General features: G+C 65.9%; 46 protein-coding genes and 2 pseudogenes (2 of these 48 only partly in view). 23 read left to right on the top strand and 25 right to left on the bottom strand.

The window, feature by feature from the left end; translation table 11 throughout:
- The 7 genes from C7449_RS01835 to C7449_RS01805 form a co-directional block, all read left to right on the top strand.
- A protein-coding gene (locus tag C7449_RS01835) for a bifunctional 5-dehydro-2-deoxygluconokinase/5-dehydro-2-deoxyphosphogluconate aldolase (protein WP_108001059.1) crosses the window boundary here: on the top strand, positions 1-579 show its 3' end. It extends 1,353 nt beyond the left edge of the window; 579 of the gene's 1,932 nt are visible here — the last part of the coding sequence; its start codon lies beyond the left edge, outside the window; the stop codon is at positions 577-579.
- Positions 580-790: 211 nt separating this feature from the next.
- On the top strand, positions 791-2,635 hold the full coding sequence (gene iolD / locus C7449_RS01830; protein ID WP_108001058.1) for a 3D-(3,5/4)-trihydroxycyclohexane-1,2-dione acylhydrolase (decyclizing): 1,845 nt from the start codon (positions 791-793) through the stop codon (positions 2,633-2,635).
- Between the two features lie 307 nt (positions 2,636-2,942).
- Positions 2,943-3,842 carry a myo-inosose-2 dehydratase gene (iolE, locus tag C7449_RS01825; protein ID WP_108001057.1) on the top strand — a complete coding sequence of 300 codons (900 nt, stop codon included), beginning with the start codon at positions 2,943-2,945 and terminating at the stop codon, positions 3,840-3,842.
- Positions 3,843-3,891: 49 nt separating this feature from the next.
- The gene (gene iolB, locus C7449_RS01820) at positions 3,892-4,710 is read left to right on the top strand and encodes a 5-deoxy-glucuronate isomerase (RefSeq protein WP_108001056.1); all 819 of its coding nucleotides are present in this window, start codon (positions 3,892-3,894) and stop codon (positions 4,708-4,710) included.
- A gap of 207 nt (positions 4,711-4,917) precedes the next feature.
- Positions 4,918-6,141 carry an acyl-CoA dehydrogenase gene (locus C7449_RS01815; RefSeq protein WP_108001055.1) on the top strand — a complete coding sequence of 408 codons (1,224 nt, stop codon included), beginning with the start codon at positions 4,918-4,920 and terminating at the stop codon, positions 6,139-6,141.
- Between the two features lie 193 nt (positions 6,142-6,334).
- Positions 6,335-6,751 carry a PilZ domain-containing protein gene (locus C7449_RS01810; protein ID WP_108001054.1) on the top strand — a complete coding sequence of 139 codons (417 nt, stop codon included), beginning with the start codon at positions 6,335-6,337 and terminating at the stop codon, positions 6,749-6,751.
- 199 nt (positions 6,752-6,950) lie between these two features.
- On the top strand, positions 6,951-8,063 hold the full coding sequence (locus tag C7449_RS01805; protein ID WP_108001053.1) for a pyridoxal phosphate-dependent aminotransferase: 1,113 nt from the start codon (positions 6,951-6,953) through the stop codon (positions 8,061-8,063).
- A gap of 155 nt (positions 8,064-8,218) precedes the next feature.
- Here C7449_RS01805 and C7449_RS01800 read toward each other — a convergent pair whose 3' ends face one another.
- Both C7449_RS01800 and C7449_RS01795 read right to left on the bottom strand, forming a co-directional pair.
- Positions 8,219-8,488: a sel1 repeat family protein gene (locus C7449_RS01800; protein WP_108001052.1), complete on the bottom strand. Its 270-nt coding sequence runs from the start codon at positions 8,486-8,488 to the stop codon at positions 8,219-8,221.
- Between the two features lie 630 nt (positions 8,489-9,118).
- Positions 9,119-9,820, bottom strand: coding sequence for a glutathione S-transferase N-terminal domain-containing protein (locus tag C7449_RS01795; protein ID WP_108001051.1), 702 nt, complete (start codon positions 9,818-9,820; stop codon positions 9,119-9,121).
- Between the two features lie 163 nt (positions 9,821-9,983).
- Here C7449_RS01795 and C7449_RS21710 point away from each other — a divergent pair, with 163 nt between their 5' ends.
- The 4 genes from C7449_RS21710 (at position 9,984) to C7449_RS01785 (ending at position 12,361) form a co-directional block, all read left to right on the top strand.
- A complete protein-coding gene (locus tag C7449_RS21710; protein ID WP_170115761.1) occupies positions 9,984-10,142 on the top strand; it encodes a hypothetical protein in 159 nt (52 codons plus the stop codon).
- Positions 10,143-10,166: 24 nt separating this feature from the next.
- On the top strand, positions 10,167-10,343 hold the full coding sequence (locus C7449_RS21705) for a hypothetical protein (protein ID WP_170115760.1): 177 nt from the start codon (positions 10,167-10,169) through the stop codon (positions 10,341-10,343).
- Positions 10,344-10,443: 100 nt separating this feature from the next.
- Entirely contained in the window at positions 10,444-10,764 is a 321-nt protein-coding gene (locus C7449_RS01790) for a YnfA family protein (protein ID WP_108001050.1), read from the top strand.
- A 94-nt stretch (positions 10,765-10,858) separates the two neighbouring features.
- Positions 10,859-12,361, top strand: coding sequence for an AMP nucleosidase (locus C7449_RS01785; protein ID WP_108001049.1), 1,503 nt, complete (start codon positions 10,859-10,861; stop codon positions 12,359-12,361).
- Between the two features lies 1 nt (position 12,362).
- On the opposite strand, the pseudogene C7449_RS01780 reads toward C7449_RS01785, so the two are convergent.
- Positions 12,363-13,329, bottom strand: a pseudogene (locus C7449_RS01780) (lysylphosphatidylglycerol synthase transmembrane domain-containing protein).
- A gap of 91 nt (positions 13,330-13,420) precedes the next feature.
- Here C7449_RS01780 and C7449_RS01775 point away from each other — a divergent pair.
- Both C7449_RS01775 and C7449_RS01770 read left to right on the top strand, forming a co-directional pair.
- Positions 13,421-14,428, top strand: a complete 1,008-nt coding sequence (locus C7449_RS01775; protein WP_245414262.1) for a glycosyltransferase family 2 protein — start codon at positions 13,421-13,423, stop codon at positions 14,426-14,428.
- Between the two features lies 1 nt (position 14,429).
- Complete coding sequence (locus tag C7449_RS01770; RefSeq protein ID WP_108001048.1) at positions 14,430-15,935, top strand: glycosyltransferase family 39 protein; 1,506 nt, start codon at positions 14,430-14,432, stop codon at positions 15,933-15,935.
- Positions 15,936-16,071: 136 nt separating this feature from the next.
- Here the strand turns inward: C7449_RS01770 and C7449_RS01765 are convergent, their stop codons facing one another.
- Positions 16,072-17,442, bottom strand: a complete 1,371-nt coding sequence (locus C7449_RS01765; RefSeq protein WP_108001047.1) for an aspartate aminotransferase family protein — start codon at positions 17,440-17,442, stop codon at positions 16,072-16,074.
- Between the two features lie 190 nt (positions 17,443-17,632).
- Here C7449_RS01765 and C7449_RS01760 point away from each other — a divergent pair, with 190 nt between their 5' ends.
- Positions 17,633-18,994, top strand: coding sequence for a glutamine synthetase family protein (locus C7449_RS01760; RefSeq protein WP_108001046.1), 1,362 nt, complete (start codon positions 17,633-17,635; stop codon positions 18,992-18,994).
- 98 nt (positions 18,995-19,092) lie between these two features.
- Here the strand turns inward: C7449_RS01760 and C7449_RS01755 are convergent, their stop codons facing one another.
- Together C7449_RS01755 and C7449_RS01750 are read right to left on the bottom strand one after the other, a co-directional pair.
- Positions 19,093-20,028: a diacylglycerol/lipid kinase family protein gene (locus C7449_RS01755; RefSeq protein WP_108001045.1), complete on the bottom strand. Its 936-nt coding sequence runs from the start codon at positions 20,026-20,028 to the stop codon at positions 19,093-19,095.
- Positions 20,029-20,250: 222 nt separating this feature from the next.
- On the bottom strand, positions 20,251-20,724 hold the full coding sequence (locus tag C7449_RS01750; RefSeq protein WP_108001408.1) for an Lrp/AsnC family transcriptional regulator: 474 nt from the start codon (positions 20,722-20,724) through the stop codon (positions 20,251-20,253).
- 141 nt (positions 20,725-20,865) lie between these two features.
- Here C7449_RS01750 and C7449_RS01745 point away from each other — a divergent pair, with 141 nt between their 5' ends.
- On the top strand, positions 20,866-21,771 hold the full coding sequence (locus tag C7449_RS01745; RefSeq protein WP_108001044.1) for a DMT family transporter: 906 nt from the start codon (positions 20,866-20,868) through the stop codon (positions 21,769-21,771).
- A gap of 75 nt (positions 21,772-21,846) precedes the next feature.
- Here C7449_RS01745 and C7449_RS01740 read toward each other — a convergent pair whose 3' ends face one another.
- The 3 genes from C7449_RS01740 to C7449_RS01730 form a co-directional block, all read right to left on the bottom strand.
- Positions 21,847-22,734 (bottom strand): ABC transporter permease, encoded by an 888-nt coding sequence (locus C7449_RS01740; protein WP_108001043.1) that lies wholly within the window; start codon positions 22,732-22,734, stop codon positions 21,847-21,849.
- Between the two features lie 111 nt (positions 22,735-22,845).
- On the bottom strand, positions 22,846-23,841 hold the full coding sequence (locus C7449_RS01735) for an ABC transporter substrate-binding protein (RefSeq protein ID WP_108001042.1): 996 nt from the start codon (positions 23,839-23,841) through the stop codon (positions 22,846-22,848).
- A 394-nt stretch (positions 23,842-24,235) separates the two neighbouring features.
- A complete protein-coding gene (locus C7449_RS01730; RefSeq protein ID WP_108001041.1) occupies positions 24,236-25,900 on the bottom strand; it encodes an electron transfer flavoprotein-ubiquinone oxidoreductase in 1,665 nt (554 codons plus the stop codon).
- Between the two features lie 424 nt (positions 25,901-26,324).
- Here C7449_RS01730 and C7449_RS01725 point away from each other — a divergent pair, with 424 nt between their 5' ends.
- The 5 genes from C7449_RS01725 to C7449_RS01710 all read left to right on the top strand — a co-directional run bounded on the left by C7449_RS01725 (position 26,325) and on the right by C7449_RS01710 (position 31,484).
- Entirely contained in the window at positions 26,325-27,620 is a 1,296-nt protein-coding gene (locus tag C7449_RS01725) for an Hsp70 family protein (RefSeq protein WP_108001040.1), read from the top strand.
- 46 nt (positions 27,621-27,666) lie between these two features.
- Positions 27,667-28,455: an SDR family oxidoreductase gene (locus C7449_RS01720; protein ID WP_108001039.1), complete on the top strand. Its 789-nt coding sequence runs from the start codon at positions 27,667-27,669 to the stop codon at positions 28,453-28,455.
- 91 nt (positions 28,456-28,546) lie between these two features.
- A complete protein-coding gene (locus C7449_RS01715; RefSeq protein ID WP_108001038.1) occupies positions 28,547-29,434 on the top strand; it encodes a uracil-DNA glycosylase in 888 nt (295 codons plus the stop codon).
- A 224-nt stretch (positions 29,435-29,658) separates the two neighbouring features.
- Positions 29,659-29,835: a hypothetical protein gene (locus tag C7449_RS21700; RefSeq protein WP_170115759.1), complete on the top strand. Its 177-nt coding sequence runs from the start codon at positions 29,659-29,661 to the stop codon at positions 29,833-29,835.
- A gap of 365 nt (positions 29,836-30,200) precedes the next feature.
- Positions 30,201-31,484 carry an MFS transporter gene (locus tag C7449_RS01710; RefSeq protein ID WP_108001037.1) on the top strand — a complete coding sequence of 428 codons (1,284 nt, stop codon included), beginning with the start codon at positions 30,201-30,203 and terminating at the stop codon, positions 31,482-31,484.
- Positions 31,485-31,608: 124 nt separating this feature from the next.
- Here C7449_RS01710 and C7449_RS01705 read toward each other — a convergent pair whose 3' ends face one another.
- Positions 31,609-32,547: a DMT family transporter gene (locus C7449_RS01705; RefSeq protein ID WP_108001036.1), complete on the bottom strand. Its 939-nt coding sequence runs from the start codon at positions 32,545-32,547 to the stop codon at positions 31,609-31,611.
- A 306-nt stretch (positions 32,548-32,853) separates the two neighbouring features.
- The gene (locus C7449_RS01700; protein ID WP_108001035.1) at positions 32,854-35,175 is read right to left on the bottom strand and encodes a xanthine dehydrogenase family protein molybdopterin-binding subunit; all 2,322 of its coding nucleotides are present in this window, start codon (positions 35,173-35,175) and stop codon (positions 32,854-32,856) included.
- Positions 35,176-35,408: 233 nt separating this feature from the next.
- Here C7449_RS01700 and pepN point away from each other — a divergent pair, with 233 nt between their 5' ends.
- Positions 35,409-38,057, top strand: a complete 2,649-nt coding sequence (gene pepN, locus C7449_RS01695; protein ID WP_108001034.1) for an aminopeptidase N — start codon at positions 35,409-35,411, stop codon at positions 38,055-38,057.
- A gap of 179 nt (positions 38,058-38,236) precedes the next feature.
- A complete protein-coding gene (locus C7449_RS01690) occupies positions 38,237-40,579 on the top strand; it encodes a PAS domain-containing sensor histidine kinase (RefSeq protein ID WP_108001033.1) in 2,343 nt (780 codons plus the stop codon).
- A gap of 180 nt (positions 40,580-40,759) precedes the next feature.
- Here the strand turns inward: C7449_RS01690 and C7449_RS01685 are convergent, their stop codons facing one another.
- The 14 genes from C7449_RS01685 to C7449_RS01620 all read right to left on the bottom strand — a co-directional run bounded on the left by C7449_RS01685 (position 40,760) and on the right by C7449_RS01620 (position 56,747).
- Complete coding sequence (locus C7449_RS01685) at positions 40,760-43,720, bottom strand: bifunctional [glutamine synthetase] adenylyltransferase/[glutamine synthetase]-adenylyl-L-tyrosine phosphorylase (RefSeq protein WP_108001032.1); 2,961 nt, start codon at positions 43,718-43,720, stop codon at positions 40,760-40,762.
- Between the two features lie 142 nt (positions 43,721-43,862).
- Complete coding sequence (locus C7449_RS01680; protein ID WP_108001031.1) at positions 43,863-45,281, bottom strand: sensor histidine kinase; 1,419 nt, start codon at positions 45,279-45,281, stop codon at positions 43,863-43,865.
- Positions 45,282-45,965 (bottom strand): response regulator transcription factor, encoded by a 684-nt coding sequence (locus tag C7449_RS01675; RefSeq protein ID WP_108001030.1) that lies wholly within the window; start codon positions 45,963-45,965, stop codon positions 45,282-45,284. It lies immediately after the preceding gene.
- A 119-nt stretch (positions 45,966-46,084) separates the two neighbouring features.
- Positions 46,085-47,656, bottom strand: a complete 1,572-nt coding sequence (locus C7449_RS01670; RefSeq protein ID WP_108001029.1) for a Do family serine endopeptidase — start codon at positions 47,654-47,656, stop codon at positions 46,085-46,087.
- 131 nt (positions 47,657-47,787) lie between these two features.
- Positions 47,788-48,261 (bottom strand): cytochrome c-type biogenesis protein, encoded by a 474-nt coding sequence (locus C7449_RS01665; RefSeq protein WP_108001028.1) that lies wholly within the window; start codon positions 48,259-48,261, stop codon positions 47,788-47,790.
- A complete protein-coding gene (locus C7449_RS01660; protein WP_108001027.1) occupies positions 48,258-50,249 on the bottom strand; it encodes a heme lyase CcmF/NrfE family subunit in 1,992 nt (663 codons plus the stop codon). The genes C7449_RS01665 and C7449_RS01660 overlap by 4 nt, the downstream gene beginning before the upstream one ends.
- Entirely contained in the window at positions 50,246-50,698 is a 453-nt protein-coding gene (ccmE, locus tag C7449_RS01655) for a cytochrome c maturation protein CcmE (protein ID WP_108001026.1), read from the bottom strand. Before ccmE ends, C7449_RS01660 begins: the two co-directional genes overlap by 4 nt.
- Positions 50,695-51,813 (bottom strand): c-type cytochrome biogenesis protein CcmI, encoded by a 1,119-nt coding sequence (gene ccmI, locus C7449_RS01650; RefSeq protein WP_108001025.1) that lies wholly within the window; start codon positions 51,811-51,813, stop codon positions 50,695-50,697. The genes ccmE and ccmI overlap by 4 nt, the downstream gene beginning before the upstream one ends.
- A gap of 103 nt (positions 51,814-51,916) precedes the next feature.
- Positions 51,917-52,345: a hypothetical protein gene (locus C7449_RS01645; protein ID WP_170115786.1), complete on the bottom strand. Its 429-nt coding sequence runs from the start codon at positions 52,343-52,345 to the stop codon at positions 51,917-51,919.
- An 85-nt stretch (positions 52,346-52,430) separates the two neighbouring features.
- Positions 52,431-53,858: an ATP-binding protein gene (locus tag C7449_RS01640; RefSeq protein WP_108001024.1), complete on the bottom strand. Its 1,428-nt coding sequence runs from the start codon at positions 53,856-53,858 to the stop codon at positions 52,431-52,433.
- A gap of 154 nt (positions 53,859-54,012) precedes the next feature.
- The gene (feuP, locus tag C7449_RS01635) at positions 54,013-54,684 is read right to left on the bottom strand and encodes a two-component system response regulator FeuP (protein WP_108001023.1); all 672 of its coding nucleotides are present in this window, start codon (positions 54,682-54,684) and stop codon (positions 54,013-54,015) included.
- Between the two features lie 54 nt (positions 54,685-54,738).
- Positions 54,739-54,993, bottom strand: coding sequence for a hypothetical protein (locus tag C7449_RS01630; RefSeq protein WP_108001022.1), 255 nt, complete (start codon positions 54,991-54,993; stop codon positions 54,739-54,741).
- Positions 54,994-55,103: 110 nt separating this feature from the next.
- Complete coding sequence (locus C7449_RS01625; RefSeq protein ID WP_245414261.1) at positions 55,104-55,313, bottom strand: hypothetical protein; 210 nt, start codon at positions 55,311-55,313, stop codon at positions 55,104-55,106.
- An 18-nt stretch (positions 55,314-55,331) separates the two neighbouring features.
- Positions 55,332-56,747, bottom strand: coding sequence for a phage tail protein (locus C7449_RS01620; RefSeq protein WP_245414260.1), 1,416 nt, complete (start codon positions 56,745-56,747; stop codon positions 55,332-55,334).
- On the opposite strand from C7449_RS01620, the pseudogene C7449_RS22000 reads away from it, so the two are divergent.
- Positions 56,658-57,528: pseudogene (locus C7449_RS22000) on the top strand (baseplate megatron protein TIM-barrel domain-containing protein) (its annotated part continues 146 nt past the right edge of the window); the annotation flags it as partial. The gene C7449_RS01620 and the pseudogene C7449_RS22000 overlap by 90 nt on opposite strands.

The following is a 57,528-nucleotide window of genomic DNA, read 5'->3' as shown; positions in this document are numbered from 1 at the left end:
CGGTTCGAGTTCAGCCAGGACATCGGCTCGCAGCTCGCCGAATGGCCGATCGACCATTGCATCAAATGCCTGTGCTTCTATCATCCGGACGATCCGCCGGAGTTGAAGAGCGAGCAGCAGCAGAAGCTGCGCACGCTTTTCGAGGCCGCGCGACGGGTCGGCCGCGAGCTGCTGATCGAGGTGATCGCCGGCAAGAACGGCCCATTGAGCGACACGACAGTTTCGACGGCGCTGCAGGAATTTTATGATCTCGGCATCAAGCCGGACTGGTGGAAGCTCGAACCGCAAGCCTCGGCGGAAGCCTGGCAGAATATCGAGGCGGTGATCGCGAGGAACGATCCCTATTGCCGCGGCATCGTGCTCCTCGGCCTCGAGGCACCGAAGGCGGAATTGATCCGGGCCTTCGAGGCGACGAAAGCAGCGCCGAGCGTGAAGGGCTTTGCCGTGGGCAGGACGATCTTCGCCGAGGCGGCGCGGCAGTGGCTCGAAGGGAACATGACAGACGAGGCCGCGGTCGCCGACATGGCCAGGCGGTTCCGCGAATTGACTGAGGCGTGGCTCGGGACGCGCGCTGAATAGTGGAAAAATCCCCTCCCCGCCCCTCAAGGGGGATGGGCTGATTGGGCGCGCCGCCCCGCCCTGATGGGCACCGTTGCAGCATCGCTCCTGGGCTGCACGGTTGCGGGTTGGAATGCGGGTGCGGCAGATCAAGCCCTCCCCCTTGTGGGGAGGGGTTGGGGAGGGGAATATGGAGAATGCGGTGGGAGAAGGACAACCGCGGGAGGAACGAATGGCCAGGACGATCCGGCTGACGATGGCGCAGGCCGTGGCGCATTTCCTGAAGGCACAGAGGACGGTCGTCGACGGCAGGCAGGTGCCGATCTTCGCCGGCGTCTGGGCGATCTTCGGGCACGGCAACGTCGCCGGCATGGGCGAGGCGCTCTACCAGGTGCGCGAGGAATTGCCGACCTATCGCGCCCATAACGAGCAGGGCATGGCGCACGCAGCCGTCGCCTATGCCAAGGCGAGCTTTCGCCAGCGCTTCATGGCCTGCAGTACCTCGATCGGCCCCGGCGCACTCAACATGGTGACCGCCGCAGGCGTGGCACATGTCAACCGCCTCCCCGTTCTCTTTCTTCCCGGCGATGTCTTCGCCAACCGCATCCCCGATCCGGTGCTGCAGCAGGCCGAGGACTTCGGCGACGGCACCGTTTCCGTCAACGATGCCTTCCGCTCCGTCTCGCGCTACTTCGACCGCATCACCCGCCCCGAGCAGGTCATCCCGGCGCTGCGGCGCGCCATGCAGGTTCTCACCGATCCCGCCGATTGCGGTCCGGTGACGCTGTCGCTCTGCCAGGACGTCCAGGCCGAGGCCTACGACTACCCGGAAGGCCTGTTCGAGGAGAAGGTCTGGAGGGTGCGGCGGCCGCGGCCGGACGCCGACGAGCTTGCCGCGGCGATCGAGGCGATCCGCCAGGCCGAGCGGCCGCTGATCATCGCCGGCGGCGGCGTGCTCTATTCGCGCGCCACCGCCGAACTGAAGGCGTTCGCCGGCATGCACGGCGTGCCGATCGCCGTCACCCAGGCCGGCAAGTCGGCGATCCCCGACGACCATCCGCTCTGCATGGGCGCAATCGGTGTCACCGGCACGTCTGCCGCCAATGCCTTTGCCGAGGAGGCCGACCTCATCCTCGCGGTCGGCACGCGGCTGCAGGATTTCACCACCGGCTCCTGGGCGCTGTTCCGGAACGAGCGCGCCCGCATCGTCGGCCTCAACACCGCCGCCTTTGACGCCGCCAAGCACGACAGCCTGCCGCTCGTCTGCGATGCCCGCGACGGCCTGACGCTGCTATCGGAGGCGCTCGGCGGCTGGAAGGCGCCGGCGGCCGTCGAGGCGGCGGCGGCCAGGCGCAAGGCCGAATGGATGGCGGCCGTGAACCGTGCCATCGCCCCGAGCAACGCCGCCCTGCCCTCCGACGCCCAGGTGATCGGCGCGGTCCAGCGGGCGATCGGCGGCGAGAATTCCATCCTCGTCTGCGCCGCCGGCGGTCTGCCTGGCGAGTTGCACAAGCTCTGGCAGGCCGGCAAGCCGGGCAGCTACCACCTGGAATATGGCTTTTCCTGCATGGGCTACGAGATCGCCGGCGGGCTCGGCGTCAAGATGGCCCGCCCCGAGGCGGACGTGGTCGTGATGGTCGGCGACGGCTCCTACATGATGCTGAACTCGGAGCTCTCGACCTCGGTGATGCTCGGCAAGAAGCTGACCGTCGTCGTCCTCGACAATCGCGGCTTCGGCTGCATCAACCGGCTGCAGATGGCAACCGGCGGGGCGAACTTCAACAACCTGCTGAAGGACGCGCAGATCGAGACGATGCCGGACATCGACTTCCGGGCGCACGCCGAAAGCATGGGCGCCGTCGCGGTCAAGGTGTCGTCGATCGCCGACCTCGAAACGGCGCTTGCGCAGAGCAAGGACAACGACCGCACCTCGGTCATCGTCATCGACACCGACCCGCTGGCGACCACCGAAGCCGGCGGCCACTGGTGGGACGTCGCCGTGCCCGAGGTCAGCCCGCGTGGCGAGGTGAACGCGGCCCGCGAGAAGTACGACGCGGCGCGGAGGGCGCAGCGGTGACGCGTGCAAAGAAGGAACCCCCTCCCGCCCTGCCGGGCCTCCCCCCAAGGGGGAGGAAAGCGCGTGGCGCCGCCCCGGACACCCTCTTCTCCCCAGCGGGGACAAGTGCCGAGCGAAGCGAGGCGATGAGGGGGCTATCGCAAACGCCGAGGGATCGCCCCCCTCATCCGGCGCTTCGCGCCACCTTCTCCCCCGCTGGGGAGAAGAGGAAGCCGGGCGCCGCGTTTCTCCCTTCCGCGTGTGGGGAGGGTGCCCGGCAGGGCGGAAGGGGTATTAGACTTCACATGGTATGGGGAGAACGACCGACATGATCCGCTACGGCACCAACCCGATCGCCTGGAGCAATGACGACGACCGGACGATCGGTGCGCACCTGACGCTTGAGGACTGTCTTTCCGACTGCGAGGCGATCGGCTTCGACGGCATCGAGAAGGGCCACAAGATGCCCGACGACGGCGAAGCGCTGAAACGGGTTCTGGCGGCGCACAACCTCGTCTTCGTCTCCGGCTGGCACTCGCTGAACCTGCTTGCCCACGACGTCGAGGCCGAAAAACGGGCGATCCAGCCGCATCTCGACATGCTGAAGGTGAACGGCTGCAAGGTCTGCATCGTGTGCGAGACCTCCAATGCAATCCATGGCGACGATTCCAAGGCGCTGGCCGACAAGCCGGTGCTGCCGCACGGCGCATGGGAAAAATTCGGCGCCGATATTGAGGCGGTTGCCGAATATTGCGCCGAGCAAGGCATCGACCTCGTCTATCACCACCACATGGGAACGGTGGTGCAGACGGGCGAGGAGATCGACCGCCTCATGGCGAACACCGGACCCGCGACCAAGCTTCTTCTCGACACCGGCCACGCCTGGTTCGGCGGCTCGGACCCGGCCGAACTGGCGCGCAAGTACATGAACCGCGTCCGCCACATCCATGCCAAGAACGTGCGCCCGGCGATCCGCCGGCAAGTCGAGGGCGAGCGGCTGTCCTTCCTCGAGGGCGTGCGCCGCGGCGTCTTCACCGTGCCCGGCGACCCCGAAGGCGGCGTCGACTTCCTGCCGGTGCTGAAGTGCGCTGCCGAGCACGGTTATGACGGCTGGCTGGTGATCGAGGCCGAACAGGACCCCCTGGTGCGCAACCCGTTCGAATACCAGTCGATGGGGCTGCAGGCGCTGAAGGCATTCGCGAAGGAGGCGGGGCTGAATCGGAGATAACCTATCCCGGAAGCGATTGCCCCGGTCCAGGCCAAATTAGGAGAACCCCATGCCCAATCTGCTCATCAAGCCGAACGGCACTCATGGCCGGGTGACGCATGTGACGCCGGAGACTGCCGGCTGGAGCTATGTCGGCTTCGACCTGCACCGGATGAAGCCCGGCGAGATCGCTGCCGCCGAGACAGGGCGCCGCGAGGTGTGCCTCGTCTTCGTCAGCGGCAGGGGCACGGCGACGGCGGATGGCGAGAGTTTCGGCGTGCTCGGCGCCCGCATGAGCCCGTTCGAGGGCCCGCCGCACGCGCTCTACGTGCCGGCCGGTTCCAACTGGTCGGTGACGGCGGAGACCGAGCTGGAGCTCGCCGTCTGCTCGGCGCCGGGCGGCGGCGAGCACAAGGCCAAGGCGATCCCGCCTGGCACCCATCCGCAGATCGTCCGCGGCACGGGCAGCAATGTCCGCCATGTCACCAACATCATGCCGGAGGACGACGGTTCGGCGCATTCGCTGCTCGTCGTCGAGGTGATCACGCCGGAAGGACACACCTCCTCCTATCCGCCGCACAAGCACGACCGCGACGACCCGCCGAACGAAAGCATGCTCGAAGAGACCTATTACCACCGGCTCAATCCACCGCAGGGCTTTGCCTTCCAGCGCGTCTATACCGACGACCGCTCGCTCGACGAGGCGATGGCGGTGGAGGACGGCGACGTGACGCTGGTGCCGCGCGGCTATCATCCCTGCGCCACCTGCCACGGCTACGATCTCTACTACCTGAACGTCATGGCCGGACCGAAACGGGTGTGGAAGTTCCACAATGCCGAGGAGCATGAGTGGCTGCTGCAACGCCAGACCGACGAGGGCTCGGCCTGAGGCATCCGCTGGCATTGCGCGTAGCCCGTAGGCGATCAAACAGGGCCGATCTGCGCGCAGTGCTTGCGGGCTCTCATTCTGCCCACGCATGAAGCCATGCGGAAAGACGCAGAGTGCCAGCGCGGCCGCCGGGCCGGCCCCCTTCAAGTCGGTGCCGTCCTGATGTAGCACTCTTGCAACGACACGATTGCGAGAGGAAGCCCTGCGATGAGCGTACATCACAAAGCAACTCCGGAACTGGCCCGCGCGAAGATGGCCGCCTTTGACTGGGAAGACCCCTTCCTGCTCGAGGACCAGTTGACCGACGAGGAGCGGATGATCCGCGACGCGGCGCGCGCCTATTGCCAGGACAAGCTCGCCTCGCGCGTGCTCGAGGCCAACCGCCACGAGATCTTCCATCGCGAGATCATGACCGAGATGGGCGCCCTCGGCCTGCTCGGCCCGACCATCCCGGAGGAATTCGGCGGCGTCGGCGCCAACTACGTCTCCTACGGCCTCGTTGCCCGCGAGGTCGAGCGCGTCGATTCGGGCTATCGCTCGGCCATGTCGGTGCAGTCCTCGCTCGTCATGCACCCGATCTTCGCCTACGGCACCGACGAGCAGCGCCATCGCTACCTGCCGAAGCTCGCCTCCGGCGAATGGGTCGGCTGCTTCGGCCTGACCGAACCGGACCACGGCTCCGATCCTTCCTCCATGGTGACGAGGGCCAAGAAGGTTGACGGTGGCTACATGGTCTCCGGCGCCAAGAACTGGATCACCAACTCGCCGATCGCCGACATCGCCATCGTCTGGGCGAAGTCGGAAGCGCATGACGGCAAGATCAAGGGCTTCATCCTCGAGCGCGGCATGAAGGGCTTCGAGACGCCGAAGATCGAGGGCAAGTTCTCGCTGCGCGCCTCGATCACCGGCATGATCATGATGCAGGACGTGTTCGTTCCGGAAGAGAACCTGCTGCCGGAAGTCTCCGGCCTGGCCGGCCCGTTCGGCTGCCTCAACCGCGCCCGCTACGGCATCGCCTGGGGGGCGATGGGGGCTGCCGAGTTCTGCTGGCACGCCGCCCGCCAGTACACGCTCGACCGCAAGCAGTTCGGCAAGCCGCTCGCCCAGATGCAGCTGATCCAGAAGAAGCTCGCCGACATGCAGACGGAAATCGCGCTCGGCCTGCAGGGCGCCCTGCGCCTCGGCCGCCTGTTCGACGAGCACCGCGCACCGGCGGAGCTGATCTCGCTGATGAAGCGCAACAACTGCGGCAAGGCGCTCGACATTGCAAGGCAGTCGCGCGACATGCACGGCGGCAACGGCGTCTCCGACGAGTACGGCGTGATTCGCCACGTCATGAACCTGGAGGCGGTCAACACCTACGAGGGCACCCACGACGTGCACGCGCTGATCCTCGGCCGCGCCCAGACGGGCCTGCAGGCGTTCCAGTAAGGCCCTTTCGATACCGGACTGTTTGCGGCGCTTCGTTCGACGGAGCGCCGCTTTTCATTTGCGAGAGGGTGCGGCTCGGCGGTCGGACCTGCAGACCGCACTACCTAAATTTTTACAAGGCGCCTTCAGGTATTGCCAACACATCCCTGCAACACTCCGGCCATGGCATGATGCCCGGTTTCTGGAGAACCTCATGGTGGTGCTGGTAGACAAGCGGCAGAGCGGCGGCCTGTACGAACGCAAGTGGGAGCGTTTCAGGGTCAACCGCCAGGGCATGCTGACCTCGGTCGGGTTCGATCTCGCCTACCCGAAGGTCCGGACCTGCCAGCTGATCGACATTTCGCAGGGCGGCGCGAGTTTCTCCGTCAACACGACGATCGGCCTCGGCCTGCACTATTACCTCAGTGTCGTCGGCGTCATGGCCAAGGTCGGCTGCGCCGAGGTTTACCGCAACGGTCACCGCATCGGCGTGCAGTTCATCAAGGAGATCGACGCAGACCTGCTGCACGAGATCGTCCGCGCCGATTACTTCACCGGCGGCGTCGCCCGGCAGAAGCAAGCCCCCGCGCCCTATATGCGCGGGCCGCAGTTCGGCCTGCAGCGCTCCTGACGCTCGCGGCGGACGATCCGTCCCTTTCGTCGGATACCGCGCCGATCACAACGTAAGCCCGTTGCGGTCCCCGCATCATCTTTTCCGGCGCCCGATTTTGATTCCCGCTCTTATGCGCTAGTGTGCGGCGCCCGTGCCGGCGCGGCGTCATCGCTGCGGCCAGTCTCCCATCGCTGTTTCATCAAGGTACCCGCACACCATGTCCGGTTTTTCCCGCTTCACCCCACTCGTCAACGCCCTGCCCTCCACCATTCCCTTCGTCGGGCCGGAGGCGATCGAACGCCAGCGCGACGTCAGGGTGAAGGCGCGCATCGGCGCCAACGAGAGCGGCTTCGGCCCCGCGCCTTCGGTTCTCGAGGCGATCGGACGCACGGCGGGCGAGACCTGGATGTACAACGATCCGGAAAACTTCGAGCTGCGCGAGGCGCTGGCGCTCCATCACGGCGTTTCGCGCGACAACATCGCCATCGGCGGCGGCATCGACGGACTGCTCGGCGAGATCGTCCGGCTCGTCGTAGAACCGGGCACCCCGGTGGTGACCTCGCTCGGCGGCTATCCGACCTTCAACTATCATGTGAACGGCCATGGCGGGCGACTGGTGACGGTTCCCTATGTCGACGACCGTGAGGACCTCGAGGGGCTGCTGGAGGCCGCCAGGCGCGAGGACGCGCCGCTCGTCTATTTCGCCAATCCGGATAACCCGATGGGAAGCTGGTGGGACGCCGAAAGCATCGTCGCCTTTGCCCGCGCGCTTCCCGATCGCAGCCTGCTGATCCTCGACGAAGCATACTGCGAGACGGCGCCGGCCGGATCGACGCCATCGATGGATGCGCTGATCGGCCAGCCGAACGTGCTGCGGATGCGCACCTTCTCCAAGGCCTACGGGCTCGCCGGCGCGCGGGTCGGATACGCAATCGGCACGATCGGCAACGCGCAGGCCTTCGACAAGATCCGCAATCACTTCGGCATGGCGCGGATCTCGACCGCCGCGGCGCTTGCCGCCCTTCGGGATCAGGAATACCTGCGCGACGTCGTCGGCCGGATTGCCGCGGCGCGCGAGAGGGTCGCGGCGATTGCGACCGAGAACGGCCTGCGCCCCCTGCCCTCGGCCACGAACTTCGTTGCAATCGATTGCGGCCGCGACGGAACCCACGCGCGCGCCATCGTCGACGGGTTGATGGAGCACGGCGTGTTTATCCGCATGCCCGGCGCCGCGCCGCTGAACCGCTGCATTCGCGTGAGCGTCGGCCCGGAGGCGGAAATGGATTTGTTTGCACAGGCGCTGCCGAAGGTGTTGAGCGCGGTGCGGTAAGGAAGACGGCGGGGCGCAACCTTATTGCCCTACCGATCGGTCCAGCAGTCGAGGCCCGCGAAAGACAGCATAACGCAAAGCACTTGCAGCAGATCGCGTGAACGGCGGTTCACGCGATCTGCTTTAGGCCTTGTTGTCTGGTGGCGCGGCCGAACTCAATGCACGGTCATCCATTCGCGAGCCGCGCGGAGCGCCTGTGCCAGGTCGGCCTTGCTCATGGTCGCCGCGAGATCGGCGCGCAGTTCGGCCGCACGATCGCAACCCTTGATGGCGGCGATGTTGAGCCACTTGTGAGCGGCGACCAGGTCGACGGCGCATCCGCGCCCGGTCGCATACATCAGACCCATGTCGCAGAACGCGTCGGCGCGGGTCTCGCCGCCCGTCATGGCGGCCATTTCGGAATTCTGACTGTCGAAGCGTGCCATTGTCCCTGTCCCTGTCCTGTTCGTCTTTTCTGGTATCGCCCTGTTTTTGCGCCCCTTCGGAGCCCCACCGTCTTCTGCGGCGTTGGGCTCCGAAAGTTTTTTCGGCCGGTGTTTTTCCGTGCTCGTCTTATGGCTTCACTATGCCAGCGCGCCTTCAACGGTCGTTTAAAATGCATGCTTAATTTGAGACGAACAAAGTTCAAACGCTTGGTAAACTTGGCTTTTCGTTAAGCATGGAACGGTCTGGAACGCCGCGGATCTGCTTCAAAGTTTACGGAAAATTCAACTTGCGATTTCAACCATCGCTAACCACGGAATCAGGCTTGCGTTTCATGAGGACTGAACACAGCCGCCGGTTTCCGCTTGAAGAAGGTCACAAACGCGCCGGGCTGCGTTTCGCTCCAGCCTTACGTTTGCGGAGCAGTCAAAGCCTTTGATGGGATGAAGATCAATTCATGCAACGAGGGCTACCCGCGCCGATCGGCGGCGCGGCAGGATGATTTTGGGCCCGTAGCCTTGCGCGTGCCGGACTGCGAACCGTCTTGACGGCACCGGACGAGACTTCCGGTAGGGACCTGCCAGGGCGAAGGAAGACACCGGTCGTTTGGGCCCCTCTACGAAGGCATGCGTTCAGCGCGCCCGCTGGCCGAACAGGATCTTCTGCGCTTCCTTGTCCTCGGCGAGGCTCTTTTGCCGCTCCCGCTCCTCCTTGCCGACGGCGATGCCGCGCTGGACGGCGGGGCGGGCGAGCACGGCGTCGAACCAGCGCTTGAGGTTCGGAAAATCCTCCAGGGTCTGACCCTGGTTTTCGTAGGAGCGCACCCAGCCGATGCAGGCCATGTCGGCGATCGAGTAGTCGCCGGCAAGATAATCGTTCTCCGCCAGGCGGGTGTTCATCACCCCGTAGAGCCGGTTCACCTCGTTCGTGTAGCGGTCTATGGCATACCTGATCTTCTCCGGCGCATACTGGCGGAAATGGTGGGCCTGCCCGGCCATCGGCCCTAGCCCGCCCATCTGCCAGAACAGCCATTCCTCGACCTGGATGCGGGCTCGTTCCTCCGTCGGGTAGAACCGGCCGTACTTGCGACCCAGATATTGGAGGATTGCGCCGGATTCGAACACCGACACCGGCTCGCCGCCCGGCCCTTCCGGATCGACGATCGCCGGCATGCGGTTGTTGGGCGAGATCTTCAGGAATTCGGGCGCGAACTGTTCGCCGCGGCCGATATTGACGTATTTCACATCGTAGGGAACGCCCAGTTCTTCCAGCATGATGGTGATCTTGAAGCCGTTCGGGGTCGGCCAGAAATAGAGGTCGATGGGTTTGCTCATTCGGTTCTCCTTCGATGCGGAACGTAGATACGGATCCGTCGCCCTTCAAGCCGCGACCCGACTTTCCTGAACGCCAGATGAACAGATGCCTCAGGGCTCGTTCAGTAGCGGCATGCGAAAACCGCGCCATTGAAGGACAATCCCAGGGACGACAATGGAAATCATGGCCCGACGACTGACGATCATCACGCTGCTGATGACGGTATTTGCGATCTCCGTCGCCGCCGCCGTCGAGACCGACGCGCGCCGCCACCAGAAGAAGCCGCAATACGGCACCGCCATTGCCTGCAACATCTCCAAGGTCTGCAAGACCGCCCTCTAGTCGCCACCGGAAAGGACGACCGTGATGCCGACAGCGCTTGTTGCCAGCCTAGCCGTCAGCCTGCGGATACTCGTCCTTGCCGGGCTGGCGGTTGCTCCGCTCGCCGCCATTTCCTTTGCCGCGAGCGGCAGCCACGGCGTGGCCAAGCAGGGTGCCGGCCTCGTGCTGTTCGTGACGTTGCAGCGGCAGGCGATGAGTTGAAGCCATTCGGTGTGGCCCGAATGGCGCAAGGCTGCAACGAACCCGGTATCGCTTTCTGCAGTTGTGCGCTAAGTCTCCGGCTTCACCTGCCGGAGCTTCAATGAAGTCCATCCTGATCTACTGCGCAGCAGCGCTTGCCGAAATTGCCGGCTGCTTTTCCTTCTGGGCCTGGCTGCGAATGGACAAGTCGGCGCTCTGGCTCGTGCCTGGCATGGCGTCGCTGGCGGCCTTCGCCTGGCTGCTGACCCTCGTCGATTCGAGCGCGGCCGGCCGCGCCTATGCAGCATATGGCGGCATCTATATCGCAGCGTCGCTGCTGTGGCTCTGGGGCGCCGAAGGCGTTGCCCCCGACCGCTGGGATGTCGCCGGTGTTGCAATTGCCATGGGCGGGGCGATCGTCATCCTCGCCGGACCGCGTTGAACGCCCAAACGATGCGAAAGCGGCGGCAGTGCCGCGGGCGGGGGGTTACAATCTTGTCGTTTGTGTAGAAAGATCGGCGATCTATAATAATTCGATGAGCAGAACCATCTTGTCCCGCACCGTCCTTCCCTTTTCGACGCCAGCCCCCTTCGAGCCGCAATCCTTTGACGATCCGGTCAAGGCGGTCGATTGCCTGGAAGAGCTGTACGAGCGCAATGTCCGCTTCCTGACCGAGGCATTCGCCAGCTTCGCCAGAAGCGGCCTGCCGGATTGCCGGTTCCGCGCCTTCTATCCGCAGGTCACCATCGAGACGACGAGCTTCGGACACGTCGATTCGCGACTGTCGCACGGCTACGTCGCATCGCCCGGCGTCTATGCCACGACCGTGACCCGCCCGAAGCTTTTCCGCCATTACCTCAGGGAACAATTGGGACACCTGATGCGCAATCACGGCGTCAGCGTCACGGTGTCGGAGTCGTCGACGCCGATCCCGCTGCATTTCGCTTTCGGCGAGGGCGCCTATGTGGAGGCGGAGATTGCCGAGAACGTCACCGTGCCGCTGCGCGACCTGTTCGACGCGCCGGACCTGACCAACACCGACGACGAGATCGCCAACGGCTCCTACGAGGCCGGCCCCGGCGAGCCCTCGCCGCTGGCCGCCTTCACCGCGCAACGCGTCGACTACTCGCTCGCCCGCCTCAGCCACTACACCGCCACCAGCGCCAACCACTTCCAGAACTTCGTGCTGTTCACGAACTACCAGTTCTATGTCGACGAGTTCTGCGCCTGGGCGCGCCTGCAGATGGCCGAGGGCGGCAACGGCTACACCGCCTTCGTCGAGCCCGGCAACATCAGCACCCAGGCCGGCAACGACAAGCCGGACACCGACCTCACGCTTTCGCGGCTGCCGCAGATGCCGGCCTATCACATCAAGCGCAAGGGCCATGGCGGCATCACGCTGGTCAACATCGGCGTCGGGCCGTCCAACGCCAAGACGATCACCGACCACATCGCCGTGCTGCGCCCGCACGCCTGGCTGATGCTCGGCCACTGCGCCGGCTTGCGCAATAGCCAGACGCTCGGCGACTACGTTCTCGCGCACGCCTATGTGCGGGAGGACCATGTGCTCGACGACGACCTGCCGGTCTGGGTGCCGATCCCGGCGCTCGCCGAGGTCCAGGTGGCGCTGGAGGGGGCGGTGGCGGAGGTGACCGGGCTCGAAGGCTACGACCTCAAGCGCATCATGCGTACCGGCACCGTGGCGACGATCGACAACCGCAACTGGGAACTGCGCGACCAGCGCGGGCCGGTCAAGCGGCTGTCGCAGTCGCGGGCAATCGCGCTCGACATGGAGTCGGCGACGATCGCTGCCAACGGGTTCCGCTTTCGCGTGCCCTACGGCACCCTGCTCTGCGTCTCCGACAAGCCGCTGCACGGCGAATTGAAGCTGCCCGGCATGGCGACTGCCTTCTACCGCACCCAGGTCAACCAGCACCTGCGCATCGGCATCCGCGCCCTGGAGAAGCTCGCCGGCATGCCGACCGAGAAACTGCATTCGCGCAAGCTCAGGAGCTTCTACGAGACGGCGTTCCAGTGATTCAGCGCCGCTTCGGCAGCCAGGACAGAACGATCGACAGCGCGGTACCGACGCAGGCGCTCGCGACGATCAGCAGATGGACGTTGATCGCCGCCTCGGCCAGCGCCGCAACCGCGGCCCTGTGGCCGGGGGCGCCGAAGGCGACGGCACCGGCCGTGATCCCGGCCGGATAGGTGCCGACGCCGCCCGGCGCATGGAGGGGAAGGACCGAGGACAGCTCGCCCCCCAGCGCGCCGCCGAAGCTGGCGCCGAGCGGCGCGACACCGAGCAGCCCGAGGACCCAGGCAAGCACGAGCACCTTGACGGCCCAGTTCACCACGGTGAAGGCCCAGGCGCGGGCGAAGCCGGTCGTGTCTGCGGGAATTCCGGCTTCGATTTCCTCCAGTATCCCGCCCAGCCTTTCCGGCAGGCGGCCGTTCAGGCGCTTGAGGAGCGGGCGCTTGACCGCAAAGAGCAGCAATGGCGCCAGCAGGAACGCCGTCCAGAGCAGCCACGCGCTCCACCCGTGTTCGGTGCCGAGCACCAGGCCGAGACCGGCGGCGGCACAGAGGGCGTGCAGGTCGAGAAGGCGCATCACCAGCAGCGCCGATGTCGCGCGCGCGAGCGGAACTGCGAACTGCGAGCGCATCAACAGCGGAAAACTGGTTTCGCCGGTCCGGAACGGCAGCATGATGTTCAGGAGGTTGTGGACCTGCGTGAGGCGGAAGAGCTTCAGAAACCTTTCCCGACGTCTCGCGCGGAAAATAGTCGTAGATGCGCTGCGCTCGGACCAGATAGGTGGCGGTCAGCAGCGCCAGGGCGAGAACCGCCGTGTCGAAGCCCACCCTGGCCCATTGCGACAACAGCTGCGCCCAGCCCCATTGCCACTCGACGAAGGCCAGATAGGCGACCAGGCATGCGAGCGCCAGCAGGCTCATGGCATGACGGGAAAGCCAGGACCGTCGTCTGGAATTCGGCGCTGAAGTCATATAGTGCTGGATTTCCCTGATCGGTGCGCGGCGAATGCGTGTATCACGATCCGCCTGAGGAAAGAACTCCGCCGGAGTGGAGAAACAAGAGTTGCCAGAGAACTTGCAAAACGCCGCCGCTGCCGAACTGAAGCCCTCGGCAATCGAGATATCGCTCGTCGTGCCTGTCTTCAACGAGCAGGAGAGCATCGGACCGCTGATCGAGCGCATCTGCGAAGCCATGGAGGGCTTCGCCAGGCCGTGGGAACTGATCCTCGTCGACGACGGCAGCACCGATGCCACCTTGATGAAGGCTCGCAGCTGGCTGGAGCGACCGGGTCTCAATCTGGCGGTCATCGAACTGCAGCGCAATTTCGGCCAGACGGCCGCCATGCAGGCCGGCATCGACGCCGCAAGCGGACGCCTGATCGCCACCCTCGACGGCGACCTGCAGAACGACCCGCGCGACATCCGCGCCATGGCGCAGGCGCTGGAGGAGCGCGAACTGGACCTCCTCGTCGGCTGGCGCAAGAACCGCAAGGACGGGCTGTTCCTGCGCAAGATTCCCTCCTGGTGCGCCAATGCGCTGATCGGCCGGATCACAGGCGTGCGCCTGCACGACTACGGCTGCAGCCTGAAGATCTACCGCGCCTCGATCATCAAGCAGGTCAAGCTGATGGGGGAGATGCATCGCTTCATCCCCGCATGGGTGGCAGGCGTCGTGCCCTCCTCACGCATCGGCGAAATGGTGGTGACCCATCATCCCCGCACGCTCGGCACCTCGAAATACGGCATCTCCCGCACCTTCCGGGTCATCCTCGATCTTCTCTCGGTGCTGTTCTTCATGCGCTACCAGGCGCGGCCGGGGCATTTCTTCGGCTCGATTGGCCTTGCCGCCGGCGCGATCAGCGCCCTGATCCTCGGCTATCTCTTCATCGACAAGATCGCCTTCGGCAACGACATCGGCACGCGCCCGCTGCTGCTGATCGGCTTCATGCTGTTTTTGGCGTCAATCCAGTTGATCACCACCGGCATCCTGGCCGAGATGCTGGCCCGCACCTATTTCCGCAACGACGACACGCCGAACTACGTCGTCCGGCAGACCTTCCGGCGCGGTTGAGATGAGCCGGTTCCTGCGCAGTTCGCCGAACGCGGTCTTGCTGCTGCTCGCCGGCTATTTCCTGCTGAACCTTCTCGTGCGCATGGCGCTTCCTGATTCACTGGAGCGCGACGAGGCACAGCAGATCCTGCTGTCGCAATGGCTGGCGACCGGCTACGACACCCAGCCGCCCTTCTACAACTGGGTGCAATATGCCGTCATCCAGATCACAGGGCCAAGCGTCTTCGCAATCAGCCTGCTGAAGAACCTCGTTCTGTTCTCAGCTTACCTCACCTATAGCCTTGCGGCCCGCACCGTGCTGAAGAGCCGGGATCTGGCCATCGTCGCCACGCTGTCACTCCTGACGATCCCGCAAATCGCTTTCGAGGCGCAACGCGACCTCACCCACACCGTTGCCGTCGTCTTTGCCGCGGCCCTCTTCCTGTACGGTTTCTTGCGGACCCTCGCCGCCCCCAGCGCCGCCTCCTATCTCCTCACCGGCATCGCAATCGGCGTCGGAATGATTTCCAAGTACAATTTCGCCCTGCTGCCCGCATCCGCCCTCCTCGCAGTGCTGTTCGACCAGGGATGGCGCCAGCGGGTGTTCGACAGGCGGCTGTTGCTGACGATCGCCGCGAGCGTGGCAATCGTCGCGCCGCATGCGCTCTGGCTCGTCGACAATCTCGACCTTGCCACCAATGGAACCATGACGAAGCTCGGCGAGGACAGCACCGGTCTGTCGTCGCAGATTGTCGGCGGCCTGGCGTCCCTGGTCTTGGCGGCTGTCAGTTTCTCCGCCGTGACGATCGTTGTCTTCGCGGCGGTGTTCCGGAGCCGCCTGCGCAAGTCGCTTTCGCACGGCAACCGCTGGACGGCGCTGATCGAGCGGATGGTGGTGATCTTCCTCCTGGCGCTTGTGCTGCTGGTCGTGTTCGGCGGCGCGGCGCACATTAAGGATCGCTGGCTGACGCCGCTGCTGCTGGTTCTGCCGCTCTATCTCTGCCTGAAGCTCGAAGCGGCCGGCGCTATCGACGAGCTGCACCTGAAGCGCTTGCTGCCGATACCCTTGCTGATCATGGTCGCCGTGCCGGTGATCCTGTTCGGGCGCGTCGCCGCCGCCGGCCTGACGGGCGACTATCAGAAGCTGAACGTCCCCTACGCCGGATTCGCGTCCCATGTCCGCGAGGGGGACTATGTCGCGCCGGCCGCCATTCTCACGACCGAAACGCATCTCGCCGGCAACCTTCGCCTGCAGTTTCCCGGTGTGCCGGTCGTTGCGGAGCCCTACTCCGCCGTCGCCCCGCATCCGGTCTTGAGCAGGCAAGCGCCGCTGCTTCTGGTGTGGCGCAGCAAGGAGGGGGCCAAGCCTGCCGTTCCGGCCGACCTCATGTCCTTTGCGACCAACTTCGCTTCAGGCGCCGCGGCCGAGGAGCCGAGCGTGCAGGCGATCTCCCTGCCCTACCACCACGGCACGGCCGAGGATCGCTACAGTTTTGGGTACGCGTGGCTCTATCCAAAGGCGGATTGATGCATGCCGCCGAAAGCGGATGGCGACCTCCAGCAGAAACCACATGCGCTGGACCGGCGGACCGCGCCGATCCGCCTTCACGCGGTCTGCGGACTTGGCCGCTTAACTGTGCGGCCGCCCAGCGGGTGGCGAGGGTTCATCCCTGCATCACCCTCCACGCATGGTCCAGCCCCTTGCGGGTGATCTCGATCATCTCGTCGATCTCGCTGCGGCTGATGACCAGCGGCGGCGAGAACAGCATGCGGTCGCCGGTGGCGCGCAGGACGAGGCCGTTCTCCAGGCAGTGGTTGCGGACCTCGATGCCGACCCGTTCCCTGTCTTCAAACCGCTTGCGGCTCGCCTTGTCCTCGGCCATTTGCACAGCCCCCATCAGCCCGACGCTCTGGGTCTCGCCGACCATCGGATGGTTTTCCAGCGATCGCAGCGCCTCGGCCAGGTAGGGTCCGACATCGTCGTGGACCCGCTCGACGAGCTTCTCTTCCTCGATGATGCGCAGGTTCTCCAGCGCTGCCGCGGCGCAGACCGGATGGCCGGAATAGGTGAAGCCGTGGTTGAAGTCGCCGGCTTCATTGACCAGCACGTCGCCGACGCGGTCGCTGACCATGACGCCACCGATCGGCAGGTAGCCGGAGGAGAGCCCCTTGGCGATCGGCGCCAGGTCCGGCTCGACGCCGAAATGCTGATGGCCGAACCAGCGGCCGGTGCGGCCGAAGCCGCAGATCACCTCGTCGACGACCAGCAGGATGTCCTTTGCCTTGCAGATCCGGGCGATCTCCGGCCAGTAGGTCTCCGGCGGCACGATCACGCCGCCCGCCCCCTGGATCGGTTCGGCGACGAAGGCTGCGACATTGTCGGCGCCGAGTTCGTCGATCTTCGCCTCGAGCTCGCGGGCGATCTTCAGGCCGAAGTCCGCCGGCGCGAGATCGCCGCCCTCGCCGTACCAGTAGGGCTGGCCGATGTGGACGATGCCCTCGATCGGCAGCGCCCCCTGCTCGTGCATGTATTTCATGCCGCCCATCGAGGCGCCGACCACGGTCGAGCCGTGATAGCCGTTCCGCCGGGCGATCACCATCTTCTTCGACGGCTTGCCGAGCGCCGCCCAGTAGACGCGCGCCATGCGGAACCAGGTGTCGTTCGCCTCGGATCCGGAGCCGGTGAAAAAGACGCGATTGATGTTCGGCCCGGCGTGCGAGCTGATCTTCTGCGCCAGAAGCGTGGTCGGCGGCGTCGTGGTGCCGAAGAAGGTGTTGTAATAGGGCAGCTCGTTCATCTGCCGCATGGCCGCCTCGGCGATCTCCTTGCGGCCATAGCCGATGTTGACGCACCAGAGGCCCGCGAAGCCGTCGAGATACCGCCTGCCGTGAGTGTCGAAGATGTGGCAACCCTCGCCGCGCTCGATGATGCGCGTGCCGGCCGCGTTCAGCTTTTTCATGTCGGAGAAGGGATGCAGATGGTGGGCGGCATCGAGGGCACCGAGATTGGAAACGGCGGCAGACGAAATCGACATGAAGGGCTTCCTCGTGGACGTGGGGCTCCCGCCGGCTCCTCCTGAAAACCGGCGACCGGTCCGCTTGTTGAACGGCGGGTCGGAATAGGCTAGGAAATTGCCCACATCACAGGCGTTTGGCAAGGGAGGGGCGCAAGAAACGCTCGCTGCCGGACGGCTTGAAACAACCTGCCAGAGTGAAGCCTGAACCATGTCCAACGAATTCTCGGCGGCCAGCGGCAACGCGCCCGCCAACGCCCCGCCCCGCATCGAAATCCTGCTCGTCGGCATGAACGGCGACCTGCGCGGGAAGCAGATCCCGCTGGAGGCGGAGAAGAAGGTCTGGGAGGGCACCGTGCGGCTGCCGTCCTCCACCCAGTCCCTCGACATCTGGGGCGACGACAACGACGACATCACCGGCCTGTCGATCTCGGTCGGCGACCCGGACGGCAACTGCATTCCCGACCGCCGTTCGCTCGCCGCGCTGCCCTGGGCGCCGGCGGGCTCCAAACAGGTGCTCGCGACGATGCACGAGCTCGACGGCACGCCGAGCTTCATGTGCCCGCGGGCGATCCTCGCGGCGCTATTGACGCGTTTCGACCAGCGCGGCTTGACGCCTGTGGTCGCCACCGAACTCGAATTTTACGTGTTGCAGGACGACTGGCGGGTGACCGGCCGGCCGCGCCCGCCCGAACGGCTGATGTACCGCGACCAGCCGAACGGCTTCCAGCTCTACGACATGGGCGCCGTCGACGCGCTCGACGACTATCTGCAGACGGTGCGCGCCTGGGCGCGCGAGATGGACCTCCCGGCCGACGCAACCACGGCGGAATTCGGCCCTGGGCAGTTCGAGATCAATCTCCTGCACCGGCCGGATGCGCTCGCCGCCGCCGACGACTGCATCTACCTGAAGCGGGTTGCCGAACAGGCAGCGCGCCGCCACGGGCTGAAGTCCACCTGCATGGCCAAGCCCTATGCCAACCAGGCCGGCTCGGGGCTGCACGTGCACGCCAGCATTCTCGACAAGGATGGCCGCAACATCCTCGACGCCAGGGGCGGCGATCCGAAGAAGCTCAAGTCGGTCACCGCCGGCATGCTGAAGACGATGCGCGATGCGCAGCTGATCTTCGCCCCCTTCGCCAATTCGTACCGCCGCTTCCAGCCGGGTTCGTTCGCACCGGTGGACATCGACTGGGGTTTCGGCCACCGCGGCACGGCGATCCGCATTCCAGACAAGGACGGCCCGGCCGCCCGCATCGAGCATCGCGTCGCCGGCGCCGACGTTAATCCGCACCTGCTGCTGACAGCGATCCTCGGCGGCATGCTGCTCGGCCTCGACGAGGATCTCGATCCCGGCCCGGCCACCGAACCGGGCAAGGACCCGGTCGGCGTCGGACGACTGACGCACGACTTCCTGACCGCGGTCGAGGATTTTTCCGCCTCACCCTTCATCGCCGACGTCTTCGGCCCGCGCTACCAGAAGCTATATGGCGACACGAAGCGCAAGGAAGCGATCACCTACCTGCGCACGGTGTCTGACTTCGACTACCAGACCTACCTGCCGCGGGTATAATCCTTCCGGCTCGGTCAATTGTCCGGATCGCGGATGCCTGCCTCACGGAAGCGCGCAGCGGTTTTGGCACAATGCAGGCTGGGAAGGCGAGAATAGGGCTAGGCCGCGGCCTGCGGTGTCAGGGAGGTCTGCCGTGCCACCTTCGGCACGATCACCTTCAGTTCGCCTGCGTGCAGACGCAGCGACACGTCGCGTCCCATCGGCAGGAGTTCGCCGTCGATGACGCAGTTGACCGCGCGGTCCATCTTGGGGAAATGCAGGTCGACGGCGCTGCCGGTCATCTCCGTCACCGCCGTATTCTCCCGTAGCCGCCCCCGCAGGATGTCGTAGGCGAGCCTTGCCACGCCGGAGCTCGACAGCGGTTGGGCGACGTAGAAGCCGAGATGGCCGCCCGTGACATCGTCGGCATAGAGCAGCGGATCGTTGCCGAAGCGGTTGTTCGAGACATTGATCGCCGAGACCTTGCGATGCGCGCGCACCCCATCGACGTCGAACTCGACCTCGAACTCCGGCGGATCGAGCATGACGCCGACCGCCGCGCGGAAGGTCGCCGCGATCTTGCCGGGGCGCGAACTGTAGGTCATGGCGTTGCGCAGGCGCACCATGCGGGCGTGCAGACCGGCGGAGAACTGCTGGACGAAGGCACGGCCGTTGGCGCTGCCGATGTCGGCATCGGCGACGGTTCCCACGGCGAGCGCATCGAGCGCCTCCCAGATGTTGAGGGGGATGCGGAGCGAGCGGGCGAAGAGGTTCATCGTGCCGGCCGGCACCACGCCGAGGGAAATGCCGCTTTCCCAGGCGAAACCGGCGGCCGCCGAAATCGTCCCGTCACCGCCACCGGCGAGCATCGCGTCGAGATCGGTCCGGCCGGCACAGCGGCGCAGCGCCATGTCGATATCGGCGCCCTCGACGACGTCGCAGTCGAGGTGATGCCCGGCAGCAGAGAAGACCTCCTCGGCATGCCGCACATACACCTCCATGTCGGTTGTGCGGAAGGTGCCGCCATCCTTGTTGAATATCGCCTGGATCCGCATCCTCGTTCTCCGAGTCTCCGCCCCCGGCCCTCTCGCATAACGTTTTCAGCAATTAGATCGTTGCAAAGCGGCGAAATAACAGCAGCCTACGGTCATCTTTTTTGCGCACCGCACCAGTGATGCCGGTTTTAGAAGAACCGGGCCGGAATTTCGGCAGGCGCCGTTACTGCCCGCTCACCGCCTGCCCGGCGGAACAGGGCGCCCCCCCCCCGGACTTCTGCCTTATCGCAGGTCGGGCAATTTCAAGGGACCGCCGGTCTTGATCGTGCGGATGGCGAAGTTGGAACGGATGTCCGAGACACCCGGCAGCGTCAGCAGCGTATCGGTGAGAAGCCGCTCGTAGGCCGCCAGGTCCTCGACCACCACCTCGGCCAGAAAGTCGGCGTTCCCCGATATCAGGAAGCAGGAGACCACCTCCGGAATCGCCAGCAGCGCCTCCTGCTGCGAGAGCGCGTTGTGCTGGTTGTGCCGGTCGACCTTGATCTCGACGAAGATCGTCAGTCCGAGGCCGACCTGCTTGCGGTCGATATCGGCGCGGTAGCCCTTCAGGATGCCGGACTTCTCGAGGTTGCGGATGCGGCGCAGGCAGGGCGATGGCGACAGGTTGACCCGTTCGGCAATCTCTACGTTGGTGGCGCGGGCGTCTTCCTGGAGGACGCGCAGGATGGCAATGTCGAACCGGTCTAGATTTGGCATTTTTGCGAACATCCACCGCTGTTGTTGGCAGAATATTGCAGAATTGAACCTCTATCCGGCACATTTAGCAAGGACATGCCGGACCCTTTCGCGGTAGAGCTTGGTATCGCAGTGAAGCTGGCTGTTTTTGGAGGAGCTGCCATGTCCGTCTCGACCCTTTCACGCCCAGCCCAGACTTCGATCGCCGCCGGTTATGCCGGGGCAGTCGTCACCGTGCTGATCTGGGCGATCTGGGTGCTGGCCACCCGCCATATCGCCTCTACATCGCTGACCGCGATCGATGCCGGACTGATCCGCTACGGTGTTCCGATGCTGGTGCTGGCGCCCGTCTGCTGGCGGACCGGCCTGCTGCCGAAGGGCGTGCCGCTGCGGCTGATTATCGTGATGGTTGCCGGGGCGGGCGCCCTGTTCTTCCAGTTGACCGCATTCGCGCTGCATTCGACGCCAGCGGCGGCCGGCGGCATCCTGCTCGGCGGATCGATGCCGCTGGCCACCGCACTGATCGGCGTCGTGCTCTTTGGCGAACGCCCGGACCGGATGCGCATTGTCGGCCTGGTGGCGATCGTCGCCGGGCTGGCAATCCTGCTCGGCAAGGCACTTGTTTCCGGCGGCATGACACCGGCGGGCTTCCTGATGCTGCCGCTCGGCGGCCTGCTCTGGGCCGGCTACACGCACGCGTACCGGCGCTCGGGCCTGACGCCGCTTCAGGGCGCCGCCGTGATCACCGGCTGGTCGACCGTGATACATCTGGTTCTGGCGGCGATTTTCGGCACCTCGCTCGCCGCCGCGCCGCTGCCGGAACTCGCGATACAGATCACGAGCCAGGGCGTTCTCTCCGGCCTCGTCGCCACCTTCGCCTACGGCACGGCCATCCGGGCGCTTGGCGGAACACAGGCGGCCGCCTTCACCGCGATCACCCCCGTGCTCGTCACGCTCGGCGGCGGGCTGCTGCTCGGCGAGCCGCTCGGCCTCACCGAACTTTTCGCAGCGGTGGTCACCGGCACCGGCGTCGCGCTGTCCACCGGGATACTTTCGAAGCGCGCGTGAGCGCCACCGCCGCAAAAGAAAGGCCCCGGCGCGCGCTCGCCGGGGCCTTTTGTTAAATGCGGCAGCGATGCCCGCTCAGCCGTGCACGACCTCGCGATGGCGCTGCAGCCGGTTGCCGTAGGCCTGGCTGACCCGATCGAAGATGATCGCGATACCGACGATCGCGAGACCGTTGAAGATGCCGAGCGTGAAGTACTGGTTGGCGATCGCCTTCAGCACCGGCTGCCCAAGACCCTGGACGCCGATCATCGAGGCGATCACGACCATGGCGAGCGCCATCATGATCGTCTGGTTGATACCGGCCATGATGGTCGGTAGCGCCAGCGGCATCTGGACGTTCTTCAGCTTCTGCCAGCTCGACGAACCGAAGGCGTCCGCCGCCTCCAGCACGTCCTTGTCGACCAGACGTATCCCGAGATTGGTCAGGCGGATCATCGGCGGGATCGCATAGATGACGACCGCGATCAGCCCCGGAACCTTGCCGATGCCGAGCAGCATGACAACCGGGATGAGATAGACGAAACTCGGCATCGTCTGCATCACGTCGAGCACCGGGTTGACCATGTTCTGGAACCGGTCCGAGCGTGACATGATGATGCCGATCGGAATGCCGATCGCGATCGACAGGACGGTGCAGACGAAGATCATCGAGATCGTCTTCATCGTGTCGTCCCACATGTCGAAATAGCCGATGACCAGCAGCGTTCCGATGCTGCCGGCGACGATCTTCCAATTGCGGCTTGCCAGCCAGGCGATCAGCGCGATCACGATCAGCACGATCGGCCAGGGCGTGCGGGTCATCAGCCGCTCGGATTGGATGAGAAAGTACTGCAGCGGCTCGAAGAAGGATTCGATGCCGTCGCCGTAGGCGCGCGTAAAAGCCCGGAAGCCCTCGTCGATCGCCTTTTTGAGTTCGCGCAGGGAATTGTCGTCCATGTGCGGAAATTTGGTGAGCCAGTCCATGCCCGTCCCCTTTTTCTTGGTGTTCTTGTGCCGCGGACAAAGGCGAACCGCGGCCGGAAAGACGGCAGGCGGCGCGCCGGGGGCGCGCCGCCTGCCGTCACAAGCGTCACATCAGAGGGCGGCCTTGATCTTTTCGGCAGCTTCCGCCGAGACCCACGGCGTCCAGAGCGCCTCATTCTCCTCGAGGAAGTGCTTCGCGCCGTCCTCGCCGCTCGCCTGGTTGTCGGTCATCCAGGCCATCAGCTTGTTGACGGTGTCGTTGGACCAGGAGCGCTTGTTAAGGTAGTCCATGACGTCGTTGCCGGCGCGCTCGGAGAAGCCCTTCGTGACGAGCGTCTGCACCGTGTCCTTCGGCCAGTCGTTCTTCTTCGGGTCGGGGCAGTCGGCAACGGTGTTGCAGCGCTTCCACTCGGCCTCGTCATAGGGAACGCCGTGCTGGAGCTTGACCATCTCGTACTTGCCGAGGAGTGCCGTCGGCGCCCAGTAATAGCCCATCCAGCCCTGCTTGCGCTCGTAGGCCTTGGCGATCGAGCCGTCGAGGCCTGCTGCCGAACCCGTGTCGATCAGGTTGAAGCCGGCCGCCGCGCCGCCGTATGCCTTGAACAGTTGGGTGGTCGCCAGTGTGCCGCCCCAGCCCTGCGGGCCGTTGTGGACGGCGCCCTTGCTGGAATCTTCCGGATCCGGGAACAGTTCCGGATGCTTCAGGGCATCGTCGATCGTCTTGATGTCGGGATGAGCGTCGGCGATGTACTTCGGAATCCACCAGCCCTGGACTGCGCCATCCGACAGCGCCACGGCCGCGCCGACCAGCTTGCCTTCCGTAAGGCCGCGGTTGACGACGTCGGGCAGCAGGTCGACCCAGCCCTCCGGCGCCAGATCCGGCTCGCCCTTCTCGATCATCGACGTGATCGTCGGAACGGTGTCACCGACGATGATTTCGGCGTTGCAGCCGTAGCCTTCGTTGAGAATGATCTTGTCGAGGCTGGCCAGAACTTCGGCGCTCTGCCAGTTCATGCTGGCGATGGTCACGTCGCCGCAGGCAGACGCGGCGCTCGCCATGCCGAACAGGCCGATGGCGAGACAGGTGGTTGCAAGCAGATGTTTCATTTTGGTTCCCTCTATTATCGCGGCGGTATCGATCCCCCGGCGTCCGACTGCACCGCCGCTTGCCGGCATCACGATTCAAAAAGCGGACACGACAGGACACTCCTGCCGGCAGGCGGACCAGTTCCGCTTATCGGAGTTTTGCAGGAGTGGGAAAGAATGTCGCTCAATCTGCGCCCGAGACTGGCCCGCTTGCGCCATGACCGTTTTTTCCAGCGCGGGGCCGGACGAGCCGCGCCGGCGGCCAAACGGTTGCGTGGCTCGCCCTGCACGCCGCCGGCAGATGACCGGTTCTTCTCTGGCCCGCAGCGGATCAGGCTGGGCATGATGCACAGATCCCGCCGCCGAACAGGCGTCTTGCGGCGTGCCGCGCGCGGCATAGAAGCCGCGCAAGGCCCTACATGTTCGGATAAACCGGGCCTTCGCCGCCCTGCGGCGGCACCCAATTGATGTTCTGGTTCGGATCCTTGATGTCGCAGGTCTTGCAGTGCACGCAGTTCTGGGCGTTGATGACGAACACATCCTTGCCGTCCTTCTGCACCCATTCGTAGACGCCCGCCGGACAGTAGCGGGTCGACGGACCGGCATAGACGTCGAGCTCCGAGGTCTTCTGCAGCTCGGGGTTCTTCAGCTGCAGGTGAATCGGCTGGTCTTCCTCGTGGTTGGTGTTCGACAGGAACACCGAGGAGAGCCGGTCGAAGGTGAGAACGCCATCAGGCTTCGGATAGTCGATCTTCTGGTGTTTTTCGGCCGGCTCCAGCGAGGCGGCGTCGGTCTTGCCGTGCTTCAGCGTGCCGAACAGCGAGAAGCCGAACAGCGTGTTGGTCCACATGTCGAGACCGCCGAGAGCGACGCCGAGGGCGGTGCCGAACTTCGACCACAGCGGCTTGACGTTTCGGACCTTCTTGAGGTCGGAACCGATGGCGCTCTCGCGCCAGCCGCGCTCGATCTCGATCGGCTCGTCATGGGCGCGGTCGGCAGCGATCGCGTCGGCCAGCTTCTCGGCGGCGAGGATGCCGGAGAGAATGGCGTTGTGGCTGCCCTTGATGCGCGGCACGTTGACGAAACCGGCCGAGCAGCCGATCAGCGCCCCGCCCGGGAAGGACAGCTTCGGCACGGATTGCCAGCCGCCCTCGGTAATGGCGCGGGCGCCATAGGAGAGACGCTTGCCGCCCTCAAAGGTGCCGCGGATGGCCGGATGGGTCTTGAAGCGCTGGAACTCCTCGAACGGATAGAGCCAGGGGTTCTTGTAGTTCAGGTGGACTACGAAGCCGACGGCGACGAGATTGTCCTCGAGGTGGTAGAGGAACGAGCCGCCGCCGGTCTTCATGTCGAGGGGCCAGCCGAACGAATGCTGCACGAGACCGGGTTTGTGGTGCTCCGGCTTGACCTCCCAGAGCTCCTTCAACCCGATGCCGAATTTTTGCGGCTCGCGGTCCTTCTGTAGGTCGAACTTCGCGATCAGCTGCTTGGCGAGCGAGCCGCGAACCCCTTCACCGATCAGCGTGTACTTGCCGAGCAGCGCCATGCCGCGGGTGTAGTTCGGCCCGGGTTCGCCGTCACGGCCAATGCCCATGTCGCCGGTCGCTACGCCGATCACCGCACCCTCGTCATTGTAGAGCACTTCGGTGGCGGCAAAGCCCGGATAGATCTCGACGCCGAGCGCTTCGGCATGGGTCGCAAGCCAGCGACAGACATTGCCGAGCGAGACGATGTAATAGCCGTGATTGCTCATCAACGGCGGCATGAAGGCGTTCGGCAGACGGATCGAGCCGGCCGGGCCGAGGAACAGGAAGTGGTCGTCCGTCACCTCGGTCTTGAACGGATGGTCTGCCTCCTCGCGCCAGCCGGGCAAGAGGCGGTCGACGCCGATCGGGTCGACGACGGCGCCCGACAGGATGTGCGCCCCGACTTCGGCGCCCTTCTCCAGCACGACGACTGACAAATCCGGATTGACCTGCTTCAGCCGGATTGCGGCGGCGAGACCGGCCGGCCCCGCGCCGACGATCACCACGTCGAATTCCATGCTTTCGCGCTCGGGAAGGTCCATCGCCTCAGTCATCTCTTCTTGCCTCCGCTTGCCGCCACTCCACGGCAAATTTCCTCATTTTGCGATCTCTCATGGCAAATGCGCAGGAACTTGTCGAGCACAAGCGCGACAGAGAATATCCGCTTTGTGCATGAGTTGATGCGTCTGCGGAACTCCCGGTCCTTCGCGCAAAAGTCACCGCAAAATACGGGACTTTCATTGTAGCCGCGCGACTGGCTCCCCGGATCACGCCAGAGAAGGCTGTCCTGCGCAGTCAGCATAGCTCTTTTGTTACCCCCGGCATTTGCAGGCGCGGGCCGATCGACTATAGCCCGGCTCCGGGCACGTGACATCCGCCGGCGAAACGTGGGCCGGACGATCCCTCCGGCGATACGCGCCCGCCAACCGCCCTTCCCCTGTCTGGCTGCTTGCAGCGAATTTCCAAGGCTAACATCTGATGACGACCGCTTTCGGCCTCGACTTCGGCACCACCAATTCGGTGATCGCGACCGCCTGCGGCAGAACGACGCAGTCCGTCGTCCTGAACACGCCTGTCGGCGAAACGGACACCCTGCGCACCGCCCTGTCCTTCCTGAAGGCCGGCGCGCAGAGCCTGTCGGTCGAGGCCGGGCAGGCGGCGATCCGGCAATTCATCGACAATCCGGGCGAGGCCCGCTTCCTGCAGTCGATCAAGACCTTTGCTGCCAGTCCGCTCTTTCAGGGCACGATGATCCATGGACGGCGCTTCCAGTTCGAAGACGTCATGTATGCCTTCCTGGCCCGCCTGCGGGACTATGCCGGCGAAGGCGCGCTCCGCACTGGTCCGGGCCGCCTCGTCATCGGCCGCCCGGTGCAGTTTGCCGGCAACAATCCGGACGAGGCGCTGGCAACCGAGCGCTACAATGCGGCACTGGCCCGCCTGGGCTTTCCGGAAGTCCATCACGTCTACGAACCCGTGGCGGCGGCCTTCTATTTCGCCCAGAACCTCGATCGGGACGCGACGGTTCTGGTGGCTGATTTCGGCGGCGGCACGACCGACTATTCACTGATCCGCTTCGAGAGCCATGCCGGGCGCATGACCGCGACCCCGGTCGGCCATTCCGGCGTGGGTATCGCCGGCGACGACTTCGATTTCCGCATCATCGACAACATCGTGTCTCCGGCGATCGGCAAGGGGACGCTGTTCAAGAGCTTCGACAAGCTGCTCCAGGTCCCATCCGGCTACTATGCCAATTTCGGGCGCTGGAACCAGCTGTCGATCTTCAAGACGCTGCGCGAATTCGCCGAGCTGAAGAAGCTGGTGCGCGTCAGCCTCGAGCCGGAAAAGCTCGAGGCCTTTGTCGACCTGATCGAGCACGACGAGGGCTACCCGCTCTACCAGGCGGTCTCCGCCACCAAGATGCGCCTTTCATCGGCAGACGAAACGGAGTTTTCTTTCCCGCCGCTCGGCGACGCGGCGCGGCGGACCGTGAAGCGGAGCGAGTTCGAAGCCTGGATCGCCCCGGAGATGGCCCGGATCGAGGAAGCCCTCGATGACGTGCTGACCAGCACCAACACCGATCCCGATGACATCGACAAGGTGTTTCTCACCGGCGGCACCTCCTTCGTGCCGGCGATCCGCAATCTTTTCGAACGCCGCTTCGACAGCGACAGGATCGCCGCAGGCGGCAGCGAACTGCTCTCCATCGCTCACGGGCTGGCGCTGATCGGCGAGCGCGACGACATCGAAGACTGGACGGCCAAGGCGATTTGAGCCATCGCTTGTGACGGTTCAATTTGGACGGCAGGAGGGTCGACACATGGATCTTGGCATCAAGGGAAGACGGGCGCTGGTCCTGGCCTCGTCGCGGGGACTGGGCCGCGGCATCGCCATTGCGCTCGCAAGTGAGGGCGTGGACGTGCTGCTGTGCGGCCGCAATGCCGACGAACTGGCGGCAAATTGCGCGACGATCAACGCGGACGGCCAGGGCCGCGCCTCCTTCGTGGTGGCGGATCTCTTCGACGACGCGGTTGTCGATACGCTTGCGAACGCCGTGGCGGAGAAACTCGGCGGCATCGACATCCTCGTCAACAATTCCGGCGGTCCGACGCCTGGCTCCAGCGAGGACATGACGCCCGAGACGCTGCAGACCTACTTCAATGCCATGGTGCTACGGCAGATCACGCTCGCCAACCGCTTCCTGCCGCAGATGAAGGCACAGCGCTGGGGACGCGTTCTCACCGTCGCCTCGTCCGGGGTGATCGAACCGATCCCCGGGCTGGCGCTGTCGAACACGCTGCGGCCTGCCCTTGCCGGCTGGTCGAAGACGCTGGCAACCGAGGTCGCCGAATACGGCATCACCGCCAATATGCTGCTGCCCGGCAGCATCTTCACCGACCGGCTCAAGAGCCTGGACGCGGCCGCAGCCGAGCGTAGCGGCCTGTCGGTCGAGGCGGTGCGGGCCGAATCGGAGCAGGCAATCCCGGCCCGCCGGTATGGCACGGTGGAGGAATTCGCCGCCACCGCCGCCTTCCTCTGCAGCGAGCGGGCCAGCTACGTGACGGGCAGCATCGTCCGCTGCGACGGTGGCGCCGCGCGATCGGTGTGACGCGCCGTCAGCACCCAGGCCGGGCAACGGCGCCCGGCCCCCTGCGCCCTGGACTTGCGGCCGGAGCGGGCCTTCCTGTATGGCTAGTCGCATGATCTCCGCCGCCGACCTCGATGCTGCCGAACTGGCCGCCCTGCTCGCGTTCCACGCCGAGGCCGGGGTCGATTGGCTGCTCGAGGAGGAGCCGGTCGACCGGATCGCCGAGTTCGAGGCCATGCGCGCGGCCCATGCTGCCAGACGATCTGCCGGCAGCGCGGCCGCCGGCCAGCCGGAGGCAAGCGCAGCACCCGGCGCGGCCGACCGGTCGCGCCCCGCACCGTCCCGATCCGCCCGCGAAGCGGCAGCTCCCTCGCCCGCGGTCGCGATCCCGGACGGCCAGGCCGTCGCCGACGCCGCCTTCGTCGCCAGCACGGCGCGCTCGCTCGCCGAGTTGCGGACCGCGATGGAGGCCTTCGGCGGCTGCAACCTGAAGCACAGCGCCCGCGGTCTCGTCTTCGCCGAGGGCAATCCGAACCCGGACGTCATGGTGATCGGACCGATGCCGAACGCCGATGACGACCGCGAGGGCCTGCCCTTCTCCGGCCGTCAGGGCATCATGCTGGAGCGGATGCTCGGCGGGATTGGCCTGGACCGCACGGAAATATTGCTTTCGAACATCATCCCCTGGCGCCCGCCGGGAAACCGCATGCCGTCCGGCCCCGAGAGCGACATCTGCCGGCCGTTCATCGAACGGCAGATCGAACTGGCCGAACCAGGCCACCTGCTCATCCTCGGTAACTTCGCCGCCCGCTTCTTTTTCGGATCGACCCAGACCATCCACCAGCTGCGCGGCCAGTGGCGCGACGTGGTCGTGGCGGGACGGAAGATCCCCGCCTTTGCGACGCTGCATCCGCAGGACCTGGCCGCGGCGCCGATCAGCAAGCGCCTGGCCTGGCAGGACCTCCTTGCATTCCGCGCCGGTCTTGGCTCGCAGCCCTGATCCTGCGTCGGCGCTCGGGCATCCTGAAAATCAGATTAGACTGACAGGCCGTGCTTGCCGGTGTGGAATCGCGCCCTTGGCACCCCATCGCGCGACCTCGAAGATGAATGAAATATTAACGAAGCCATGTGAATCGCGCAGTTCAGGCAGGCACAATGTCGCATTGCAAAATGCATGCTGCAACGCAATATAGGAGGAGGGAGGACAGACAAGGATTAACGATCATGACCGCCCGCCTTCGCCCCATCCATTCGAGCTTCGAGACGCTGCGCCTGGCCGGCAATCGTCCGGCTTATGGTTTCGGCGGCCGACGCGCTCCGGCCAACGAGCAGCTGACCGCCTCCGGCTACGCTCGCATCAACCGCCCAGCCCACATCTTTGCCGAATTCATCCAGCGCTGAGTGCTGCGGCCGCGGGGCCGGTGCCTTGCCTTGAGCACCTTTCGCCCTGGGCACCGCAGCCCCGGCCCCCCGATGAGTTCGCACCGGCCGAACCGCGCGACACGCGCCGGCAACATCATCTCGCTCGAGGGCCCCTTAAAGGGCACTTTGCGGGACCGATACCGCTTTCCCGGTGTGCGGCGATGTCGCGACGAAGACAGGCACGGAACAAGAACTTGAGGAACCTGACGGGATGGGCGCGCCCGGCGTTCCCGTTTGCGCCAGCGGCTGTCGCAATGGACGGCGCAAAGCAGCACGGCTAAAGCCACAGTGGATCCGATCCTCGCGCCTGCCCGGCCGCGTCTTGCTTTTTTCGGAAATGCCTCATGCTGCCGAGCCTCGTTCCCTTTCTCAGCCTGCTCGTGTCCACTCTATTGATGATGGTGGGCTTCGGTCTGCAGAGCTATGTCGTGCCGGTCCGCGCCGTGGCGGAGGGCTGGTCGACGCAGACGATCACCTGGATCGCCACCGGCTATACCCTCGGCTTCACCGCCTCCTGCGTCATCACGCCCAAATTCGTGCTCGCCGTTGGCCATGTGCGGGTGTTCGTTGCGCTGATCACGCTGCTGTCTATCGCTATCCTGCTCTGCTCGCTGGTGGTCGACTGGCGCGGCTGGATGCTGTTCCGGGGCATGTCCGGCTTTGCCATCGCCGGCAGCTACCTGATCATCGAAAGCTGGCTGAACGAGCGGGTGACGAACGACAACCGCGCCTCGGTGTTCTCGCTCTACGTGATGACGACGATGGTCGGCAGCGTCGGCGGGCAGTACCTCGTGCCGCTTGGCGATCCGACCAACACGTCGCTGTTCATCCTGTGCGCCATCATCTTTTCGATCGCGTTGCTGCCGACCGCGCTGACTTCATCGCCGCTGCCGGCGCCGCCGACGCGGGCGCGCTTCGACGTGCTGAAGCTCTACCGGCGCTCGCCCGTCGCCGTCGTCGGCGCCTTCATCGCCGGCGCGCTCTCCGGTGCCTGGCTCAGCCTCGGCGGCGTCTTCACCCAGCGTATCGGGCTGACCACCGCGCAGGGCGCGACGCTGCTGGCGGCCCTGCTCGTCGGCAGCACGCTGGCGCAGATCCCGATCGGGCGGGCCTCGGACCGCATGGACCGCCGCATCGTCATGGTCGTCTGCGGCGCGGTCGGCGTCGCCGCCAGCCTGGCGATGATCACGGTCCAGGGCAGTTCCCCGTCGCTTCTCTACGTGGTGGCCGCTCTGGTCGGCTCGGTGCTGTTTCCGATCTATGCGCTGAACGTCGCCCACGCCAATGACCTGGCCCAGCCGGACGAGTACGTCGAGGTCTCCTCCGGCATGATGATCGTCTACGGGGTTGGCACGATTTCCGGACCGCTGATGGTCGGCCCCGTGATGGACCGGTTCGGGCCGACGTCGCTGTTTGCCGTCTTTGCGATCTATTTCGCGCTCTATGGCGGATATGCCGGCTGGCGGATCATGCGCCGTGACGCTGCGACCGGCATGGTGGGGAAAACCGACTACCAGGCGATGCCGGTGCAGCCGCTCGGCGCCGAAGCGGCAGCCGCCCTCCAGGCCGACACGGCGGATGAGGAACTGATCGCCGACACCACAACGCCCAAGTGGAGCAATCCCTGATGCCCGCTTCCCTTGAGGGAGGTGCGGCGGCTCTGGACAGGATACCATCAAAAACAACGGCTTGAAGCCGCGCGTTGACCTGGATTGATGCGATCCGCCCTCGTCGAAACGATCGGCCGGCCCCTCACCCCTGTGGCGTCACATGTCGGCGCGCCGCCTTACGCTGCAGTCCGAGGCGGTGCTCGCGGAGGATGATGAAGATGCCGGCGGAAATGACGATCGCGGTTCCGATCAGCATCGTCAGCGTCGGCATGTCGCCGAACAACGCATAGCCGAAGCCCAGCCCCAGCACGATCGAGGTGTATTCGAACGGCGCGATGGTCGAGACGTCGGCATAGCGATAGCTCGCCGTCAACAGCAGCTGCGCCACGCCGCCGCAGAAGCCGGCGAGCGCCAGCAGCGTCAAGGCCTTGCCGCTGAGGTCCACCCACCCGAACGGCAGCGTCGCCAGCGAAAAGACGGATGCCGAGAGCGAGAAGTAGAGCACTATCGTCGGCGTCCTCTCGGTCCTGACCAGCCGGCGCACCAGCACCATGGCGACCGCTCCGAGCCCCGCCGACATCAGCACCGCGGCGGCGCCGAGCGCCTCGCCAGTCCCGACGCCGCCCTGGTCGAACAGCGTCAGCCGCGGCCAGGTGATGATCGTCACGCCGACCAGGCCGACGAGCACGGCGGACCAGCGATAGATGCCGACCGCCTCCTTCAGGAAGACCGCCGCGATCATCACCGCGATCAGCGGCATGGCATAGCCGATCGCGATCGCTTCCGGCAGCGGCAGATGGACGAGCCCGTAGAAGCCGAAGCTCATCGACACGATGCCGACGAAGCCGCGCGACAGATGCCCGAAAACGTTCTGCGTGCGGAAGGCGTCGACCAGTTCGCCGCGCGTGGCGAGATAGACCATGATCGGCACCATGGCGAAGGCGGAGCGGTAGAAGGTGATCTGGCCGGTGGTGATGTCCTTGCCGGCCGCCTTGATCAGCGTCGACATGCAGACGAAGATGACGACAGAGGAGACCTTGAGAAGGATCGCCTTTATTGGCTGCGGTTCGGCGAATTCCATGGAAGGGCAGTCTTTCACTCCCGACCGCAGCGGCGACGCCGGGCGGATTCGGACAGGCGGGCAAATCGGTTCACGGGATAGTAGCGCCCTATCCGCCGAAAGTACGATCAAACTTCGTGATGCGGCAGAACAGGTTTTGATAGTGCGCCAATGTTTCGGGCCGGACGCGCCCCGGCTTGGCTGAAATGCCTTTTCCCGCCGCAGCTTGTCTTCGAACGTCACAGATCCATTACGCCGCGTGGGCTTTATCCGGGCCTAGATGCGCCCTCTATGAAGAGCTTGAGCGCGCATGAATACGGGTCGGAGCTAGCCGGCACCCAGCCTTCCGGCGCCGTTCAGCGCCTGCCAGACCTTTTGCGGCGTCGCCGGCATGTCGATGTGGTCGATGCCTCGTGCGCGATGCAGGGCGTCGACGACCGCGTTCATGACGGCGGGACAGGCGCCGATCGTCGCCGCCTCGCCGGCCCCCTTGATGCCGAGCGCATTGGTCGTGGAGGGCACGTTGCGCGTTTCGAATCGGAAGAACGGCAGTTCCTCGGCGCGCGGCAGCCCATAATCCATCAGGGTCGCCGTCAGGAGCTGTCCGTCTTCGGAGTAGACCGCCTCCTCGTCGAGGCACTGTCCGATCCCCTGGACGATGCCGCCGTGGACCTGGCCGAGAAGCAGCACCGGGTTCACGGTCAGCCCGAAATCGTCGACCACCTGGTAGTTGACGATCTCCACCCGGCCGGTCTCCGGATCGATCTCCACCTCGACGACATGCGTGCCGTTCGGATAGGTCGCCTCGTCCTGCACGATGTCGGAAACGGCGATCAGATCGTCGGGCGATTTGGCAGCAGCGGCGATCGCGGCATAGTCCAGTGCCTGGTCGGTGCCGACCACGCGCGCCTCGCCCGCCACCAGTTCGATGTCCTCGACAGCCGCCTCCAGTTCCTCGCCGGCAATGCGCTTCATTTTGGCTGCCAGGCCTTCGCCGGCGGAGGCGACGGAGACGCCGCCGAGCGGGATCGAGCGCGAGCCGCCGGTGCCGCCGCCATCGTCCAGCTCGGCGGTATCGCCCTGCCGGACGATGATGCGGTCGAAGTCGATGCCGATCTTGTCGGCGATGAACTGGCTGTAGGCGGTGGCGTGCCCCTGCCCGTTCGTCTGCGTGCCGATGAAGAGCGTGATCGTCCCGTCGCCGTTCAGCTTCAGCTTCGCCGGCTCCGACCCGGCGAAGGCGCAGGCCTCGACATAGGTCGACATGCCGATGCCGCGGATACGCCCACGGGACGCGCTCTGTTCTGCGCGAGCCGCAAAGCCGTCCCAGCCTGCCAGTTCCATCGCCATGGTCATGTGACCGTCGAACTCGCCCACGTCATAGAGCCGCCCGCCCTGGGTCTTGTATGGGAACTGCTCGGGTCGGATGAAGTTGCGCCGTCGGAATTCTGCCGGCGACAGGCCGCACTCGCGCGCCGCCTTGTCGACGAGCCGCTCGATCAGATAGGCGGCCTCCGGACGGCCAGCGCCGCGATATGCGTCGACCGGCGTTGTGTTGGTGTAGAACGCACGGATGCGCATGTCGAGCAGCGGGATGTCGTAGACACCCGTCGCCATGATCGCAGCCATGGTGGGGATCATCGGTCCGTATTGCGAGAGATAGGCGCCCATGTTGGCGTCCATGCGGATCCGCAGCGCGGTGATCCTGCCGTTCTCGTCCATGGCCGCTGCCGCGTGCACGATGCTGTCGCGGCCGTGCGAATCGGCGAGAAAATGCTCGGCGCGGCTGCTGACCCATTTCACCGGCCGCCCGAGGCGGCGCGCCGCCTCCAGGACCAGCGGATACTCGCGGTAATTGAAGGCCTTGGTGCCGAAGCCGCCGCCGACGTCCGGCGTGACGACGCGGATTTTTTCCGGCGGCATGCGAAAGACGTGCTTCGCAAGCGAATCGCGCACGCCGTGCACGCCCTGCGACCCGCTCGTCAGGGTGAAACTGCCGGTGCCCGCGTCCCACTCGCCAAGGGCTGCGCGCGGCTCCATGTAGTTGGCGACAAGGCGGTTGTTGACGAGGATGATCTCGGTGACACGGCGCGCCTTCGCAAAGGCCTCCGCCACCGGTGCCGCTTCGCCGGTCTGGTGTTCGTAGACGATGTTGCTGCCAAGTTCCGGCCACACCAGCGGCACGTCCTCGCCGGCGGCAACGGCGGCGAGCGAAGCGTTCGCCTCCTCCATCCGCCAGTCGATCTCGATCAGTTCGGCGGCGTCCTCAGCCTGGTCCTGCGTGTCGGCGACGACAAAGGCGACGGCGTCACCGACATGGCGCACGCGACCGCGGCAGAGCAGCGGCGCATTGCGTACCTCGTGCCTGCTGCCATCCGGCTGCGTGACCCGGGCCAGGCAGGGAATGTCTCCGAGTGATCCGATGTCCTCCGCAGTGAGGATCAGCCGCACACCGGGGGCCTGCCGGGCCGCGTCGAGGGAAAGGATTTCGAACGTGGCGGCCGCATGGGGCGAACGCAGCACGAAGCCGCGCAATTCGCCGGCACGAGCGATGTCGCTGGTATAGCAGCCTTCGCCCTTGACGAGCGGCAGATCCTCCTTGCGCAAGGCGGAAGCTCCCACTCCGAATTTCGGTGTAGCGTTGGTCATGTCGCGTCCTGAAACCCCTGGAACCGAAGCGCCGTCCAGATGTTAGGTCAGGTCAGGCGAAAGTCGAGGGCCGGGGGTCGAAAAATAAATCACACCAGAGCCGCCAGACGCCTGCGCCGGCAATGAGATGTTAAGTCCGGACAAATATCAACGGTAGCAGACCAATACGTCCTTTCGCCTCCTGCCAGCATGAACTAGAACAGGAACGGACAAGGACATGAGCAGGACAGACCATGCGCACTGAGAGCGGCCGGATCGTTCATCTGGCAGACTACCGCCCGACTGACTTCGTTCTCGAGCGCGTCGACCTCACCTTTGAACTCGATCCGACCGAAACCAAATGCACCTCGCGGATGCTGCTTCACCGCCGCGACGGGGCCGCGCCCGATGCGCCGCTGGTGCTCGACGGCGACGAATTGACCATGTCCGCCCTGCTGTTCGACGGCATGCCGATGGACGCGGAGCGCTTCACCGAGGAAAACGACGTCCTGACGATCCGCGACCTTCCCGAGACCGACTCGTTCGAGATCACGGTGGAGACGGTCATCAATCCGGAAGCCAATACGCAACTGATGGGGCTGTATCGGACAAACGGCATCTACTGCACCCAGTGCGAGGCCGAGGGCTTCCGCCGCATCACCTATTTCTACGACCGGCCGGACGTGCTCTGCGTCTATACCGTCAACATCATCGCCGACAGGCAGAGCTGCCCGCTGCTTCTCTCCAACGGCAATTTCCTCGGCGGCGCCGGCTATGGCGAAGGCAAGCACTTCGCCGCCTGGTTCGACCCGCATCCGAAGCCCAGCTACCTGTTCGCGCTTGTCGCCGGCGATCTCGGCGTGGTCGAGGATACGTTCACGACCATGTCCGGCCGCGAGGTGGCGCTGAAGATCTATGTCGAGCATGGCAAGGAGCCTCGTGCCACCTACGCCATGGACGCACTGAAGCGCTCGATGAAGTGGGACGAGGAAGTATTCGGCCGCGAATACGACCTCGACATCTTCATGGTCGTCGCCGTCTCCGACTTCAACATGGGGGCGATGGAGAACAAGGGCCTCAACGTCTTCAACGACAAGTACGTGCTGGCCGACCCCGAAACCGCGACCGACGCCGACTACGCCAACATCGAGGCGATCATCGCGCACGAGTATTTCCACAACTGGACCGGCAACCGCATCACCTGCCGGGACTGGTTCCAGCTGTGCCTGAAGGAGGGCCTGACGGTCTATCGCGACCACGAGTTCTCCGCCGACCAGCGCTCGCGCGCCGTCAAGCGCATTGCCGAGGTGCGGCACCTGAAGTCGGAGCAGTTCCCCGAGGACGCCGGCCCGCTCGCCCATCCGGTGCGGCCGACGAAGTACCGCGAGATCAACAACTTCTACACGACGACAGTCTACGAGAAGGGCGCCGAGGTGACGCGCATGATCGCGACCATCCTAGGCCCCGATCTCTTCAAGGCGGGCATGGATCTCTATTTCGAGCGCCATGACGGCGACGCCGCCACGGTCGAGGACTTCGTCAAGTGCTTCGAGGATGCGAGCGGCCGTGACCTGACGCAGTTCTCGCTCTGGTACCATCAGGCCGGCACCCCCCTCGTCAGCGTCTCCAGCAGCTACGACCAGGCCAATGCCGCGTTCACCCTGTCGCTCGAGCAGATCGTGCCGCCGACGCCCGGCCAGGCCGCCAAGGACCCGATGCACATCCCGCTGTGCTTCGGCCTGCTGCTGCCCGACGGCACCGAGGCAAGGCCGACGTCGATCTCCGGCGCCGAAGTCGCCGGAGACGTCCTGCACCTGACTGAGCGCAGCCAGACCGTCACCTTCGGCGGCGTGCCGGCCCGTCCGGTCGTCACCCTCAACCGCGGCTTCTCGGCGCCGGTCAACCTGCATTTCGAGCAGGCGCCGGCCGACCTCGCCCACATCGCCCGCCATGACCCCGACCTGTTCGCGCGCTGGCAGGCATTGAACGACATCGCCTTGCCGAGCCTCGTGGAAGCCGCGCGCAGCGCCCGCAGCGGCGCCGACATCGCCGTCAACTCGCTGCTGACCGACACGCTGATCGCAATCGCCGGCGACGAGACGCTGGAGCCTGCGTTCCGCGCGCAGGTGCTGGCGCTGCCGAGCGAATCCGACATCGCCCGCGAACTCGGCAGCAACAACGATCCGGACGCCATCCGGGTCGGCCGCGAGGCGGTGCTCGCCTTCGTCGCCGGCGAGGGAGCGTCGCTCTTTGCAAGCCTGTCCGACCTGCACCGGACGAAGGTCAGCTTTACGCCGGATGCCGACAGCGCCGGCCGTCGCGCACTGCGCAACGCCGCCCTGGCCTATCTCACCATCGCGGAAGATCGCCCGGCGCAGGCGGCCCAGGCCTCTGCCGCCGCCGACAACATGACGGATCTCAGCGCGGCTCTCACCCTTCTGGCCCATCGCTTTCCCGAGGCGCCGGAGACGCAGGCCGCCCTCGAAACCTTCCGCGCCCGCTTCGCAGAGAACGCGCTCGTGCTCGACAAGTGGTTCGCGATCCAGGCGACGATCCCCGGCGAGGCGGCGCTCGGCCGGGTGCAGCACCTGATGCAAAGCCCGCATTTCAACGCAAGCAACCCGAACCGCGTGCGCGCTCTCGTCGGCACGTTCGCCTTTTCGAATCCCACCGGCTTCAACCGCGCCGACGGCGAAGGCTACCGTTTCCTGGCCTCGCAGATCCTCGAGATCGATCCGAAAAACCCGCAGCTGGCCGCCCGGATTCTCACCTCGATGCGCTCCTGGCGGTCGCTGGAGGCGGTGCGGCGCGAACATGCGCTCAATGCACTGCGGCGGATCGCCGCCGGCGAGAAGCTCTCGGCGGATGTCTCCGACATCGTCGAGCGGATGCTCAACGGCTGACCTCCAGGCCAACACGCAGGCTCCCCGGCCGGAACGTCGGGGCTACAATTTCCCACCCGCAAGAACTGGTTAAGAAATCGTTGCGTTTTCCGCTGGACAAGGCGAATCGCGAATGATTCATTAGCTCAGATTCGGACGAGCGGTGTTTTGAATCACCAAACGAAACAGGGTGTTGGAATATGGCGGACGCGCAGCGGGGACGCGCAGCCGAGGAGCGGACTCGTCTCAAGTTTCCAGGCGTGGCGGCCTGGGACGAGAGCCTGGCGGGGCACGCCCGGATCTTTGCCGGGCCGGCATCGTTGCGGCTCACCGGAGCCGAGCCGGTGCTCAAGCGCTCGATCCCGATCCTCGTCATCGCCTTCCTGCTCGTTGTCGGCATCGCCCGGCTTGCGGGACTGATGCTCGAATACCAGCGGATGGATGCGGGCGTCCGCGACGGCACGGCCCTGATGGCGGCGGCGGTCGGCGTGCTCGTCTCCGCCGAGGCGGGTGCACTCATCTCCAGCGATGACCGCGTCCAGGCGGAACGCCGTCTTTCCGAGCACCTGCCCCAGGATCGCCTCCCCGCCGGTGCGCTGGTGCTCTTCGTGCAGAAGAGCGGACGGATCTTTGCCGGCTCGCTCTCCGGTGCCGGCTATGTCGGCATGTCGCTCGCCCGGATAGCGCCCGAGGTAGCCGCCGCGAAGTACTTTGGCGAGCCGTCCGGCCTGATGCGCACGCATATCGACGAAGTCGAACACTATGTTGCGATCATCGAGCGACCGAATGACGGCGGCTATGCGCTCGTCGCCAGCCCACTCGACGCGGTCGAGGCGCATTGGCGCCGCGAGCTGTCGCTGAACGTCACCCTGTTCGCCGGCATTTCGGGCATTCTCGGGTTCATTCTCTACGCCTATTTCCTGCAGGCGAAGCGATCGCGCGATGCCGACGCGATCTTCGCCGAATCCAATCTGCGGGTCGAAACGGCGCTGGCGCGGGGGCGCTGCGGGCTATGGGATTTCGACCTGTCCGGGCGACGCCTGTTCTGGTCGCGCTCCATGTACGAGATGCTCGGCATGACGCCGCGCGGGGACTATCTCTCCTTCGGCGAGGCCGCTCGCCTGATGCATCCCGATGACGATGGCATCTATCAGGTCGCCCGCGCGGTTGCGAAGGGACAAGCGCGGCAGGTCGACCAGGTATTCCGGATGCGCCATGCCGATGGGCACTACGTCTGGCTTCGCGCCCGCGCCCAGCTGATCCGCATGGGTTCAGGCCGCACGCACATGATCGGCATCGCCATGGACGTGACCGAGCAGCACCGGCTGGCGCAGCGCTACCAGGAAGCCGACCAGCGGCTGGCCGTCGCGATCGAATGCACCTCGGAAGCCTTCGTGCTCTGGGACAAGGACGATCGTCTCGTCATGTGCAACACCCACTACCAGCAGGCCTATGGGCTGCCGGACGAAGTGCTGGTGCCGGGCACGGAGCGCCTGGTGGTACTCGCGGCCGCCGCCCGGCCGGTGATCGCTCGCCGGGTGGCCAATGCCGGGGGCAACGGCAATACGCAGACCTCGGAGGTTCAACTCGCCGACGAGCGCTGGCTGCAGGTCAACGAACGCCGCACCAGCGACGGTGGTCTGGTCTCGGTTGGCACCGACATCTCGATGATCAAGCGGCATCAGGCACGCCTGCGCGAATCCGAGCGCCGCCTCGTCGCCACCATCGGCGACCTGTCGGCCTCGCGCGCCAAGCTCGAGATGCAGACCTCGGAGCTGTCGATCGCCAACGCCAACTATCAGGCCGAAAAGGAGCGCGCCGAGGCGGCGAACCGGGCCAAATCCGAGTTCCTCGCCAACATGTCGCACGAGCTGCGAACGCCCCTCAACGCCATTCTCGGTTTCTCGGAGATCCTGCAGAACCAGATGTTCGGGCCGCTCGGCTCCGAGAAATACGACGAGTATGCCCGCGACATCCACGAGAGCGGCCAGCATCTCCTAAACGTCATCAACGACATTCTCGACATGTCGAAGATCGAGGCGGGCCACATGCGCATCAGCTGCGACGCCATCGACCTGGCGCCACTGATCGACGAGGCGCTCCGGCTTACGGCCGTGCAGGCGCAACAGAAGAACATCCAGGTCGAGCAGCAAGTCTCCTCGGGCCTGTCGATGATCGCCGACCGCCGCGCCATGAAGCAGATCCTGCTCAATCTGCTCTCCAACGCCATGAAGTTCACCGACGCCGGCGGCAAGGTGCTGGTGCGGGCGAAAAGACTGAACGGCGCCGTGACGCTGACCATCGCCGACACCGGCATCGGCATCCCGAAGGCGGCGCTTGCCAAAATCGGCCAGCCCTTCGAGCAGGTGCAGAGCCAGTACGCCAAGAGCAAGGGCGGCTCGGGTCTGGGGCTTGCGATCTCCCGCTCGCTGACCCGCCTGCATGGCGGCAGCATGCGCATCCAGTCCGAAGAGGGCCGCGGCACCATCATCTCGGTCCGCATCCCCGTCCGGGACGGCGCCAGCCTGCGCTGCGGCGCATAGTCGGTCAAAATCAAATCCGAGCCGCCGTGACGGCAGCACCTCTCATCCCCAGTGGGAGAGGTGCCGAGCGAATGCGAGGCGACGAGGCGCCGCAGGGTGCTTTGCCGCTTCGCCCGCTCATCCGGTCCTCCGGGCCACTTTCCCGGCCGGAGAAGAGGGAGCGGGTCGCCGCCGCTAAGATCACGCTGCCTTCAGCGTGGTCTTGAACACCTCTCGCACCGCCTTCGACAGGCGCTTGATCTCCGCTTCCAGCGTGCGCAGGTCCGGGCAGTCGCCGGCCCGGCAGATGAGGTCGATCAGCCCCGAGGGTGCATCCTCGGGATCGAACGGCCCATCGATGCACAGTCTCACGATCTGCGAGATCTCCGTATAGAGCCGCAGCGCCTCGCCGACGGTATCGAGATCGTTCGGCTCCATCTGCCGTTCGCCGACGATCGCCAGCGCCTCGCCTGTCGGAAGCGTTCTGTCCGGCAGTTCGACGCCACGCGCCGGCGCCACAAGCGCCAGGAACTGGGCGATGAACTCGATGTCAACGAGGCCACCCGGAATGAGCTTCAGGTCCCAGATGTTCTTCGGTACCTTCTCCTGCTCGATCAGGGCCCGCATCTCGCCGACGTCCCTGGCGATCGCCGCAACGTCCCGCTTGCGGTCGAGGACCTGCTGGATCGTCGCCCGCGCCTCGTCGGCCAGGCTCTCGTCGCCGCAGATTACGCGCGAGCGCGTCAGCGCCATGTGCTCCCAGGTCCAGGCCTCTTCCTGCTGGTATTTGGCGAAGGAGGTGATCCGGGTCGCGACCGGCCCCTTGTTGCCGGACGGCCGCAGCCGCATGTCGACCTCGTAGAGCACGCCCTCCGAGGTCGGGGCGGACAGTGCCGAGATCAGCCGCTGCGTCATCCTTGCATAGTAGCGCGTCGCATCGAGCGGCTTCGGCCCGAGCGATTCCGCCGCCGCCGCGTCGTCGTAGTCGTAGAGCAGGATGAGGTCTATGTCGGAGCCGTCCGTCAGCTCAAAGCTTCCGAGCTTGCCCATGCCGACGATCGCCACCCGGCCACCGGGAAAGGCGCCGTGCGCCGCCTCGATCTCGCGGCGCACCGCGTCCAGCGCCGCCTCGACGATCAGGTCGGCGACGTGGGTGAAGGCGCGCGCCGCCCGGCCGCCGTCGATCACCCCGGTCAGAAGGCGAATGCCGATCAGGAAGCGCTGCTCGGCGGCGATGATGCGCAGGCGGTCCAGCACCTCCTCATAGTGCCGCGCGCCGGCCAGAAAACCCTGGATGCGCTCGGCGAGATAGCGGCGCGTCGGCAGCTCCGCCAGCAGTCCCGGGTCAAGCATCCCGTCGAAGACGTGCGGCCGCGCGGCGATGATCTCGGCTAGGCGCGGGGCGGAGGACATGACGTTGACGATCAGCGACAGGAGCCGCGGATTGCTGCCGAGCAGCGAAAAGAGCTGGATGCCCGCCGGCAGCCCGGAAATGAAATGGTCGAACCGCAGCAGTGCCTCATCGGCGCGCTTGTTTTCGCCGAAGACCCGGAGCAGTTCGGGCGTCAGTTCCGTCAGCCGCTCGCGCGCCTCGACCGACTGGGTGGCGCGGTAGCGGCCGTAGTGCCAGGTCCGGATCGTCTGCGAGATAGCCTCGGGGCGCTGGAAACCGAGCTTGCGCAGCGTGTCCAGCGTGTCCGGATCGTCGCGCTGACCGGTGAAGACGAGGTTGCCGCCCTCTATCGAGAGTTTCGCCTCCTGCTCGAAGAGCGCGCCATAACGCCGTTCGACGGTCTTAAGCACCTCCACTAGGGCGTTGGAAAACCCGGCGGTGTCTTCGAATCCCATCATGAAGGCGATGCGCTTCAGTTCGGCATCGGATTCCGGAAGCACGTGCGTCTGCTCGTCGCGCACCATCTGGACCCGATGCTCCACGTCGCGCAAAAACCAGTACGCGTCGATCAGCTCGACGCAGGTCGCCTCGTCGATCCAGCCGGCCGCCGCCAGTTCCTTCAGCATCGCCTCGGTCGAACGCAGCCGCAGCGCCGGTACCCTTCCGCCGGCGATCAGCTGCTGCGTCTGCACGAAGAACTCGATCTCGCGAATGCCGCCGCGGCCGAGCTTGATGTTGTGCCCCTTCACCGCGATTTCGCCGTGTCCCTTGTGGACGTGGATCTGACGCTTGATGGAGTGGATGTCGGCGATCGCCGCATAGTCGAGATACTTGCGGAACACGAAGGGCGTCAGTTCGCGCAGGAACCGCTCACCGGCGGCTATGTCGCCGGCGATCGCCCTTGCCTTGATGAAGGCGGCGCGCTCCCAGTTCTGGCCGCGCCCTTCGTAGTAGAGCATCGCCGAATCGACCGAGATCGCCAGCGGCGTGGCGCCGGGGTCCGGCCGCAGCCGCAGATCGGTGCGGAAGACATAGCCGTCGCCGGTCCGCTCCTGCATCATGCGGATCAGGCGGCGCACCAGCCGCGCGAAGGTCTCGGCCGCTTCGTAGCGGTCGATGACGACATCAGCCTGGGGATCGAAGAAGACGACGAGGTCGATGTCGGAAGAATAGTTCAGTTCCTCGGCGCCGAGCTTGCCCATGCCGAGTACGACGAGCCCGGACGCCTCGCTCGGGCGCCGGCTGTCCTTCAGCCTGAGCTTGCCGCTGGCTTCGGCGGCAAGCAGCAGGTGGTCGATCGCGGCGGCGACTGCCGCGGCGGCAAGGTCGCTGAGCAGCCGCGTCGTCCGCCGGCCGTCGATCAGGCGGCCAAGGTCGGCCATGGCGGTGAGAAATGCGACCCTCCGCTTGGCGCGGCGCAACCGGGTCATCACCGCAGCCTCGCTGGTGTCTGCGTGCGCCGCCGGATCCCAGGCCGCCCGGGCCTCCCCGATTGCGTCACCCACCTGCGGCAGGAGCGGCGCGCCGATCGCCTGCACCAGCAGTTCCGGCCAGACCCGCGCCGTATCGCGCAGATAGGGAGAAAGCGTGAAGGCGGCGACGACGAAATCCTTCAACGCGCCCTCGGAAGCAAGCAGTGCCGCGATTTCCGGCCGTTCGCGCGCGATGTCCTTCAGGTCGGAAAGCGCCGACTTCATCTCCGCCTGGTTCAAGGGCCGGATCGGACAGGTCTCGATGTCGCTCAGGCGCATGGTCTCGGCAGTGGTCATCGCTTCTCCCCTGAGTTGGCAACGCTCGCCGCGGCGATCGCGGTCCACCCTGTCAGCCCACCGTCTACCAGTCCGGGCCTGCGGCGAAAACCGCCGGAACGCAAATTTGGCGTGCCCGCGTGGGCGAGAGAAGACCGTCGGCTCAAGCTTTACCGGCCACCGCGATCGGAAAGCGCATCGAGGCCGTCAATCCACGCTCTTCGCTCCCCACGACCGTCGGTCCCAGTTCGAGCCGGCCATGATGGACCTCCATAACCGCGTCCACCAGCGACAGGCCGAGGCCGGTGCCGGGCTTGCTGCGACTTCTGTCGAGCCGGACGAACCGCTTCAGCACCTCGTCCCGGGATTCGGCCGGAACGCCCGGCCCGTTGTCGGAGACCGAGACGACCGCATTGTCGCGCCCCCCGACGAGGCTCACATTGATCCGCGCATCGGGAACACCCTCGGCATATTTGATCGCATTGTCGAGCAGGTTGCCGAGCGCCTGGCCGATCAGTTCCCGATTGCCCGTCACGGTGACGCCAGCGGCGATATCGGAGGAGACTGCCAGGCCGGCCTCCTCGGCAGCCGGCTCGTAAAGTTCCACGCAATCGGCCACCACTCCCGTGAGGTCGACAGGCCCCATCTCGGCCACGACAGAGCCCGCCTCGACCTGAGAGATCATCAGCAGCGCATTGAAGGTCCTGATGAGTTGGTCGGATTCGGCGATGATCTCGGAGAGCGCTTCACGGGACTCGGCGGTCTTGGCGCTTCTGGCGAGCGCCGCCTCGGCCTTGTTGCGCAGCCGTGTCAGCGGCGTCTTCAGGTCGTGGGCGATGTTGTCGGAGACCTGCCGCAGCCCTTCGTTGAGTTTCTCGATGCGCTCGAGCATGGCATTGAGGGAGACGGACAGGCGGTCGAACTCGTCGCCGGAGCCGCCGACCGGCAGGCGCTGGGTCAGGTCGCCGTCCATGATCCGCTGGCTCGCGTCCGACATGCGGTCCATGCGTTTAAGCGCGTTGCGTCCGATCAGGTACCAGATCGCCAGCGCGCCGATGCCCATGATCCCCAGCGCCACGACCAGCGCCTGGCGCACCAGGCTGCGCAAGTTCTCAGGCTCGCCTAGGTCGCGCCCGACGAGGACCCTCAGACCGTTCGGCAGAATGAACACCTCGGCACGGGCGATGTGGCGTTCGGAACTGCCCTCGTCCTCGAAACGCTGATAGCCGAAGGGCGAACGCGTCCAACCTTCGCCGTCGAGCACGCCCGGCTGTAACGCCAGTACGTTGCCGGCCAGCAATTCCCCGGTCGGACTTGCGATGATGTAGAGATTGGCGCCCGGCTGCCGCGCCCGGCGCTCCAGCGTCGTCAACAGCCCGTTCATGCCGCTGGAGGCATAGACCTGCCTGATCTCGGCGACCTCGGTCGCCACGACCGCGCGCGTCTGCTGCTCCAGCAGTCCTTCCGCCATCGAGGTCACGTAGAAGACGAGGAATGCCGCGCAGGCGGCAAACAGCAGCAGGTAGAGTGCGGACAGGCGGACCGCCGTCGTTCGAAACAGCGTGACCAGTCCGGAAGCCATTCAGGCGGATACCTCGTCCTTGATCATGTAGCCGGCGCCGCGCACCGTGCGCAGCAGCGGCTGGTCGAAATCCTTCTCGATCTTGGAGCGCAGCCGCGAGACGTGCACGTCGATGACGTTGGTCTGCGGATCGAAATGATAGTCCCAGACGTTCTCCAATAGCATGGTGCGCGTCACCACCTGCCCGGCGTTCTTCATCAGGTATTCGAGCAGCCGGAACTCGCGCGGCTGCAGCAGGATCTCCTTGCCGGCCCGGCGCACGACGTGGGCGAGCCGATCGAGTTCCAGGTCGCCGACGCGGTAGGTCATGTCCTGCTCGGGGGTGCCCTTGCGACGCCCGAGCACCTCGACGCGGGCAAGCAGTTCGCTGAACGCATAGGGCTTTGGCAGATAGTCGTCGCCGCCGGCGCGCAGACCGGTCACCCGGTCATCGACCTGACCGAGCGCGGAAAGGATCAATGCCGGCGTGTGGATGCCCTTCGCCCGGAGTTCCGAAATCAGCGACAGGCCGTCGCGTCGCGGCAGCATCCGGTCGACCACCAGCACGTCGTAGGCGTTCTCCGTCGCCAGGAACAGGCCGCTGTCGCCATCCGAGGCGTGATCGCTGACGATGCCGGCTTCTCGGAACGCCTTGCAGAGATAGGCGGCGGCATCCAGGTCGTCTTCGACAATCAATATCTTCATGGCGGCACCTTACACGTGATGTCGCGCGCTTCAACAGTCCGGCGCGGGCGCGCTAGCGCCAGGAACACGAGCGCCGCGAGATCTCTCGATATCGCGGCGCACGGGATCGCTCTGGCCGATCAGCCCTGGGCGATCGGAAGCGCCAGGAAGCGGCTGCCGTCGTTGTTCTCGACCTGGAACAGCGCCTTGGAGCGGCCGTCCTTGCGTGCCTGGTCCATCACCTTTGTGATGTCGTCGGCCGACTTGACCTCCTGATTGTTGACGGAGGTGATCCGGTCGCCTTCCTTCAGGCCGCGGTCTGCGGCATCGGAGTCGGGTGCGACCGCCGCAACCATCACGCCGTTGCCGTCATCGGCCGGCACGACCGAAATGCCGAGGTCGGCGAGCTCCTGCTCGCTCGTCCCCTGCTCGTCGGGCACCGCCTGGCTCTCGGGTGCGGAAGCCTGCTTGTCGGCTTCAAGCTTGCCGATCTGGACCTTGACAGGCTCGGACTTGCCGTTGCGCCAAACCGACAGTTCTACGTCCGTGCCGGGCTTGATCGCCGCCACGCGCTTGGCGAGATCGCGGGCATCCTTGATCGTGTCGCCATCGAGAGCGGTAACGACGTCGCCCTTCTTGATGCCGGCCTTTTCACCCGGCGAGCCCGGCTGCGGTTCGACGACAAGCGCACCCTGCGCTTCGGCGAGGCCCAGCGAATCGGCGATATCCTTGGTCACCGGCTGGATCTGCACGCCGAGCCAGCCGCGTTCGACCTTGCCGGTCTTGATCAGATCGTTGACCACGTCCTTGGCCACGTAGGCAGGGATGGCAAAGGCGATGCCGACGCTGCCGCCGGAGGGCGAGAAGATCGCGGTGTTGATGCCGACGACCTCGCCGTTGAGATTGAAGGCCGGGCCGCCGGAGTTGCCGCGGTTCACGGGTGCGTCGATCTGCAGGTAGTCGTCGTACGGGCCGGAGCCGATGTTGCGGCCACGGGCCGAGATGATGCCGGCCGTTACGGTGCCGCCCAGGCCGAAGGGATTGCCGACCGCCACGACCCAGTCGCCGACGCGCGCCTTGCTGTCGTCCGCGAACGTGACATAGGTGAACTTGCGGTTGTCCTTGTTGTCGACCTTCAGCACGGCGAGGTCGGTGCGGCTGTCCTTGCCGACCAGCTTGGCGTCAAGCTCTGTACCGTCGTTCATGATGACGGTGAACGCCGCGCCGTTGTCGACCACATGGTTGTTGGTGACGAGATAGCCGTCCTCGGTGACGAAGAAGCCGGAACCCTGCGAGGTCGGGCGCAGGTGGCCCTTGCGGGAGCCGCCATTGCGGTCGCCGAACTGGCGCTGGTTGCGGTCACCACGGGAATTGTCCTGCCCGCCGAACTCACGGAAGAAGCGCTTCAGCGGGTGGTCGTCGGGAAGCTCGTCGAAACCGCGGCCACCGAAGTTGAACGTGAAGCTGTTGCCATCCTGTTCGGCCTGCTTGACGTCGGACGCGACGCGAACGGAGACGACCGCCGGCGAGACCGCGTCGACGACGTCACCGAAGCTCGCAACCTGCGGTGCTGTCACCTTCACCGGCTCGGCGAAGGACTGCGCGATCTGGGCCGGGATGCCGGTCGCCAGCATGGCTGCGGCCAATCCCGCGACGGTTGAGGTCTTCAGGACCGTCTTGAAGGAGGGACGGAGGGAGTTTTGCTTGAACATCGCAGTTGCCTTTTCTCTGATGCCTCAAGGAATTCGATGCTCCAGAGATAGGGGCTCACACCTTACGGTTCACTGTCCGCCACATGAATTATTGGTAATGTCCACACCGAAGGAAAGGCAATGCGGGAGAGCTACTTCCGGTCGCTCGCATCCGGGCCGACGATCCGCTCCAGCGCCGCCCGTTCCTCGTCCGTCAGCGGCTCGCCGACCGGGCGGCCGGCGCGCCGGCGCACGAAGTCCACCATCGCCACCCCGCCGCCGAGAAAGAGAATGATCGGAGCGCCCCAGAGCAGCAGCGTTTCCGGCTTCAGCCGCGGCTTCAGCAGCACGAATTCGCCGTAGCGTGACACCACATAGTTGATTACCGCCTCGTCGCTGTCGCCGTTTTCGATCCGCTCGCGCACCAGGAGCCGCAGGTCGCGGGCAAGCTCGGCATTCGAATCGTCGATCGACTGGTTCTGGCAGACCATGCAGCGCAGCTGCGCCGACAGCGCCCGGGCGCGTGCCTCAAGGGCCGGATCGGCGAGAACCTCGTCGGGGTTCACGGCAAAGGCCGGAGAGGCAGCGAGGGCAACAACCGCCGCGAGCAGCAGCCTGCGTATCATTCCGCCGCCTCCAGTATCGCCGCAGCCTTCGGCCTGCGCGCCCCCTGCGGCGCACCGATCCGCAACCGCCGATCGAACAGCGACACCGCCCCCCCGGCCATCATAATTATCCCGCCAAGCCAGATGCACAGGATCATCGGCTTCCACCAGACGCGCACGACGATGCCGCCGTCATTCATCGGATCACCGAGCGACACATAGAGCTGGCTGAGCCCGAAGGTGCGAATGCCGGCCTCCGTCGTCGGCATTCGCCGCGCCGTGTAGACCCGCTTCGAGGACCAGATGTCGGTCACCCTGACGCCGCCGCGGGCCACGGTGAAATGCCCGCTCTCCTCGGTGTAGTTCGGGCCACGGCCCTGGCGCATGCCGTCGAAGGTCAGAACGAAGCCACCCGCCTCGACCGTGGTGCCCGGCTTCATCTCCACCACATGCTCGGTCTCGAATGTGGTCACCGCGACGATGCCGATCACCGTCACGCCCAGACCGAAATGGGCCAGGGCCGTACCGAAGGCCGAACCCGGCAGGCCGAACAACCGCTTGCGCGCCACGGACGCGGTCACCTTGCCGACGCCGGCGCGCAGGACCAGGTCCGTGACCGCCCCGGCCATCATGTAGAAGCCGAGCGCCAGGCCGAAATAGGCCAGCACCGGCCCGCCGCCATGCGCCCACTGGACGATCGCGGCGATCACAAGCCCGACGCCGACGGCGGCAAACAGCCGCTGGCCGGCGGCCAGCAGGTCGCCCCGCTTCCAGGCCAGCAGCGGACCGAAGGGAACGGCCAGCAGCAGCGGCACCATCAGAAGCCCGAATGTCAGGTTGAAGAACGGCGCGCCGACCGAGATCTTCTCTCCCGTCAGCGCCTCCAGTACCAGCGGGTAGAGCGTGCCGGTCAACACCGTCGCCGCCGCCGTGGTCAGGATCAGGTTGTTGAAGACGAGCGCGCCTTCGCGCGAGATCGGCGCGAACAGCCCGCCGGCCTTGAGCGTCGGGGCACGGAAGGCGAAGAGCGACAGCGCCCCGCCGATGAAGATCACCAGGATCGCCAGGATGAACACGCCGCGGGTCGGGTCGGTCGCAAAGGCATGGACGGAGGTCAGCACGCCGGACCGGACCAGGAAGGTTCCGAGCAGCGACAGCGAAAATGTCAGGATCGCAAGCAGAACCGTCCAGATCTTCAGCGCCTCGCGCTTCTCCATTACCAGGGCGGAATGCAGCAACGCGGTGCCGGCGAGCCACGGCATGAAGGAGGCGTTTTCGACCGGGTCCCAGAACCACCAGCCGCCCCAGCCGAGTTCGTAATAGGCCCAGTACGAGCCCATGGCGATGCCGGCGGTCAGGAAGCTCCAGGCGGCGAGTGCCCAGGGGCGCACCCAGCGCGCCCAGGCGGCGTCGATGCGCCCGTCGATCAGTGCGGCGATCGCAAAGGAAAAACAGACGGAGAAGCCGACATAGCCGAGGTAGAGCAGCGGCGGATGGATGGCGAGCCCGACATCCTGCAGGATCGGGTTGAGGTCCTTGCCCTCGCCAGGCGCCGGGTCGAGCCGCAGGAAGGGGTTGGAGGTCAGAAGGATGAAGAGCGCGAAGGCCGCCGTGATCCAGCCCTGCACCGCCAGCACATTGGCCCGCAACCGCTCCGGCAGGTTGGTGCCGAAGCTCGCCACAAGCGCGCTGAAGAACGTCAGGATGATGAGCCACAGCATCATCGATCCCTCGTGGTTCCCCCAGACGCCGGAGAACTTATAGATCAGCGGCTGCATCGAATGGGAGTTCTCCCAGACGTTCAGCACGGAGAAATCGGACGTCACGTAGGCAAGCGTGAGGACGCCGAACGAGAAGACCGTCAGCAGGAAGCCGGAGACGGCCGCCGGCGGCGCCACCGCCATCAGCGCGGGATCGTTGCGCAGTGTGCCGGCGAGCGGCAGCAGAGACTGGATGATCGCCGTCGCCAGCACCAGCACCAGCACATAGTGTCCGAGCTCGATGATCACTTGATGGTCTCCTTGCCGCTGAGCGTGACGCCCTGCGCCTGCAGCCGGTCGGCCACGTCCTTCGGCATGTATGTCTCGTCGTGCTTGGCGAGAACCGTGTCAGCGACGAACACCCGGTTGCCAGCGACGAAGGCCCCCTCGGCGACCACCCCCTGCCCTTCCCGGAACAGGTCGGGAAGGATGCCGGTATAGGTCACCGGCACGGTGCCGATCGTGTCGGTCACGGTGAAGGTGACCGTCGATCCTTCGCCGCGCTTCACTGATCCGGCTTCGACGAGCCCGCCAAGCCGGATGCGCGTTCCCGGCGGAACGTCGGCCTTGGCGAGATCGCCGGGCACATAGAAATAGGCGATCGACTGGCTGAAGGCAAACATCACCAGGAGAACCGCCGCAAACAGGAAGGTGACGCCGCCACCGATCACCGCCAGTCGCTTCTGCTTTCGTGTCATTTGCCGCCATCCTTGACCGAGATCGCAAGCTCGTCCGCCAGAGCCAGCAACTGCTTGCCGTTTTCGCTCTGCGGCGGGAACTGCTTCAGCGCCGTTTGTAACGCCTGCTCGGCCGCCGTTCTTTGATCCAGCACCACGTAGGAGCGGATGATACGCATCCAGCCCTCGAAATTGTCCGGGTTTTCCTTCAGCTTGCCGGCCAGGCCCTCCACCATGCCGGCGATCATCTGCGCACGACCTTCGGCGTCGAGGTCTCCGGCGGCGGCGACGTCCTGGCTTGTCGGATTGCCGGGCACGTCGGCCGAAAGCCCGGCGATGTGGCGGTTGACCAGCGAAAGCCAGGGCGCATCGGCAGGCGAATCCTTCACCAGCGCCTCGTAGGCAGCCTTCGCTTCCTCGCGCCTGCCCTCCTGCTCCAGCGCCAGCGCCAGGTAGAAACGCGTGCGCGGGTTGTTCGGGTCCAGTGCCTGCGACTGTTGCAGCGCTTCGCGCGCATCCTTGGTGACGACGCCGTCGGCAAGCGCAATCAGAGCTTCGGCATAGCCGTCAAGCCGTTGCGGCGAGGCGCCGAGAACGCGGATCGTCTGGCGAAAGGCGTTGGCCGAATCCTCGAGGCGGCCGTTGCGGAGGTAGATCGGCGCCAGAAGCTCCCAGCCCGCGCCATCGTCGGGATTGTCGATGAGGTGCCGCTCGGCCTTGGCGATCAGGATGTTGAGGTCGTTGCCGGGATTGGCGAGCCGCGCCGCCAGCGGCTTGGCCGGCAGGTCAGGGCTGCCGGTCGAAAGGTAGAGGCCGAGACCGGCAGCCGGCAAGAGCACGATGACCGCCGCCTGCGCCATCCGGTTTCGCCGCGCCGGCCCGGCAGGGGCAGACCGCTCCGCCCGCGCCTTCGCGGCGATCAGGCGGCGGGCGATTTCCGCACGCGCCAGGTCCGCCTCGGCAGCGCCAATCAGCCCTGCCCGCTCGTCGCGCGTCAATTCGTCAAGCTGGTCGCGATAGACCTCGGCATCGCGCGCTTCGGCGACATCGGCGCTCCGGCCGGCCCGCAGCAGCGGCAGGAGCAGAACGGCCGCGACGGCGGCGGTCAGGACGGCAACGAGGATCCAAAATAACATGCCGCTCAATTAGTCCAACGGCACGGTTTTTCCAATTGCAAAACGGGAAGCAACAAGGATTTGAGGCGTTTCGCCGCAAGCCGCGCCGCGGCGGCAGCCACCCTCAGCCCAGCGGCGTCCAGGTTCCGGCCGCCGTCCGGCAGGCCGCGCCGCGGCTGACCGTTTCGCGCCCCTTCGCCACGAGCGTATGGCTGTACTGGCGGCAGTTTTGCGACCCCACCTGATAGGGGGCGGCTGCGACGACGGACCCCTGCACGCCCCGTCCCTGCCAGACGACCGGCTGGCCGCCGGGCGCCGCCTCGAGGGCGCGGTACTCCGCCTCCAGCGCCCGCTGGCGGTCGGCCGCCGACAGCGAGATGCCCTTGCTGCGGGACACCAGACCGCCTTCCAGCGCAGAAATATAGGCGGCCGAGGAAACAGCGGGACCGGCGGAGCCCTTCATGAACATTCGCCCGGACGTGGTGCTGCACCCTGCAAGTCCAATCGAAGCGACAACCACCGGTATGGCGACAATACGTGAGGTCATGGTCATCCGGCAGGTCTGCTTCATTTCATGCCTTTTCTGGCTGGTGTCCGGTCGATCCGACCGCTGTCTCTATCTTGCATTGTCTGCCCTGTCAGGCAACATCCTTTGCCACCGCCGGCAGCACCAGACGGGCCAGCAATCCACCGGATTCGCCGCGCGACAGCGTCAGCGTCCCCTGGTATTCGGACGTGATCTCGCGGACGATCGAAAGGCCGAGCCCGGTACCCGGCTTGCTCTCGTCCAGCCGCTTGCCCCGCTTCAGCGCCTCCTGGATCTCGTGCGGCTCAAGGCCGGGACCATCGTCCTCGACCTCCAGGACGATCCAGCGCCGCCGCTGCGGATCGCCGGCGTCGCCTTCCTCCGGCGCCAGCGTCGCCCTGACCGCCACCGTTCTGTTGGCGTAGCGGGCGGCGTTCTCCAGAAGGTTGCCGACGACCTCCTCGATATCCTGCTGCTCCATCGCCAGCATCAGGTCTTCCGGCTCGACCGTGAGGGGGAAGTCGATATCGGCGTTCAGCCGCCGCATCACCCGGGCCAGCCGCTGCAGCACCGGTGCCGCCTCGGTCCGCGCCAGCACCGATTCCCGCTGCGCGGCAATGCGGGCGCGATTGAGATAGGACTGCACCTGGCTTTGCATCGCTTCGGCCTGGTTGCGGACCAGGTCGCCGTGCGGCGCATCCAGCACGCGGGATTCGTTGAGGAGCACCGCGATTGGTGTCTTCAGCGAATGGGCGAGATTGCCGACCTGCATGCGAGCGCGCTCGATGATCCGGCGATTGGTGTCGATCAGCGCGTTGACCTCGCTCGCCAGCGGCTGGATTTCGCGCGGGAAGACGCCGCCGAGCCGCTCGGCCTGGCCGGCGCGGATCTGCTCGAGCGACTTGCGCACGTGGTCCAGCGGCTTCAGGCCGATCAGGATCGCAGCGGCGTTCAGGCAGAGGCTGCCGAAACCGAAGCCGGCAAGGGCGATATAGAAGTTCCGGGAGAAGGCCTGGATGTCGTCCTCGAGGACGTTGCGGTTGCCGGCGACGCGGAAGCGCGCCGTCCGACCGTCCTGGTCGAGCACCACCTCGGTCTCGACGACCTCGACGGTGTTCCCGAACGTGTCTTCGGCCGTGTAGTAGCGCTCGTAGCGCGTATCGAAGGGAATGGTCTCGGTGTCCGGGATCGGAATGCTGCCGAAGCCGAGGGAGGTGGAAGTCAGCGGCTCGCTCGGAAAACTGTCGCCGATCGGCTCGACGATCCAGTACCAGCCGGTCTGCGGCTGCGAGAAGCGCAGGTCACCCAGTTGCGGAACCCCGGTGAGCGCGCGGTTCTCGTCGATGGAGACCGAGTTGATGACGTTGTACAGCTGCGCCCGCAGCAGGTCCTGGAAGCTCGACTCGGCGCTGCGCCGGTAGAGGGTCGAGATCACCAGCGCAATCACCACCAGCGCCACCATCGACCACAGCGAGGCGAGCAGCAGCACGCGGAAGGTTAGCGACCGAGCGCCTCCTGGTGCCCTGGCGTCAGAACCCATCGGGTACGTCCAATCTGCGTGACGGATCGACCGTCCTACTGGTAGGGACCATGCAGGCAGCGACCGGCATTTTCAACGCCTTTTCGGCTCAGACGGCAACGGCACGCCGCCGCATGCCTTCATATCCGCCTGTACGCCTGGCCCCAAAGGTCTTCTAGCGGCCATCGCCGGGTGCCTGCATGCGGTAGCCGAGGCCGCGCACGGTTTCGATCAGATCGACGCCGATCTTCTTGCGCAACCGTCCGACGAACACCTCGATCGTGTTGCTGTCGCGGTCGAAGTCCTGGTCGTACATGTGCTCGACCAGTTCGGTCCGCGAAACCACCTGCCCCATGTGGTGCATGAGGTAGGACAGCAGCCGGTATTCGTGCGAGGTCAGCTTCAGCGCCACGCCGTTGACGCTCGCCTTCGATCCCTTGGTATCCAGCCGCACCGGGCCGCAGACGATCTCCGAGCTGGCGTGACCGGCGGCACGACGGATCAGTGCCCGAATGCGCGCGAGCACCTCCTCGACATGGAACGGCTTGGCCACGTAGTCGTCGGCGCCGGCATCGATGCCCGCCACCTTGTCGCTCCAGCGATCGCGTGCGGTCAGCAGCAGCACCGGCATGCGCTTGCCATCGGCGCGCCATTTTTCCAGCACGCTGATGCCGTCCATCTCCGGCAGGCCGATGTCGAGGATCACCGCGTCGTAGGGTTCCGCGTCGCCGAGATAGTGGCCCTCCTCGCCGTCATAGGCCTGGTCGACCACATAACCCGCTTCCTTCAACACGTCGGCCAGTTGCCGGTTGAGGTTTTCGTCGTCTTCGACAACGAGAATGCGCATCTGTCGACTTCCCTTCCTGTCAGCCGGACGGCCCTTCCGGGCCGAACCGGCGGGTCATTCTATCGGCACGCGCACGGTGATCTTGCGCGGGCGGGCGCTGCCCTTGCCGGGAACCAGCACCGTCACCACGCATACACCGTTTCTGGGCTGCGCGGAAAGGAGTTCGCCACCGGTGTCGGCGACGACCTGGCGTGCGGCCTCGCTGCAGTCAGCCGCAGCCAGCAGCACGTCGGCAGGGCGCTCCGCGGCGGGTGGCGCGAATGCCGCCAGGCTGGCCGCTGCCGCGGCGATGAGGAGGGGCGAAGTCATGAACACACTTTCAATGCCGGAAACAATGTGGCGCCAGAATTAACGCAGACACGCTGAATGGCAAATGAATGTGGTTTTCATTTTCCCGGCAGCCGCCCCCCTTGCCTCGGCTACCGCAACCGCCGCTGCGCTGAAAGCCGTCCCGCAACGGCGAGAATGCCGCCGCCGGCGGCGAGGAAGGCGGTGATCCGGTCGGCCAGTTCGGCCTGCTCGGCCCCGCCGATCTCGACGCCGACGAGGTTGGCGAGCGAGGCGGCGATCGCCAGCACGCCGCCCCACACGGTCTTCGACAGGTACCAGGCCTTGGTGTCTGCAATCATGGAACGATCTCCTTTCCGTCAAAGCTCTAGCGTTCTTTGTGCTGCAACCCCGTCGCGGACAGAAAGGCCCAGTTGCCGCACGCGAATGGTGATGGCCGACTGGGCCGCGCCGAAATCGGCGATTTCGTCAGCGACGGCGTAGTCGAGGAAGGTCCGGTCGGTCTCCACGGACCGGACGATCGCGCCGTCGGCGAGGATCTCGAGGCGATAGGCCTCGAACGGCTCGTCCAGCGGTATGTCGAAGCCGTCCCAGGCATCGGCGTTCCGCCGGGCCCGCCGCGTCCAGGAGAACCGGATGCCGCCGCCTGCAAGCCGTCGGCCGCGCAGGTGAACCGGTGCAATCGGCCGGCGCGCCCGCACGCCGCCGGCGAAGGCGACCGGCCCGGCCGGCTCCGTCGCGCCGCGTGCCTCGGCGATCCAGTTGAGGCTGCGACCTGCTTCGTCCGCCGAAAGCGCGAGCGGCCGCACGGCCTCGTCCAGCACCACCGCGGCCGAACCCGGCGGGTGGCCCTCGGCCATCGCGTCATCGCTGCCGGCCAGGCCGCGCAGCAGTCCGCTCAGCCGCCAGCGCCGCGGCGCCGTCTCCTCGGCCTGGAGAAACCCGACGACCTCCCAGCCCGCCGAAGGCGAGGCGATGGCGATGCGGTTCTCGCCGCCGAGGACGGCATCGCGCGCCTTCGACGACAGCGCGCCGAAGGGCAGATCGATCTCGACGGCGTTCAAATCGTCGATCCGTCCCCAGGCGCCCGGACCGAGCCCGCTTGCAAGCCGGCCGATGCATGCCGGGCGCTCCAGCCGCACGCGGGCCGCATAGCCATCCGCGCCGGGCGACGACGAGACCAGGATCGGTCGCCACGGCTTGGCGTAGGCTGCGACCCGCGCAAAGCTTTCCTCGGCTCCCGCCTCGAAACAAGGCAGGTCGAGAAACTGCAGTTGCGGCAGGAACGCCGCCGATTCGAGCCCATCGCCCGGTCGCGACGGCTGATCGGCGGGCGACGTCGGGCCGCCGCGATCACCGCCGGCAAAGCTTTGCGCCTCCACCTCGCGCACCGCGCCCTCCGTCACCCGCGTCACGAGGAAGCTCCCGGCGGGCCCGCCCTGCAGCCGCACCACGTCGCCCGGCATGACGGCCAGCGCATTGGGCGGCAGCCGGAACGTCAGCCGGCGCATGCCGGCGCGATGGTCGCGCAGAACTGCTTCCGCCGCAGCCGCTGCCGCTCCGCCATGCAGCACGGCCGGCAGCGACAGCCGCAGCACACGATCGTTGTCCGCCGACATCCGGCGAGTACGCGCCGTCACGCGCTGGTAGGCGGCGGCGTTGTCGAAGTGGTCGATGATCGCAACGCCGGCGAACTCGCTCGGATGCCCGCGCACCTCCTCGAACGCCGTCTCGCCGGGCTGCTCGGCCAGCACCGCGATCGCGACGGCGGGCATGCCGGCGCCTTCCCGTTCGTCGAGGCGCTGTGCGCGCTGGCCGAGGACGTGCGGGACGTTATCGGGCCGTCGACGAAGCTGACTTATGGCGCCGACTGGAGCGAGTACTTCGGCTATCACCCGGCGGACGGCAGCGGCGAGGTGCATTTCAACCTCGATCCGCTGTGGGCCTCGCCGGCGATCGATGCGGTCGGCATCGACAACTACATGCCGCTGGCCGACTGGCGCGACGGCGATGCGGTGTCCGGCAATCCCGACGGCTTCCGGCTGGCGGACGACGAGCCGGCGATGCGCGCCATGATCACCGGCGGCGAGGGCTACGACTGGTATTACGGAAGTGAGGCGGACCGGAAGGCGAGGGTGCGCTCGCCGATCATCGACGGCCTCGCCGGCAAGCACTGGCTCTACCGCTACAAGGACCTCGAGGGCTGGTGGTCCACTCGGCATTTTGATCGCGCCGGCGGCGCGGAGGCTTCGCAGCCGTCGGCCTGGGTGCCGCGCTCGAAGCCGATCTGGTTCACCGAGCTCGGCTGTCCGGCCGTCGACAAGGGAGCAAACCAGCCGAACGTCTTCACCGATCCGAAGAGTGCGGAAAACGCGCTGCCCTACTTCTCCGGCGGCGGGCGGGCGGACGCGATGCAGCGCCGCTTCCTCGACGCCCATCATGGCTGGTGGCAGGGAGGCGGTGCGGCGGCGGGCCTGGTCGACCCCGATCACGTATTCGTCTGGACCTGGGACGCGCGTCCCTATCCGGCTTTCCCGGAAAATGCCCGCCTCTGGG

The sequence above is a fragment of the Mycoplana dimorpha genome (assembly GCF_003046475.1).
GTDB classification, from domain to species: Bacteria; Pseudomonadota; Alphaproteobacteria; order Rhizobiales; family Rhizobiaceae; genus Mycoplana; species Mycoplana dimorpha.
This window is presented reverse-complemented; position numbering and strand designations above follow the sequence as displayed.

What these genes read in the sequence shown, in the direction of transcription:
- iolD (WP_108001058.1), top strand. Translation starts at nt 791, where the DNA reads ATGGCCAGGACGATCCGGCTGACGATGGCGCAGGCCGTGGCGCATTTC.
- iolE (WP_108001057.1), top strand. Translation starts at nt 2,943, where the DNA reads ATGATCCGCTACGGCACCAACCCGATCGCCTGGAGCAATGACGACGAC.
- iolB (WP_108001056.1), top strand. Translation starts at nt 3,892, where the DNA reads ATGCCCAATCTGCTCATCAAGCCGAACGGCACTCATGGCCGGGTGACG.
- C7449_RS01815 (WP_108001055.1), top strand. Translation starts at nt 4,918, where the DNA reads ATGAGCGTACATCACAAAGCAACTCCGGAACTGGCCCGCGCGAAGATG.
- C7449_RS01810 (WP_108001054.1), top strand. Translation starts at nt 6,335, where the DNA reads ATGGTGGTGCTGGTAGACAAGCGGCAGAGCGGCGGCCTGTACGAACGC.
- C7449_RS01805 (WP_108001053.1), top strand. Translation starts at nt 6,951, where the DNA reads ATGTCCGGTTTTTCCCGCTTCACCCCACTCGTCAACGCCCTGCCCTCC.
- C7449_RS01800 (WP_108001052.1), bottom strand. Translation starts at nt 8,488, where the DNA reads ATGGCACGCTTCGACAGTCAGAATTCCGAAATGGCCGCCATGACGGGC.
- C7449_RS01795 (WP_108001051.1), bottom strand. Translation starts at nt 9,820, where the DNA reads ATGAGCAAACCCATCGACCTCTATTTCTGGCCGACCCCGAACGGCTTC.
- C7449_RS21710 (WP_170115761.1), top strand. Translation starts at nt 9,984, where the DNA reads ATGGCCCGACGACTGACGATCATCACGCTGCTGATGACGGTATTTGCG.
- C7449_RS21705 (WP_170115760.1), top strand. Translation starts at nt 10,167, where the DNA reads ATGCCGACAGCGCTTGTTGCCAGCCTAGCCGTCAGCCTGCGGATACTC.
- C7449_RS01790 (WP_108001050.1), top strand. Translation starts at nt 10,444, where the DNA reads ATGAAGTCCATCCTGATCTACTGCGCAGCAGCGCTTGCCGAAATTGCC.
- C7449_RS01785 (WP_108001049.1), top strand. Translation starts at nt 10,859, where the DNA reads ATGAGCAGAACCATCTTGTCCCGCACCGTCCTTCCCTTTTCGACGCCA.
- C7449_RS01770 (WP_108001048.1), top strand. Translation starts at nt 14,430, where the DNA reads ATGAGCCGGTTCCTGCGCAGTTCGCCGAACGCGGTCTTGCTGCTGCTC.
- C7449_RS01765 (WP_108001047.1), bottom strand. Translation starts at nt 17,442, where the DNA reads ATGTCGATTTCGTCTGCCGCCGTTTCCAATCTCGGTGCCCTCGATGCC.
- C7449_RS01760 (WP_108001046.1), top strand. Translation starts at nt 17,633, where the DNA reads ATGTCCAACGAATTCTCGGCGGCCAGCGGCAACGCGCCCGCCAACGCC.
- C7449_RS01755 (WP_108001045.1), bottom strand. Translation starts at nt 20,028, where the DNA reads ATGCGGATCCAGGCGATATTCAACAAGGATGGCGGCACCTTCCGCACA.
- C7449_RS01750 (WP_108001408.1), bottom strand. Translation starts at nt 20,724, where the DNA reads ATGCCAAATCTAGACCGGTTCGACATTGCCATCCTGCGCGTCCTCCAG.
- C7449_RS01745 (WP_108001044.1), top strand. Translation starts at nt 20,866, where the DNA reads ATGTCCGTCTCGACCCTTTCACGCCCAGCCCAGACTTCGATCGCCGCC.
- C7449_RS01740 (WP_108001043.1), bottom strand. Translation starts at nt 22,734, where the DNA reads ATGGACTGGCTCACCAAATTTCCGCACATGGACGACAATTCCCTGCGC.
- C7449_RS01735 (WP_108001042.1), bottom strand. Translation starts at nt 23,841, where the DNA reads ATGAAACATCTGCTTGCAACCACCTGTCTCGCCATCGGCCTGTTCGGC.
- C7449_RS01730 (WP_108001041.1), bottom strand. Translation starts at nt 25,900, where the DNA reads ATGACTGAGGCGATGGACCTTCCCGAGCGCGAAAGCATGGAATTCGAC.
- C7449_RS01725 (WP_108001040.1), top strand. Translation starts at nt 26,325, where the DNA reads ATGACGACCGCTTTCGGCCTCGACTTCGGCACCACCAATTCGGTGATC.
- C7449_RS01720 (WP_108001039.1), top strand. Translation starts at nt 27,667, where the DNA reads ATGGATCTTGGCATCAAGGGAAGACGGGCGCTGGTCCTGGCCTCGTCG.
- C7449_RS01715 (WP_108001038.1), top strand. Translation starts at nt 28,547, where the DNA reads ATGATCTCCGCCGCCGACCTCGATGCTGCCGAACTGGCCGCCCTGCTC.
- C7449_RS21700 (WP_170115759.1), top strand. Translation starts at nt 29,659, where the DNA reads ATGACCGCCCGCCTTCGCCCCATCCATTCGAGCTTCGAGACGCTGCGC.
- C7449_RS01710 (WP_108001037.1), top strand. Translation starts at nt 30,201, where the DNA reads ATGCTGCCGAGCCTCGTTCCCTTTCTCAGCCTGCTCGTGTCCACTCTA.
- C7449_RS01705 (WP_108001036.1), bottom strand. Translation starts at nt 32,547, where the DNA reads ATGGAATTCGCCGAACCGCAGCCAATAAAGGCGATCCTTCTCAAGGTC.
- C7449_RS01700 (WP_108001035.1), bottom strand. Translation starts at nt 35,175, where the DNA reads ATGACCAACGCTACACCGAAATTCGGAGTGGGAGCTTCCGCCTTGCGC.
- pepN (WP_108001034.1), top strand. Translation starts at nt 35,409, where the DNA reads ATGCGCACTGAGAGCGGCCGGATCGTTCATCTGGCAGACTACCGCCCG.
- C7449_RS01690 (WP_108001033.1), top strand. Translation starts at nt 38,237, where the DNA reads ATGGCGGACGCGCAGCGGGGACGCGCAGCCGAGGAGCGGACTCGTCTC.
- C7449_RS01685 (WP_108001032.1), bottom strand. Translation starts at nt 43,720, where the DNA reads ATGACCACTGCCGAGACCATGCGCCTGAGCGACATCGAGACCTGTCCG.
- C7449_RS01680 (WP_108001031.1), bottom strand. Translation starts at nt 45,281, where the DNA reads ATGGCTTCCGGACTGGTCACGCTGTTTCGAACGACGGCGGTCCGCCTG.
- C7449_RS01675 (WP_108001030.1), bottom strand. Translation starts at nt 45,965, where the DNA reads ATGAAGATATTGATTGTCGAAGACGACCTGGATGCCGCCGCCTATCTC.
- C7449_RS01670 (WP_108001029.1), bottom strand. Translation starts at nt 47,656, where the DNA reads ATGTTCAAGCAAAACTCCCTCCGTCCCTCCTTCAAGACGGTCCTGAAG.
- C7449_RS01665 (WP_108001028.1), bottom strand. Translation starts at nt 48,261, where the DNA reads ATGATACGCAGGCTGCTGCTCGCGGCGGTTGTTGCCCTCGCTGCCTCT.
- ccmE (WP_108001026.1), bottom strand. Translation starts at nt 50,698, where the DNA reads ATGACACGAAAGCAGAAGCGACTGGCGGTGATCGGTGGCGGCGTCACC.
- ccmI (WP_108001025.1), bottom strand. Translation starts at nt 51,813, where the DNA reads ATGTTATTTTGGATCCTCGTTGCCGTCCTGACCGCCGCCGTCGCGGCC.
- C7449_RS01645 (WP_170115786.1), bottom strand. Translation starts at nt 52,345, where the DNA reads ATGACCATGACCTCACGTATTGTCGCCATACCGGTGGTTGTCGCTTCG.
- C7449_RS01640 (WP_108001024.1), bottom strand. Translation starts at nt 53,858, where the DNA reads ATGGGTTCTGACGCCAGGGCACCAGGAGGCGCTCGGTCGCTAACCTTC.
- feuP (WP_108001023.1), bottom strand. Translation starts at nt 54,684, where the DNA reads ATGCGCATTCTCGTTGTCGAAGACGACGAAAACCTCAACCGGCAACTG.
- C7449_RS01630 (WP_108001022.1), bottom strand. Translation starts at nt 54,993, where the DNA reads ATGACTTCGCCCCTCCTCATCGCCGCGGCAGCGGCCAGCCTGGCGGCA.
- C7449_RS01625 (WP_245414261.1), bottom strand. Translation starts at nt 55,313, where the DNA reads ATGATTGCAGACACCAAGGCCTGGTACCTGTCGAAGACCGTGTGGGGC.
- C7449_RS01620 (WP_245414260.1), bottom strand. Translation starts at nt 56,747, where the DNA reads ATGCCCGCCGTCGCGATCGCGGTGCTGGCCGAGCAGCCCGGCGAGACG.